This window comes from Lentzea flaviverrucosa, from assembly GCF_003350445.1.
GTDB lineage: Bacteria > Actinomycetota > Actinomycetes > Mycobacteriales > Pseudonocardiaceae > Lentzea > Lentzea californiensis.
In genome coordinates this window covers 680,983-736,395 of the sequence record NZ_QQAU01000003.1, presented here as the reverse complement: position 1 = coordinate 736,395, position 55,413 = coordinate 680,983, and the positions used below count along the sequence as shown (strand labels likewise).

The window sequence follows — 55,413 nt, the reverse complement described above, 5'->3', positions numbered from 1 at the left end:
GTCATGTTGAAGAAGGCTTTTGCCGCGGCTGCTGTGGGCGCGGGTTTTCTGATGATGGGCACGCCCGCTTTCGCGACGCAGGGCGACCCCATCGAAGACACGGCGGACCTCGCCTCGAAGTACGACCACACCCACCACGTGGGTCTGGTCAACCTGCAGAACGCCGAACTGCTCAGCGACATCAACGTCTGCCACGTCGACGTGAACGTCATCGCGGTGCCGGTCCTTTCGAACAACGACTCCGGACCCTGCGTGAACCCCGACATCGAGGGTGAGCACTTCCACGGGGACGACTCGGAGCGCTGATCCGCGCTACGAGCTCCGGGTGTCCTGCTCGGGCACCAGGTCGGCGTCGTGCACGCACCGGGAGACCTGGACGCGGTTGGTGACCTCCAGCTTCGCGAACACGCTCCCGACATGCGTCTTCACGGTGGCAAGGCCGAGGTGCAGGGACAGGGCGATCTCGGCGTTGGTCAACCCCTCTGCGACCGCGAGGGCGACCTCGCGTTCCCGGTCCGTGAGCCGGGCGAGCAACGCGCGGGCTGTGTGTCGCCGGGAGTCGTCCCCCTGCTGGGTGGCCATGGCGATGAGCCGGCTGGTGACGCTCGGCGAGAGCATCGGCTCACCGAGCGCGACGCGGCGCACGGCGGCGACGATGTCGGCGGGCCCGGTGTCCTTCAGCAGGAATCCCGCCGCTCCCTCACGCAGTGCCGTGAAGACCAGTTCGTCGGTGTCGAACGTGGTCAGGACGATGACCCGGGCCGGTGATCCCCGGTCGCGGAGCCGGCGGGTGGCGGCCAGGCCGTCCATCCGGGGCATCCGGATGTCCATCAGGACGACGTCCGGTCGTTCGCGCACGACCACGTCGATCGCGTCCCGCCCGTCGGCCGCCTCGCCGACGACGTCGACGTCCCCAGTGCCGCCCAGGATCATCCGCAGACCTGCTCGCACGAGCGGGTCGTCGTCGACGATGACCAGCCGCACCACGTTCAGCTCTGCCACGGCAGCCTCGCGGTCACGACGAACGACCCGTCCGGTCGTGGCCCGTGGGCGAAGGTTCCGCCGGCGAGTTCGGCGCGTTCCGCGAGACCCAGCAGCCCGACTCCCGACGACGGTGCCGCGCTTGCCCGGCCGGCCAGCGGGTTGCGGATCTCCACTTCGAGCACTTCTCCTTCCGCACCGGTGAGCCGTACGACGACGGGCTCACCGGGCGCGTGCTTCCGGGCGTTCGTCAGCGCTTCCTGGACGATCCGGAAAGCCGTGCGCGACAACGTTTCCGGAAACGGGCGCGCGAGCAGCTCCCCGCTGTCGAGCCGAACCGCCGAACCGGCTTCCCGCGCGTCGGCGAGCAGCGCCGGCAGCTGCGCGAGCGTCGGCTGCGGGGCGTCGGCCGAGATGCCCGTGGACCCGTCCGCCCGCAAGACGCCCAGCACCTCCCGCAGCTCGGCCAGCGCGAGCCGGGCGTTCTCCTGGATGGTCTGCGCTGTCTCCGCCGTTTGCCCGCGGTCGAGGTCGTCGCGGTAGGTGAGTGCCCCGGCGTGCAGTGCCACCATGGAGATGCGGTGCGCCAGCACGTCGTGCATCTCCCGGGCGATCCGGTTCCGTTCCGCGTCGCGGGCGACCTTCGCGGCCAGCGCCTGCTCCCGCTCAGCGGTGAGGGCCCGCTCACGCAGCGAGTCGACCAGTTCGCGGCGGGCGGCGACGTAGTACCCGGCGGCCACGGCGGCGGCGAAGAAGACCCCACCGAGCACGACGCCGCTCACCGCCTCGAAGGCACCGCCCTCGGTGAACAGAAAACGGGGCCGGTACACGAACTCGGACGCGATCGAGCCCGCGAGGAACATCGCCGCGACGATCGCGATCCGTTGACGCCGCGCGGCCATCGAGGCGACGGCCAGCGCGGCCGGGCCCATGCTCGTCACCGACACGGCGCAAGCGGCGCTCGTCAGGCACGCCACGACCAGGAGATGACGCCGCCGCAGCGGAAGTAGCGCGAGCGTCACCGCGCCCAACGCGAAGTCGAGCACCAGCACGGCGCCCACGACGTCCTGCTGTGCCGCGGTCAGCGGCCCGGCCAGCACCACCGCGGTCATGGCGGCCCACGCCACCACGCCGACGGCTGCCGCGAGCAGGTAACGCCAGACGCGGGACCACGGACGCAGCAGTTCCGGCATGCCCGAAGCCTAGATGGCGCGAGGTACGTCGCAGATCCGTCGCAAGTCGCGGTCGCCTCCACCTCCGGGTGGAGACGACCGAGCCTCCGCGGGGAGTCGCGTGCGCTTCCGACAGGACAGCGTTGGTGCCGTCATCACCGCTACCGGCGTTGTGCCACAAGGAGAAGCCATGACCAAGCCCAAGACGCTCGCGAGAACGGCCGGCCTGCTGTACCTCGCACTCGTCATCCTCGGCACCTGGGCGCACCTGGTCGTGCGCGACGGTGTGCACGTGCCCGGCGATCCTGCCGCCACCGCGGCCAACATCGTGGCCCATGAAACGCTCTTCCGCTGGGGTCTCGCGGCGGACGTGCTCATGGCGGTGGTCTTCGTCTTCCTCGGACTGGCCCTGCACCGTCTGCTGCACCACGTAGACGAGCGCGCCGCGACGGCACTCCTGGTGTTCGTGTCGGTCGGCGCGGGCTCCATCCTGCTCAACCTCGCGTTCCACCACGGGGCACTGCGAGTCGCCACCGATCCCGCGCACACCGGCGAACTCGCGTTGCTCCTGCTCGACCTGCACGGGTACGGGTACACCCTCGGCGGCGTGTTCTTCGGCCTGTGGCTGCTGCCGATGGGCTACCTGGCCCTGCGTTCCGGCCTGTTCCCGAAGCCGCTGGGCGTTCTGCTCGTCGTCGGAGGCTTCGCGTGGATCGCCGATCCGGTGATCGCGTTCGCGCTGCCCGGCGCACCCGGCCTCGTCCGTGACGTGGTGTCGGCCCCTACCTCGCTGGCCGAGTTCGGACTGATGCTCTACCTGCTCGTCCGGGGCGTTCGCCCTCCGGTGGCGGCCGGTTATTCTGAGCCGCGTTAGTTGACTGGCGGGATGGGACGCGACGACATGAAGCGCAGGCCGCTTGTGGCAGCGGTGGTCGCGGTGGTCGTTGTCAGCGCTGTGGTCGGAGCAGCGGTGTGGATCGGCCAGGCGAACCGGCCTGCGAGCGAGCCCACCTCGCCGGTGATCCACGAACGGGTGAGTGTGAGGCCGCTCGAAACCACGATCGAGTTGAGCAGGTAACCGGGCGAGCGTTCTGCGCGAACCCACCTCGCAGGTGCCGGTCTGGACTTGAAGACGCGAGAGCCGCGCTCGTCAGTCGTGCGACTACCTGCTGCGCCTGGCTTTCCGGAACTGCCGCCACAGCCGCTCCGCCTTCCGCTCGTGTCCGCCTGCGAGGTAGGCGGCACGGGCGGCGTGCAGCTGGTGCTGCACCTCGTCCTGCTGATCGGTGTCCCACGCGATCAACGCGAGGTGCTTGTGCGCATGCCCGATCAGGTCGTTCCGGCCGGCGCGCCCGGCGATCTCGATGCAGTCCAGGAAGTACTCGGTCGCGCGGTCCGAGAGCCCCACGTTGTCGGCGAGCACGCCCAGGCTGTAGTTGACCTGGGCCTCGCCGGGGCGATGCCCGCCCGTGCGGTAGCACTCCAGGGCCGCGCCGTAGAGCCGCCACGCCGAGTCGAAGTCCTTGCTGTGGCGGGAAAGCAGTCCCAGGTTGTACAGGGCCTTGCCCTGGCTCTCGGTGTCACCGAGGTCGCGGCTCAGCGAGGCGGCCGACTCGAACCGTGCGCGAGCGGCCTCGGCGTGGCCCATCTCGCGGTGCAGGCGTCCCAGCCTTAGCAGGGCCTTGGTTTCCGCTTCCCGGTCGCCCAGGCTCATGGCGGCGTCCAGAGCCAGTTCGTAGGCGGAGATTCCTTCCACCGCGGTGCGGCGGCCGTAGAAGAAGTAGAGGAACGTGCCCAAGGCGAACGCCAGGCGCAGCACCTGTTCACGACGGCCGGTCCGGTGCGCCAGAGCGATGACGGCGATGACGCTTTCGCGCTCGGCGCGCAACCAGAGGTGGGCACGCCTGCGGGTCTCGACCTCGGGGCTTTGTCGTTCGGCCTGCTCCGCCGCCTCGACGTAGTGGTCGATCAGGCGGGCGAGTGCGGTCTCGCGCACCTCTTCCGCGTCGGCTTCGCACTGTTCCGCCGCGTACAGGCGCAACAGGTCGTGGAAGCGGAACCAGCCGGGCGCTTCGCCGCTCTCGACCATGTGTGCGCGCCGCAGGCCGGTCAGCAGTTTCCGCGTGGACTGCGGTGACCTGCCGGCCAGTGCCGCCGCGGCCTCGGTGCTGATCTGGGGGCCGGGGTTGAGCGACAGCAACCGGAACAGCCGCTGCTCCTCGTGAGTGAGCCTGGTGTGCGAGAGGTCGAACGCCGCGCGGACGGCGAGGTCGTCGTAGCTGAGTTCGGCCAGCCGCGCTTCCTGAAGCAGTACGACGAGGTCGGTGAGCGGGAGCCCGGGATCGTCGGACAGCAGGGCGGCCACGATGCCGAGCGCGAGCGGCAGCCGTCCGCACAGTTCGGCGATCTCGTGTGCGGCCTGCGGGGCGTCGGCGATCCGCGTGTCGGCGGGATCGGTGGCCTGCAGGAGGTTCGCGAGCATCGTCACCGAGTCGCCGGCCGGCAGCACGTCGATCTCGACCCGGCGAGCGCCCTGCAGGTCTCCGAGTGTGTGCCGGCTGGTCACGAGCACGCGGTGCTGGTCGCCCGGTGGCAGCAGCGGGCGGACCTGTTCGGACGACGACGCGTTGTCCAGCACCACCAGCATCGGCCGGCGCTTCGCGAGCCGGGAGCGGTAGAGCGCCTCTCGTTCCGGCCGCGTCTCCGGTACGCGTGACACGCCGAGCGCCGTCAGGAAGGTGGCGAGAGCGGTCTGCGGTTCGACCGGTGTGGAGTAACCGTGGAGGTCGATGAACAGCACGCCGCCCGGGAACCTGCCGGCGGCGTCGTGGGCCGCCTTCACCGCCAGCGTGGTCTTGCCGACGCCGGCGAGGCCCGTCGACACCACCACGGGTTGCGGGCTGCCCAGCGCCTCCGCGACGGCGCTCAGGTCCGCGGCGCGGCCGGTGAACTCGGCGGCGACCGGAGGCAGTCCGTCGAGCGCGGTCGGGGCCTGCGATTGCAGGTAGACGTCCCGCGCCTGCACGACGGTGCCGTGGACGTCCCCGCTCACCTCGTTGTGCACCCGTTCGTTGTACCGCAGATCAGGACCAGCGCTGGTGCCAGTCGTCGTGTCCGGCTTGGTCCGAGCTGCACGCCCTAGTCGCAGACATTGATCGGGACCGCCCGGAAGTGCACATTCGGACGTTGAGGTAATCTGGATGTTCATAACATCCCAGTTGCGTTCGGCGGGAGTGGCGATGGTTCGGCTGACTCGGGTGCAGCAGCAGGCTCGTACGCGTGCCGCGGTGCTGGCGGCGGCGCGGGAGGAGTTCGCCGAGCACGGTTTCCTGCCGGCGAAAGTGGACCGGATCGCCGAACGTGCGGAGCTGACGCGCGGGGCGGTGTACTCGAACTTCCCGAGCAAGCGCGCGCTGTACCTGGCGGTGCTGATCGACCTGGTCGAGAAGGCTTCGGAGCCGCGGGCGACGGTGTCGCCGACGTCGCGGGTCGACTCGCTCGGGGTGTTCGCGAGGGTCTGGCTCGAACGGCTGCCGCTGGTGGGCGACCCGGCGCCGGGCGGGCGGCTGCGGTTGCGGTCGCTGGCCGGGGTCTTCGAGGACGAACGCGGTCCGGCCGTGCTGGCACAGCTCGCCCGGCTGGAGGCGTTGCTGCTGGCCATCGCACTCGAACGGGGTGCGCCGGTCCGGCGGGTGCGGCTGGCGGAGCTGGTGTTGACGATGCTGGACGGCGCCGGTCACCGGGCCGAGACGTCGCCGGGGTTCGGCGACCCGTTCGACGTCGCGCACGCGTGCAGGCACATGGCCGAGATCGCCCTGGAGGACACCTGGGCGCCGCCGCACCTGCCGTACGTCGCTCCGGCGCGGACGTGCTCGGACGCCTGGACCGCGCCCGAGGGTCTCGTGGACCAGATCAGCGGGGAGCGGGTCGACCTGACGAACGGGCTGGTGGTGGTGCTGGGCGCGAGTCGTCTCGGCGCGGCCGAGGAAGCCGTGCGGTCCGCGAAGCCCGGTGAACAGGTCACGCTGGCCGTCGTCACCGGCGACCAGGAGGAGACCGGGCGCCTCGTCCGGCTCCGGGTGACGGATGCCGTCGGCTGCCTGAGGCGGGTGTTCGCGCCTGAGGTCTGGCAGCACGTCCGGCTGGTGCTCGACGACGACGCGCTGGTGGCGTCGTCGATCGGTCTGGCCGACCCCGGCGACGACACCGAGTCCGCGGTCAGCGTGCGGGACGGCGTGATCGTCGCGCGTGCCCACGGTCGCGGTGCCGGCTACGCGGCCGGCGCGCGCAGGCGGGAGGCGACCCAGTGAACAGGGATCTGTCCGTGCTGCACGCGTTGCGGTGCGTCGGGACCGCCGGGCTCGCCCGCGTGGCGTCGTTCACGGGGCTCGCCGAGTCCGATGTGGAGTCCGAGCTGATCGATCTCGCGGTCGCCGGTCTCGTCACGCACCACAAGGGTTTCGGTGGGTGGGCGCTCACGGAGTCCGGCCGGGCGGCCGACGCGGAGCGGACCGGGGCCGAGCTGGAGTCGGCCGGTAGCCGTCCCGCACTGGCCGAGGCGTTCGACGCGTTCCTCGTGCTCAACCCAGAACTGCTCGACCTGTGCACGGCGTGGCAGGTCCGGTCCGCCGGCGGCGTCACGACGATCAACGACCACAGCGACGCCGCCTACGACGCCCGCGTCCTCGCCCTGTTCACCGATTTCCACACCCGTGCCGTCGTGGTGGTCGCCGCTCTGGCCGCCGCCGTGCCCCGGTTCGGTCGTTACGACGCGCGCCTGTCCGAGGCCCTGGACCGCGCTCAGGCGGGGGAGCTCGAGCGCCTGGCCGACACCATCGACTCGTTCCACACGATCTGGGCGGAACTGCACGAGGACCTCCTCGCCACGCTGGGGATCGCGCGATGGAGTGGGTGAGGCACCTCTCCGGCGCGCTCGGCGAACCGCCGGAGGTCGTCGGCGGCAAGGCCCACGGCCTCGTGCTGCTGCACCGCCTGGGCCTGCCGGTGCCCGCCGGTTTCGTCGTCACCACCGAGGCCTGCCGGGTCTTCCTCCGCACGGGCCGGTTGCCCGAGGGTCTCGCCGGTGAACTGGCCTCCGCCATCGAGACCTTGGGCCCCTCCACGGTCTCGGTGCGCTCGGGAGCCGCCATGTCGATGCCCGGCATGATGGACACGATCCTCAACCTGAGCCTCACGCCGGACTCGCTCGACCAGGCGCTGGAGTCGGTGTTCGCGTCGTGGAACACGCCCCGCGCCCGGACCTACCGCACTCTGCACGGCATACCGCACGACCTGGGCACGGCCGTGGTCGTGCAGCGCATGGTGTTCGGTGACCGCGACGGCCGCAGCGGTTCCGGCGTGGCGTTCAGCCGCGATCCCGGCACGGGCGAGAACGCGCCGTTCGGCGAGGTCCTCTTCGGACACCAGGGCGACGCCGTCGTCTCCGGCCGCACGCTCACCCTGCCCCTGCAGGCACTCGCGGACCGTGAACCCGCTGTCCGGCGCGACCTGTTCGACGCGCTGCGCCGCATCGAACAGCACTACCGCGACGCGTGCTACGTCGAGTTCACCTTCGAGTCAGGTGTGCTGTGGCTGCTGCAGGTGCGGCCGGGCAGGTTCACCGGCGCCGCCGCCGTCCGCCTGGCCACCGACCTGGCCGACGCCGGCGCGATCACTCGCGACGAAGCACTCCTGCGGGTGTCGCCGCACGACCTCCGGCACGTCCGCGTGTCCCGGATCGCTCCGGATGCCGACGTCATCGCACGCGGACTGGGCGTCTGCCCGGGGGTGGCGGCGGGCAGGGTGGCGGTCACGGCCGACGAGGCGGTGCGCATGGCCGCCGACGGCCCGGTCGTCCTGGTGCGTCCGGAGACGTCACCGGAGGACATCCGCGGCCTGGCGGCGGCCACCGGCATCGTCACCGCGAGGGGTGGCCCGGCGAGCCACGCGGCCGTCGTCGCCCGCTCGATGGGCAAACCCGCGGTCGTGGGTGTCGTCGATCTTGTCGTGGGCAGCGACTCGGTGGTGATGGGCGGCCGCACGGTCGGCGTGGGCGCGATGGTCACCGTCGACGGGACCGGTGGCGAGGTCGTCCTCGGCACGCCGCGCGTCGTCACGGGAGGAGCGGACGAGCACCTGCGCCGGTTGCTGGAGTGGGCGGACGAGGTGTCGGGGGAGCGGGCGGAGCGGGAGGAGGCCGGGCGCCTGGAGGCCGCGCAGGTCGTGCTTCGGCAGCGCCGCGGCGCTTGAGGGGCGTGCTCGGCGCGTGGGCGACCAGCGGGTGGGCAGGCCCGGAGGCGGCGACATTTCTCAGGGCCGGGTGCCCGGACCGAAGCCCGTCCAGCGCAGCTCCTCAGGCAGGTGGCTCATGTCGTTGTGCAGAACCAAGGACGGGGGCGTGCCGTCGCGGAACTGGAGGACGGTCAGCGCGGTGTTGCCGCAGCTCATCGCCAGCCACCGGTCCGCTGGTGCGCCGAGGGCGTGCCGCACCAGCCACGCCACCTGGTAGGCGTGCGTGACCAGGACCTCGTGGGACTCGGTCTCGGCCGGATGCGCGAACCGGGCGGTCAAGGCCTCCGCGAGACTCGCGCCGGCGGCTGCTTCCGCCGCGTCGTAGCCGTCGAAGAAGCCCGCCCACGCGGGCGGTGGGTCGGCCGGCACGTGCGGTACGTGGTCGACGAGTTCGGGGGCCTCAGTGACGGGGACGCCCGGCAGGTGCTCGCCCAGGATCCGCGCTGTGCTCGTCGCTCTCGCCAGGGGCGAGTGCAGGACGGCGTCGACCGGCGAGCGTGCCAGGCGCTCGCCCAGCAGGTGTGACTGCCGCTCGCCGGTGCCGGTGAGCTCGCCGAACGGGTCTGCTGCGCCGTGACGCACCACGTAGAGGTGCCGAGTCGCCATCGTTGAGCCTCCCAGGTTGCCAGCATCGGGATGTTATCAACATCTGAAATGACGCCGATAGTCCATAGCGGTCTCGGATGCGCTGCTGCGGACGGGTGAACTGCGGGCCACTCGTCATGCAGCGGGGGCAGGGTCGTTTGACCATGGCTGAGTTGCGGTTGTAGCAACACAGAAATCCGTGTGCGGGGGCGCAGTCGGGGCCGATCGCGAAGGAGACCGGGAGTCGATGCATCGACTCGATGAAGTGCAGGCCAGGGAAGTGACCCTGGCCGCGGTGGGTGCGGTCAACAGGCGTGATCACCTGTGGTCCGTCGACGCCGTGCGGTGCCTGGTGTCGGACGAGCGGACGCGGGTGGTCGCGATCGACACGTGCGCGGCGATCCTGCTGCGCGGTGTTCCGCGCGGCTCGCTGGAGCCGTCCGTCCGCATTCCGATCTCCGTGCCGGCGACGCGAGGTGACGCGACCTGCGCGCGGGCGGCCGAGGTCGCCTCGGAGGTGCTGAGTGGACTGGCGTGCGGTGACGACCAGCGGGTCGCCTTGGTGCTGGGGACGTTGACGGAGGAACAGCAGTTCGACGCGGTGCTGGTGCTGGTGCGTGCCGCGGCGGAGTGGATCGACACTTACGTCGGCATCGACGGCGACACGGTGGACGCCTACTACGCGATCTCCAAGGTGGAAATGACCTGACGGCCCCGGTCCGGCGAAAGACGTGCCGCCGTTGTGCAGACTCGCCGCGCCGCCCATACGGTCGTCGTGGGAGGTCGGTGATGCGAAGCCAGTACGAATACCTGATGGTGCTGGGTGTGTGCGTGCTCATCACGCTGCCCCTGGAGTGGATGGGACGCGGCGTCTACCGCCGTGGCCCGCATCTGGCGCGTGCCATCGCGCCCGTGCTGCTCGTCCTCGCCGTCTGGGACGTCGTCGCGATCGTGCGGGGGCATTGGAGCTTCCACCCCGAGGCCACGACGGGGGTGCTGCTCGGAGGGCTGCTGCCGATCGAGGAAGTCCTGTTCTTCGTGGTGATCCCGCTCTGCGCGGTGCTGACCTACGAGGCCGTGCGCGGACATTCGGAGCGCTGGTTGCGTGATGGTTGATGGAATACTCGTTCGCCGCGATGGCGGCGGTGGCAGTCGTGCTGCTGCTGGAGTTCTTCTTGCTGCGCACGGGTTTGTTCAAGCGTCCGGCGTACTGGATCACGATGGCGATCGTGCTCGGGTTCCAGGTGCCGGTGGACGGGTGGCTGACGAAGCTCGACGCGCCGATCGTGTTGTACGCGGACTGGGCGATCAGTGGCGTGCGGGTGCCGTGGGACATCCCGGTGGAGGACTTCCTCTACGGGTTCGCCATGGTCACCGCCGTCTTGTTGTTGTGGGAACGGGGAAGGCCGGCACGTGAACAAGCTTGAGGTACCGGGGAAGTTCGACCGGGCGGCCCGCGGTTACGACTTCCTGGTCGGGCTCAACCCCGGCTATCACCAGGCGCTGCGCCTCTCCGCGCGAGCGCTCGGCCTGCGGCCCGGCATGCGGGTGCTCGACCTGGGCTGCGGCACGGGCGCCTCCACCGCGGCGCTGGTCGCGGCCGCGCCCGGTGTGGAGATCGTCGCCGTGGACGCCTCGGCGGGCATGATCGCGCGGGCGAGGGAGAAGCGCTGGCCCGCCACGGTGAGGTTCGTGCACAGCCGCGCCGAGGACGTGGACGAGGGCGAGTTCGACGCGGTGTTCGCCGCCTATCTGGTGCGCAACCTGCCCGAGCCGGACGCGACGCTCACCCGGATCAAGGACCTGCTCAAACCCGGCGGAACGCTGGTGCTGCACGAGTACTCGGTGCGCGACTCGCCGGTGAGCACGGCGGTGTGGACGGCGCTGTGCGGGTTCATCGTGCCGGCGGGGTGGCTGGTCACCGGCGACCGCTCGCTCTACACCTACCTGTGGCGCAGCGTGATGGACTTCGACGGGGCGACGACGCTTCGGGACAGGTTGCGGCGCAACGGCTTCGTCGGTGTGCGCAGCGCGCCGCTGCCGGGCCTGCAACTCGGTGTGGTGCACACCTTCCGCGGCCACGTGCCGGAACAGGAGCAGCGGTGAGGGATCGCAAGGCCGTGCGGATCCCGGCCCCGGCCGGTCGCGCGCAGTTCGAAGGCACCGCACCCGTTGTCGTCGTGGTGGGCGGTGGCATCGCCGGGCTCTCCGCCGCGACGCTGCTCGCCGAACGCGGGGCGCAGGTCGTGCTGTGCGAACGGGAGAACTACCTGGGCGGACGCGTCGGCGGCTGGAGCACCAGGCTCGCGGACGGCAGCGACGCCACCATGACGCGCGGCTTCCACGCGTTCTTCCGGCAGTACTACAACCTCCGGGCACTGCTCGAACGCGTCGACCCGGCCGGACGCGCCCTGGTCGCGGTGCCGGACTACCCGCTCCAGCACGCTTCGGGTCACCGGGACGGCTTCGCGCACCTCCCGAAGACCGTGCCGTGGAACGTCCTCGCGTTCCTGCGCAGCAGCCCCACGTTCCGCTGGCGCGACCTGCCCGACGTCAACGCACGGGCCGCGCTGTCGTTGCTCGACGTGTCGGTGCCGCGGGTGTACGAGGAGCTCGACGGCATCGACGCCGCGACCTACCTGGAACGGATCCGCTTCCCCGAGGCCGCGCACGCCCTCGCCTTCGAGGTGTTCTCCCGCAGCTTCTTCGCCCACCCGACCCGCATGTCGGCCGCGGAGCTCGCGGTGATGTTCCACATCTACTTCCTCGGCTCCAGCGAGGGACTGCTGTTCGACGTGGCCGCGGACCCGTTCCCGCACGGCCTGTGGGAGCCGCTGCGGCGCCACCTCGCCCTGCTGGGCGCGACGGTGTGCACGGGCACCGAGGTCAGGTCCGTGCTGCCGGGGGAGGACAAGCGGTTCTCCGTCACCATTGGCGGCGGCGCGATCGAGGCGGACGCCGTGGTGCTCGCCGCGGACGTCCCGGGCCTGCGGTCACTCGTCGGCGACTCGCCCGCGCTCGGCGACGCCGCGTGGCGTGAGAAGGTCGGCGGGCTGCGCACCGCACCCCGTTTCCTCGTGTCGCGGTACTGGCTGGACACGCCGGTGGACGCGGACCGGCCCGGTTTCCTCGGCACCGGCGGCCACGACCTGCTCGACAACATCAGCGTGCTCAACCACTACGAGCACGAGGCACGGGCCTGGGCCGCACGCACGGGTGGCTCCGTGGTGGAACTGCACGGCTACGCGCTGCCGTCCGATGTGGACGAACAGGACGCGCGCGCCCGGCTCTGGGCACAGCTCACCGAGGTCTACCCGGAGACCAAGCGGGCGGGTGTCGTCGACGAACGCCACGAGCTGCGCGAGGACTGCCCGCTCTTCCCGGCGGGCGGGTACGCGGGACGGCCGGGCGTCACCACACCGGACGACTTCCTCGTGGTCGCGGGCGACCTCGTGCGCATCGACCTGCCGGTCGCGCTGATGGAACGCGCGGCCACCACCGGTTTCGCCGCCGCCAACCACCTGCTGAGCCGCTGGGGCGTCGCCGGCACCGACCTGTGGACCGTGCCGGCCGAGGGCCGCGCTCCACTGCTGCGCGCGGCCGCCCGACGCTGGAGGACGCTGTGATCGTCGTGGTGGGAGCCGGTCTCGCGGGCTTGAGCGCCGCGCTGGAACTGGCGGCGGCGGGCGTCGAGGTCACCGTGCTCGAGGCGGGCGACGAGGTCGGCGGCCGGGTGCGGACCGACGTCGAGGACGGCGTGCGGTTCGACCGCGGTTTTCAGATCATGCTGCCCGCCTACCCCGACCTGGAGCGGCTGGGCCTGGACCCGTTCCCGTTGCGGCACTTCAGGCCGGGCGTGTTCGTGCACGACGACGGCAGGCACGACCTGCTCGCCGATCCGCGCAGCGGGCCCGCGGCCTGGGACGGGTTCCTGCGCCAGCACGTCCTGGGCGTGCGGGACGTGGCGGCGATCGCCCGGTTCTCCGGGCCGGACGCCTTCGGGCCGGTGCGGCCGTTGCTCACCGCGCCGGACCGCACGACCCGCGAGGCGCTGCGTCAGCTCGGGGTGTCCGACCGCGCGGTCGAGGCGGTGTTCCGCCCGTTCCTGTCCGGTGCGTTCCTGGAACCGGAGCTGAGCACGTCGTCGCGGTTCTTCCACCTGGTGTGGCGCAGTTTCGCCCGCGGTGGCGCCGCGGTGCCGGCGCTCGGCATGGGGGAGTTGCCGAAGGCGATGGCGGAACGGCTGCCCCAGGAGGTCGTTCAGCTGGAGACCGCGGTGAGGGCCGTGCACGACGACGGCGTGGAGCTGGAGGAGGGCGGACGGATCGCCGCCGACGCCGTGGTGGTGGCGACGGACGGCACGACCGCGGCCCGCCTGCTGCCGGGCCTGGCCGAACCGCGCTGGAACGGCGTGACCACGTGGTACTTCCGACCGCCGCGGTCCCCGCTGCGCGACGGGTGCCTGGTCGTCGACGCCGGTGGTGGCCCGGTCGTGAACACGGCGGTGATGTCGGAGGTGTCGCGCCCGTACTCGCCGCACGCTCCGCTGGTGCAGGCCTCGGTGCTCGGCGAGGCCTCCGAGCAGGCGGTGCGCGCGCACCTGGATCGGCTCTACGGCACGGACACCAGCCGGTGGGAGGTGCTGCGGCGCTACGACATCCCGCACGCGATCCCCGCGATGACCGCGCCCCACCGGTTGAAGCAGTCCGTTCGGGCGGGAGGCCGCCGGTACGTGTGCGGTGACCACCGCGACACCAGTTCGATCCAGGGAGCACTGCACTCGGGACGCAGGGCCGCGCACGCCGTGCTGGCCGACCTGCGTGGTGATCGGTGACGACGCTGCTGCTGTTCGGCGACCAGCTCGGCCCGCAGTTCCACTCCGGCCACGACGAGATCGTGATGGTCGAGTCGGCGGCCGCCCTGCGCCGCAGGCCGTACCACCGGCAGAAGCTGCACCTGGTGCTCTCGGGCATGCGCCATCTCGCCGCCGAGTTCCCCGAGCGCATCACGCTCGTGCGCGCGAACACCTACCGCGAGGCGATCCGCGATCTGGGACGGCCGCTGGTCGCCTACCAGCCGGGTTCGGCCGCCGCGCTCCAGATGCTGACCGAACTCGGTGTCGAGGTGTTGCCCACGCCCGCGTTCGCGCTGTCCCGCGACGAGTTCTCGGCGTGGGCGGGCACGCGCGAGCGGTTCCTGATGGAGGACTTCTACCACTACCAGCGCACCCGCTTCGACGTGCTGATGGAGGGCGAGGTCCCGGTGGGCGGCCGCTGGAACTTCGACGCCGAGAACCGCGAACCACCACCGAAACGCGGGCGGCTCGGCGTTCCCGCTCCCTGGTGGCCGGAAGAGGACGACATCGACGCCGGGGTGCGCGCGGACCTCGACGCGATGGACCTGCCCGCGGTGGGCAGGGACGGCCCGCGCCGCTTCGCCATCACGCGGGAGGAGGCGCTCACCGCGCTGGAGGTCTTCCTCCGCGACCGCCTTCCGCACTTCGGCCCGCACGAGGACGCCGTGCTGGCCAAGGACTGGACGATGGCGCACTCGCTGTTGTCGGTGCCGCTCAACCACGGGCTCCTGCACCCGCTGGAGGTCGTCTACGCGGCGGAGGACGCGTACCGCGCCGGCGACGCGCCGCTGGCGAGCGTCGAGGGTTTCGTCCGGCAGGTGCTCGGCTGGCGGGAGTACGTGTGGCACCTGTACTGGCACCTCGGCCCGGAGTACCAGCGGCGCAACGGTTTCCATGCCACCACCGAGCTGCCGTCGTGGTGGTCGGAACTGCGTCCCGCCATGGTGCGCGCGGCGTGCTTGCGGACCGCGTTGGAAGGCGTCCGCGACCACGGCTGGGTGCACCACATCCAGCGGTTGATGGTGCTCGGGAACCACGCGCTGCAACGCGGTTACGACCCGGCCGCGCTCAACGACTGGTTCGTCACGTCCTTCGTGGACGGCTTCCCGTGGGTGATGCCGGTGAACGTGATCGGCATGAGCCAGCACGCGGACGGCGGCGTGATCGCGACCAAGCCGTACCTCAGCGGCGGCGCCTACCTCAACCGCATGACGGATCACTGCGCGACGTGCTGGTTCGACCCGAAGCGGCGCACGGGTGAACGCGCGTGCCCGTTCACGGCGGGGTACTGGGCGTGGCTGGACCGGCACGAGGACCGGGTGAGCGGCAACCACCGCATGACGCGAGCCGTGCAGGGGCTGCGGCGCCTCTCCGACCTGGACGAGGTCCGGGCAGGGGAACGCGACCGGAAGGTCTTCTAGCGGTCCGCCACGAGCCCGATCGCCTCGGTCAGGGACATCGGCCGGCGCACGAAAGACGGCAGCGCCACGCCCTCCCACCCGGAACCGGCCACCGCGACCACCGCCCCCGAGCGCGTGCCGAGCTCCTCCAGGGGCACCCGAAGTGCCAGGTCCTGCCGGTGTGCCCAGATCAGCACGACGCGAGGGCACAAGCGGGCCACCGCGTCGCACAACGCCTCGGCGGGCACCCGCGCCCCGAGGTTGCCCCACCTGTGGTCCTGTTCCGACAGTGCGGCGCCGAGCGCTTCCAACGGCAGCCAATGCTGTTCGTCCGGTGCGCACGACAGCAACATCGACAGCGGCGCCGGACTGGTCGTGCGCGGGATCCCGCGCAACGCGTGCAGGACGCTCCCGCTCGCCAGGTGCTCGATCTCCACGCCCTGCCCGCTCGTGACGACCAGTTCGCCGAGTTCCACCAGCGCCGGTACGAACACCGCGTCCCACGCGGCCACGACACCGTGCGCGGCGAGGAGCTTCGCGGCGATGTCGGCCATCGCGGGTTCGTCGAGGCGTTTGGCGGCGCCCAGGAAACCCTGCTTGGCCGTCAAGGCTTCCGTGGAACCGATCGGAGTGCGTTCGCCGTCGGGCGGAGCGACCGGCTGCTTGCGTGCCAGCACCGCCGCGGCGGACGCGGCCACGCCCTGCGCGGTCAGCGCCAGCATCCGGCGCAGCACCTCGACGTCCGCGTCCTCGTAGCGGCGGTGGCCGCCGTCGGTGCGAACGGAGGGCCCCAGGCCGTAGCGCTGGTCCCAGGTCCTGAGCGTGGTGGGGGCGATGCCGAGCATGCCGGCCACAGCACGAGGCGTGTACGTCACGTCCTGCGTGCGCGCTTCGCAAGCATCGCCCTCAACTCACTCTCTCCGAGTCCACCCCAGATGCCGAAGGTCTCGTGGACCTCCAGCGCGTGCGATCGACATTTTTCCATGACCGGGCAGCGCTGGCAGATGGCCTTCGCCGCAGCCTCGCGCTGGTCGCGCGCGGAGCCTCGTTCGTTGGGCGTGTGGAAGAAGTAGGCGCTGTCCATGCCGCGGCACAGACCGGCCAGCTGCCAATCCCACGATTCCGCGACCGGCTGAGGCAGACGGGACAGTTCAGGCATGACGAGCACGTCCTCCGTGAGTCGACCTCGATGGGGACACCATCCTAAAATCGACTCAGAAACGACGCAACTCGGGGTCCTCAGTCCGGGAACTGCCCCTTCCGGCGTAGTTCGTACCGGCGTTCAGCGTAGGCCAGGTCGTCGCGCCACAGCCGTGCCGCGGCCCAGCGCATGACCGGCCGCAACGCCCCCGCCACCGGCTTGGCCAGCGCGAACCCGGGACGCTCCGAGTGCGCGATGGTCGCCTCCACCACCGCGGTGCGGCCGTCACGGATCGGGGTCGCGTGGGTTTCGACGACGCTGCCCTCACCCTCGCCCTCGACGATGTACATCACGACGGTGCGCGGCTCCGGGCAGCTGAACGCGGCGATGACCGGAACACCGACCCGGCCGGCGAGCCGGAACGTCACCTCCACCAGGAAGCGGTCGTCCGAGTCCGTGGGCGTCTCCAGCACGTGCAGGTTCGCGAACGAGTAGGGGTGGAACCACGCGCCGTGCCACGGGTCGAGGCGGTTCGCCACCACGTCCTCGGGGTCGCAGCGGCCGATGAGCGTGGCCACCGCGTCGATCGACCCGGCCGGCGGCCGCTCCGGCAGCACCGGGGCGGGCAGGGGTTCCTCGCCCCCCGCCCGGTCGAGCCGGACCCACACCAGCACGCCGTCGTCGTGCGCGGGGAACGGCGTCCAGGCGCCGAACCGCGTGCCGTCGAGCGCGAGGCCGTGCCAGCGGCAGATCAGTTTCCCCTCGGCCACGGCGCCGTCGCACAGCGGAGCGCCGAGGTGGGGACACGACCCCGAGCCGGCCATGAGCACGCCGTGGGGCCCGCGCCAGAGCACCACCTCCTGACCCGCGATCGTGCGGCCGCACGGCTTGCCCTTCACGACGTCGCGGCTCGCACCGGCGACGAACCAGTTGCCGGACGGCCTCGCGGTGGCGCGCTTGAGCGCCGACTCGATCAGCGCCGGCTTGGCGTCCTGCCACGTCGGCCGCTGCTCGCGCCACGGCGGGCTGTCGTAGATCCGCAGCGGGATCCGGTCGCGCATGGTCTTCCCCTCCTCAGGCCGCACGGGCGAACACCGCCCTGGCCAGCGCGGGCAGGGCGACGGCGAGGCGCCTGCCGTTCGACACGACCACGCGGCGCGACAACACGTCGCAGTCCGCGTGCTCGACGAGGTCGAGGATCCGCCCGTAGAGCCGGTAGGCGGTGAGCACGCACGGCCTGGAACGCGGCGCGAGCATGCCGATGCCCGGCCAGGCCCGTTCGTAGACCTGCCGCGCCCGGCGCACCTGGTCGCGCAGCGCGGCCCGCACCTGCTGGTCGGCCCTGCCCTCCGCCCGCGCGCGCAGCAGCCGTTCCCGGTCGACGCCGAACGCCGCGAGCTCGTCGGCGGGCAGGTACACCCGGCCGCGGTCGAGGTCCTCGCCGATGTCGCGGATGAAGTTGGTGAGCTGGAACGCGACGCCGAGCGCGGCCGCCGCGGGCTCCGCCTCCTCGCGGGGCACGCTGGTGCCGAGCACCGGCAGCACCTGCAGGCCGATCACCGCGGCGGATCCGTGCACGTACTGTTCGAGATCGGCGAATGTGGGGTAGTCGGTGACGGTGAGATCCATCCGCATCGACTCCATGAAGTCCTGGAAATGCCGCACCGGGATGTCGTAGCGGTGCACGGTGTCGACCAGCGCCGCCAGCACCGGGTCGTCCGTCGCCCCGTCCCTCAGCGCGGCCTGCAGGCGTCCGTCGATCGCCAGCAGTGCGGCGGACTTCTCGTCCGGTCCACTGTGGAGGTCGTCGACGACGTCGTCCACCCACCGGGCGAACCCGTACAGCGCGTGCACGGCGGGCCGTTGCTCCGCGCTGAGCAACCTGGTTGCCAGGTAGTAGGTCCGGCCGTGCTGTGCGTTGAGCTCACGGCAGCGCCGGTACGCGTCGCGCAACGCCGGCGCGGTGACACCCGCGGCGTCCAGTTCGCGTTCAGCCGACATCAGCTGTCCTTTCGCGGAGGAGGTTGCTCCACGCTAAGTCCGCGAGTTGCCCTTCGCACAACGGCGGGGTTCATCATGCAGACCCCCTGCGGCGCTGCTTAGCTCGACAAGCCGAACACCGACCCACTCCCGGGGGAACGCCGATGTCGCTGCTGACCAGCGTGGACGCTCGCACGTCGCAGGTGGACGACTTCCGCGTCCTGCTCGACGGCGCACTGCACGACTTCCTGCTCGCCAGGCAGGACCTCGCTCCCGAGCTCGCCGCCGAGCTGCGGGAGCTGATCCTCGCCGGAGGCAAGAGGATCAGGCCGACGTTCGCCTGGTGGGGATGGCGGGCGGGAGGCGGCTCGCCGCCGGTGGACGCCGTGGTGCAGGCGATGGTGGCCCTGGAACTGCTGCAATGCTGCGCGCTGGTGCACGACGACGTGATGGACCGCTCGGCGACCAGGCGGGGCAAGCCGTCGGTGCACGAGTCCTTCGCGGCGCGGCACCGGCGGGAGCGGTGGGCCGCGAGCGCCCGCCAGTACGGCGACTCCGCGGCGATCCTGGTCGGCGACCTCGCGCTGGCGTGGGCGGACGACGCGCTGGTGACCGCCGGCCTGCCCGCCGACGCCCTGAGCCGTGCCTGGGGGCCGTGGCAGGCGATGCGCACCGAGATGATCATGGGACAGCACCTCGACCTCCTCGCCGTCGCAAGGCGTGAGGAGTCGCTGGAGCACGCCGTCCGCGTGGCGGCGCTCAAGACCGCCGCCTACACGGTGGAACGGCCGCTGCACCTCGGCGCCGCCCTCGCGGGAGCCGACGACGACGTCGTGGACTGCCTGCGAGCGTACGGCCACGACATCGGCGTCGCCTTCCAGCTGAGGGACGACCTGATGGGCGTGTTCGGCGACTCCTCGGTCACCGGGAAGCCGGTGGGGGAGGACCTGAGGGAGGGCAAGCGGACGCCGCTGATGTCCATCGCCCTCTCCCGCGCGCAGGGACGACCCGCAGCGCAGAGGTTGCTCCGGCGGTGCCTGGAGAGCGGCACGGTCAGCGACCGTACTGTCGACGACGTGCGCGCCCTGCTCGTGGAGCTCGGAGCCGTCGCCGCCGTGGAGAAGCACATCGAGAAGCTGGCGGGGACGGGCATGGCGGCGCTGGACCGCGCGGCCATCCCCAGCGACGCGCGTCATGAGTTGATGCGCCTCGCTGACCGCGCCGTGACGCGAACGACCTGAGGGGTAACGCAGTGGTGCACGTGGTGAAAGGCCGCACGGACCGAGTGGTCGTGGTCGGCGCGGGTCTCTCGGGTCTCTCGGCGGCGCTGCACCTGCGCGGCGCGGGGCACGAGGTGACGGTCCTCGAACGGCGCCCGCACCCCGGCGGGCTCGCGGGCAGGCTCGACGTCCGCGGCCACCGGATCGACACCGGCCCGACGGTGCTGACGATGCCGGAACTTCTGGACGACGCGTTCGCCGCCGTGGGACACAAGCGCGAGGACCACCTGGAACTGCTGCCGCTGCACCCCGCCTACCGCGCGACGTTCTCCGACGGCTCGGCGCTCGACGTGCACACGGACGCGGACCGCATGGAGCAGGCGGTGCGCGACTTCGCGGGCGACCGGGAGGCCCAGGGGTACCTCGACCTGCGGGCGTGGCTCACGAAGCTGTACGAGGTGGAACGCGACAGGTTCATCGGCGCGAGCTTCGACTCGCCGCTCGACCTCGCGGGCCCCGACCTGGTGAGGCTCGCCCGGCTCGGCGGGTTCGGCTCGCTGGCGAAGGCGGTGGGACGGTTCCTGCACGACGACCGGCTCCAGCGCGTCTTCACCTTCCAGGCTCTCTACGCCGGCGTCGCACCGAAGGACGCCCTCGCCGCTTATGCGGTCATCGCTTACATGGACACCATTGAGGGCGTGTGGTTCCCGCGCGGTGGCATGCGCGCCGTGCCGCAGGCGTTGGCCGACGCGGCCGCCGAGGCCGGGGTCGTGTTCCACTACGGCGTCGAGGTCGAGGAGCTCGAACGGACCGGTCACCGGGTGAAGGCGGTGCGCACGGCCGACAGCCGGTTCCCCTGCGACGCCGTCGTCCTTGCCACCGGGCCCGCCCAGAGCACCCGGCTGCTGCGCGGCGAACCGCGCAGGGTCGTGCCCCTGCGCTGGTCACCGTCCGCGGTCGTCGTGCACCTCAGCTCCGGTCGTGTGGCCGACGACCTCGCCCACCACACGATCTCCTTCGGCGACAGGTGGAACGGCACCTTCGACGAGATCATCCGCCAGGGCGAGTTGATGAGCGACCCGTCGCTGCTGCTCACCACACCCACCCTGACCGACCCCGCGCTGGCGCCGGAAGGCAGGCACCTGCAGTACCTGCTCGCGCCCTGCCCGAACCTCGACGCCGCCCCGCTGCGCTGGGACGCGCTGGCGCACCGGTACGCCGAGGAACTCGTCGACGAGATGTCGGCGCGCAAGCTCCTCGTCGACGCCGAGCCGCTCGCGGTCGTGACACCGGACGACTGGGCGCGGGACGGCCAGGCCGCCGGCACGCCGTTCTCCGCCGCCCACACGTTCGCCCAGACCGGTCCGTTCCGGCCGGGCAACCTGCCGTTCCGCGACGGCAACGTCGTGCTGGCGGGCAGCGGCACCACGCCCGGCGTCGGCATCCCCCCGGTGCTGATCTCGGGCAGGCTCGCCGCGGAGCGCCTGCGGCGGTGAGCACGGTCGAGCAGCGGCTGGAGCGGGCGGTCCTGGACCTGGTCGAGGCCCGCGGGCCGGCGAAGTCGATCTGCCCGTCGGAAGCCGCACGCGCTGTCGGCGGGGACGGGTGGCGCGACCTCATGGAACCGGCTCGCGCTGTGGCACGAGAGCTCGCCGCCCAAGGCCGGGTCGTGGTCACCAGTGGCGACCAGGTGTTGTCACCCTCCGGCGAGTGGCACGGACCCGTTCGCATCCGCCAACCGTGAGAGCGCTTTCCCGCTAGGCCCTGTCCTGCAGGTCTGTTCCATGAGAGTCACGGTCGAGAGTCCCGGAGGCGGGGCCGCCGCGATGCCCCTCATACCGGGCGTATTCGAGCTTTGCGGCGGTGCCGTCTCCGGGGCCCCTCGGCCGCGACTATCGCGAACAAGGCCTGCAGGACAGGGCCTAGGATGTGGATGGTGAGGCGGGCCCTGGCGACATCCCTGGCTGCTGTTGTTCTGGTCATCTCGGCGGGCGCCGCGCACGCCGAACCCGCGAGACCCGTCGCGTGGGTGCCGTGCCCGGACAACCCCGACGGCGAGTGCGGAACGCTGAACGTGCCGCTGGACTGGAAGAAGCCGTGGGGCCCGCGCATCGACCTCGCGATCGCACGCCATCGCGCGACCGACCCGGCACGACGGCTGGGTGTGCTGGTGGTCGACCCCGGCGGCCCTGGTGGCTCGGCCGCGGAGTTCGCGCTCTCCGGCCTGTTCAGCCCGGAGGTCCGCGCCCGGTTCGACATCGTCGGCATCGACCAGCGCGGCACGGGCGGCAGCCTGGCGATCCGCTGCGCGGACCTCATGCCCGGCGGGCCGTCGACCCACCCGCGGGACGAGGCCGGCTTCACCGCGCTGTTGCGGCACAACCAGAACGTCCTCGCGCAGTGCCGCGAACGCAGCGGGCCGATCTTCGACCACGCTGACGGGGCCAGCGTTGCCCAGGACATGGACGCGGCACGGCGGGCACTGGGTGAACGGAAGATCAGCTACTTCGGGCTGTCGTACGGAACGACGTTCGGCCAGGTGTACGCCGAGAAGTTCGGCCGCAACCTCCGGGCGATGGTCCTCGACAGCGTGGTCGACCACAGCGTGGACCTCGGACGGTTCGTGGGAGACCGGGGGGCCGCCTCGGACGACGCGTTACGGGAGTTCGAGAAGTGGTGTGCCGGCACGACCTCCTGCGTTCTGCACGGACAGGACGTCCGCGCGGCGTGGGAGGCGGCCCTCGTCCGCGCCGACGGCGAACCGGGCGGGCGGCAGAGACTGCTCGACGACATGTACTTCGCGTTGCGCGGCCCCGAGTGGGAGTACGCGGCGGACCTCATCACGGGCCGCACGGGGCTGCGGGCCCAGGCCTTCGAACCCAACTACGAGTCGGTCCGGCTGGCCTCGGTGTGCCAGGACTTCTCCCTGCGCATCAGGAACTTCCGCGAGTACGAGCGGCTGCGGGCCGAGGAGCTCCGGCGGTCGCCGATCATGCGCGGCAGCTTCCTCGGCCACGACGAGGCCACCGCGTGCATCGGCGTTCCCGGCCCGCCCGCCAACCCGCCCCACCGCCTCGACCTCAGCGACGCGCCGAAGATCCTCGTGATCAACGCGAGGTACGACCCGACGACCCCGCACGCGTGGGCCGTCGACATCCAGCGCCAAGCGCCGCGCAACGCCGCGTTGCTGACCTACGAGGGATGGGGCCACATCGCCTATCCCCGCAGCGCCTGCACACGCGGCGGGGTCGACGACTACCTGATCGATCTCGAGGTGCCCGCGGTCAGCTGTCCTGCCGTGCCGCGGTGATGAAGTCGCGGTACCAGTGGTAGCTGGCCCGCGGTGTGCGTTCCAGCGTCTGGTAGTCGACGTGCACCAGGCCGAACCGGTGCTTGTAGCCGTGCGCCCACTCGAAGTTGTCGAGCAGCGACCAGCAGAAGTAGCCGCGCAGGTCCACGTCCGCCGCCCGCGCCGCCGCGATGTGGTCGCGCAGGTAGGAGATGCGCTCGGTGTCCTCGAAGCCCTCCACGTCGGGGTAGACGCAGCCGTTCTCGGTGACGTAGACGGGCGGCAGGCCGGGGTGCCGTGCCTTGAGGTCCGCCAGCGCGGTGGTCATGCCGGCCGGTTCGACGGGCCAGCCCATGCCGGTGCGCGGGACGTCCGGCAGCTGCGTCGTGTCGACGCCGATGTCGTGCGCCGTGCGCTTGGCGGGGTCGGGCTCGCGGTGCGGCGCGTCGGCGACGTGCAGCCGGTAGTAGTAGTTGAGGCCGACGTAGTCCAGCGGCTGCCCGATGACCTCCAGGTCGCCGTCCTGCCGGAACGAGAAGTCGCTGATGTCACCGAACATCGACGTCAGCTCGTCCGGGTAGGCGGAGCCGAACAGCGGGTCGGTGAACTGCCTGCGCAGCAGGACGTCCTGGCGGTTCGCGGCGGCGACGTCGGCGGGCGAGTCCGTGACGGGCACGGTGGGGGACTGGTTGAGCACGATGCCGAACTCCTGCTCGGCCAGCCCGTTCGCCCGCATGGACTGCACGGCGAGGCCGTGGCCCAGCAGCAGGTGGTGCACCGCCGCCAGCGCGCCGTGGCCCTCGCGCGCGCCGGGGGCGTGCCGGCCTTCGCCGTAGCCCACGACCGAGGAGCAGTACGGCTCGTTCAGAGTGGTCCACTTCCTGACCACGTCACCGAGTTCCTCGTGCACGATGGCGGCGTAGTCGGCGAAACGGTGGGCCGTGTCGCGGTTGCGCCAGCCGCCCTCGTCCTCCAGCACCTGGGGCAGGTCCCAGTGGTACAGCGTCAGGAAGGGCTCGATCCCCTTGCCCAGCAGCGACTCGACGAGCCGCCGGTAGAAGTCGAGACCGCGCCGCTCGACCTTGCCGTGCCCCTCGGGCAGGATCCGCGACCACGACACCGAGAACCGGTAGGCGTCGACACCCAGGTCCGCGAGCAGCTGCACGTCCTCCGCCCAGCGGTGGTAGTGGTCCGCGGCCACGTCCCCGGTGTCGCCGGACGCGACGGCACCGGGCACCTGGGCGAAGGTGTCCCAGATGGACGGACCGCGGCCGTCGAGCCGGGCGGCCCCTTCGATCTGGAAGGCCGAGGTGGCCACGCCCCAGCGAAAACCGTCAGGAAAGCTCACAGCAGTCTCCAAAGAAAATCAGCCCTTGACGGCGCCGGACATGATGCCGCCGACGATCTGACGGCCGAACAACAGGAACACGGCCAGTACCGGCACCGTGCCGATCGTCGCGGCGGTCAGCACCAGCGTGTAGTCGGTGGTGTAGCCACTGGCCAGGGTGGACAGAGCGGTCTGGACCGTCGGGTTCTCCGGCGTGAGGACGACCAGGGGCCAGAAGAAGTCGTTCCACGCCTGCATGAACGTGAACAGGCCCAGCACGGCCGCCGCCGGACGCGCCGCGGGCAGTGCGACGTGCCAGAACAGCCGCAGCGAGTGGCAGCCGTCCATCCGGCCCGCCTCCAGCAGCTCGTCCGGGATCGCCCGCTCGAAGTACTGGCGCATGAAGAACACGCCGAACGCGGTCACGAGGCCCGGCACGATCACCGCGTGGATCTCGCCGGCCCAGCCGAACTCGGCCATCATGATGTAGAGCGGGATGATGCCGAGCTCGGTCGGGATCGCCTGCGTGCCGATGATGAGCAGCAGCAGGATGTTGCGGCCGCGGAACTTCAGCTTGGCGAACGCGAAGCCCGCCAGCGTCGAGAACAGCACCACCGAGACGGTCACGGTGCCCGCCACCACGATCGAGTTCACCATCGCCAGCGCGAAGTCGGTGGTGTCGAAGACGCGGGCGATGTTCGCGAAGAGGTGCCCGCCCGGCACCAGGACGGGCGGCACGCTGTCGATCGCGTCCGGTGTCTGCGAGGACACCACGAACGACCAGTACACCGGGAAGGCCGACCCGGCGAGGATCGCGATCAGGGCGGCGTAGGTCCACGGCCCCGCCACGCGCCTGGCCAGCCTGCGCGCCTTCGCCGCGGGCCCGGTGGGCGGCGCCGGCGCGGGGCGTTCCAGCACAGCGGTCATGGGGTCACTCCGTCCGGATCCGTTTGGTCACCAGGTAGCCGAGTCCGGCGACGATGACGGTGGCGATGGCCAGCACGACCGCGATCGACGAGCTGTAGCCGAAGTCGTACTTCGTGAAGCCCTGCTCGTAGAGGTACAGCGCGGCGGTCTGGAACTGCCGGTCGGAGCCGCCCGTCGCGGCCGCGGCACCGGGGTTGAACAGCAGCGGCTCGGCGAGCAGCCGCATGTTGCCGGTGGTCGCGATGATCGTCGTGAAGATGATCTGCGGCCGCAGCAACGGGACCGTGATGCGCCAGAACTGCTGGCGGCCGCTCGCGCCGTCCAGAGTCGCCGCCTCGTACAGCGTCGACGGGATCGCCTGCATGGAAGCCAGGAAGATCAGCGCGTGGTAGCCCGTCCAGCGCCACACCACCATCACCGCGATGGCGATGTGCGAACTGGCCGTGCCCGCCTGCCAGTCGATCTGTCCCGCGCCGAACAGGTCCAGCACCCAGTTGACCAGGCCGAAGTCCCGGCCGAACAGCTGCGCGAAGATGATCGTCACCGCCGCCACCGAGGTGATGTTCGGCAGGATCACGCCCATCCGGAACAGCGTGCGGGTGCGGACCTTGCGGTTGAGCAGCTGCGCGATGAACAGCGCGAACAGGATCTGCGGGACCGTGGTGAGCAGCCACAGGCTGAGCGTGTTGCCCATGGCGTTCCAGAAGTACGGGTCCGCCATCAGCTTGACGTAGTTCGCGAACCACACGAACGTCGCCGCCTCGGACTCGAGCAGGTTGCGGTCCTGCAGCGAGACCCAGATCGTGTAGAGGAGGGGGAACAGCCCGAAGACACCGAAGATCAGGAAGTACGGCGCCACGTACCCGTACGGCGCGAACTTCGTGTCCCACCGGTGCCTTCTGGCCGTCTTGTCCATCAAGACCATGTCAGCGCATCACTTCTGGACGTCGCCGACGAACTGGCGCCACGACTCGTCGCCGTTCTGCTTGCCCTGCTCGACGCGCTGCATCGCGTTGCCGATCGCGGTCTGGATGTCGCCCGCCTTCGGGCCCTGGTACTGCGGGTTCAGCTTCTTCGCCGCGTCGGTGAACAGCTTGCCGATGGGGGCGTCGTTGAAGTACGGGTTCTTGTAGTCGACGATCGACGGGTCCTCGTAGAGCTTCGGGGCCGACGGCAGCAGCCCGGCGCTCTTGAACACCTTGGCCTGCTGCTCGGGCGCGGTCAGCCACGCCGCCAGCTCCACGGCCTTGTCGATGTTCTTGCCCGACTTGGGAACCGTGAGGTACGAGCCGCCCCAGTTGCCGCCACCGCCCGGCACGGACGTGACGTCCCACTTGCCGGCGGCCTCCGGACCGGCCTGGTCCTTGATCTTGGCCATCTGCCAGGCGGGGCAGGTCACGGTCGCGAACTGGCCCTGCTTGAAGCCGGTGTTCCAGACGGGAGTGGAGTAGAGCAGCTTCGAGGACAGCCCGGACTGCACGCCGTCGACGACGAGGTCCCAGCCGGCCTTGATCTCCTTGTTCTCGCCGACGACGATCTTGTCGGACTTGTCGTAGTAGCCGACGGACGCCTGGCCGACGATGGCGTTGAGCACGGTCGGGCCGCCGTCGAACCACTTCACGCCCTCGGGCGCCTTCTCCTGGAACTTCTTGCCCGCGGCCATGAAGTCCTGCCAGGTCGGCCACAGCGCGGCGACCTGGTCGCGGTCGGCCGGCAGCCCGGCGTTCTGCAGCAGGTCGCGGCGGTAGCAGATGGCCAGGCCGCCGATGTCGGTGCCGTAGCCGATCTGCTTGCCGTCCTTGCTGAGCGAGCCCTCCCACTTCCACGGCAGCCAGCGGTCCTTGAGCTGGTCACCGCCCTTGGTGTTGAGGTCGACGAACTTGTCCGGCGTGGCCTTGAACTGGTTGATGTAGCCGGTGTCGACCGCCTCGATGTCCGCGGCGCCGCTGCTGGTGGCGAGGTGCGCGGCGAGGTTCTTGTGGTGGTCGGAGTACGACGCGGTGCGGTCCGAGATCTCGACGTCGGGGTGCGCGGCGGCGTACTCCTTGAGCAGCTCGGCGTACCCGAAGTTGCCGAACAGGCCGATGGTCAGCTTCGTCTTGCCGCCGGACGCGGTGTCACTGCCGCAACCGCTGAGCACGACGGCGGTCGCCAGTGCCGCGCAGCCGAGTACGAGTGCTTTGGGGCGCATTTTCCTGGCCTCCGTTGGTTTTTGGGCGCGCTCGACCAGAGATGTGGTTCTCCGGGAAGATTTGTGTGGCGCCTATGACAGCGGTGTTACGCGCCTCCAGTCAAGTAACGAAACGATAAACTGATCAACTCGTGCGGGCGTTTGACTAGGAGAAGTGCTGCTCCTAGGGTCTATGTAACCGCTTACGGTGAAACGGGAGGCCCTGATGGCGACCGGGCGAGAGATCGCCCAGCTCTGCGGCGTGTCCGTGGCGACGGTGTCGCGCGTCTTCAACCAGCCGGAAACGGTGAACGAGGACACGCGCGAACGCGTGCTGCGCGTCGCGAAAGAGCTGGACTACCGGCCCAACGAGTCCGCCCGTGCGTTGTCGACGAAGCAGTCGACGATGATCGGACTGGTCTGGGACACCGACCACCGCAGGCCGGGCTGGCGCCACCCGTACCTCCAGGACCTGCTGATAGGCCTGAAGTCCGCCCTGAGCGCGCACGGCTACCACCTGCTGATGCTCGCGACCAGCGGCGACGCCCGCGAAGTCGGCGCGTCGCTCGCGGACCCGGTCGGCTACGTGAACATGACCCGCCGCCACCACCTCGGCGGCCTCGTCCTGATCGACAGCGGCTCCGACGCCGAGGCCTTCGGCGCCTTCGCCCAGTCCGGCGTCCCGTGCGTGGCGCTCGACGTGGCCATCGAGGGACCCCGGGCCACCTACGTCACGTCCGACAACGCCGGCGGCGCCCGAGCGGCCGTCGCCCACCTCGTCGGCCTCGGCCACTCGCGGATCGCCACGATCACCGGCCCACCCGGCAACCAGCCGTCCGACGCCCGTCTTTCGGGCTACCGCGAGGCTCTGCGGGACGCGGGTGTCGAGCCGCGCGCCGACTACGTCGCCGCCGGTGACTTCTACCGGGCGAGCGGAACCGCTGCCATGCAACGCTTTCTGGCCTTGGACGAGCCGCCGACCGCGGTGTTCGCGTCCAGCGACGAGATGGCGGTCGGTGCGCTGCTCGCCGCCCGTGCGGCCGGGTTGCGGGTGCCGCACGACCTGGCGCTGGTCGGGTTCGACGACATCGAGGTCGCGTCGGTGGTCGAACCGGCGTTGACGACGGTGGCCCAGGACAAGCCCGGGTTCGGGGTGGCGGCGGCCAAGGCGATCATGGCGATGATCACCGGGAGCGGGCCGGACGGGCCCGTGGTCCTTCCGGCTCAGCTGGTGGTCAGGGATTCCTGCGGGGCGCGCCAGGTGTGAGGTCGAGGTGCCGGGCGAGGTCGCGACCGGGTGCGCTCGTGACCCGTCGTCCTACTGGGGACGCTGGTCCTCTGTGGACGTTGCCGCCGCGATGAGCGCGATCAGCTGCTGCCGGAAGTGCTCGTAGTCCTCGACGGCGCCGAGCAGCGTGTCGGACTCGCGTTCCTCGCGGCGGGCGGCGGCCAGGGCTCGGCGGCCCGCCGGAGTGATCTTCACCGAGGTGCGGCGGCGGTCCTTCGTGTCCTGGCTGCGCACCACGTGGCCGCCCCGGTCGAGGTGGTCGATCGTGCGGCTCATGGTCTGGTCGGTCACCCGGCAGAGCACGGCCAGTTCGCGTTGTGAGCGCGGGCCGTCTGCCAGGTGGTGCAGGGTGATCATGCCGGCGTGGGTGAGGCCTCGGGTCGCCAGGAAGTCCTCGAAGCGCTTCTCGACGACGCGGGCCGCGACGGACAGGAGCCTGCCGGTGGGCCAGGAGGCGACGTCCGCGCCCACCTGGTCCGGGCGGTCGGCCACCGCCAGCTCGTCTCCCTCGGCCACGGCCCCATCATCCCAGACCCGCCCGATCACCCCACGGCGGTCCCGAACGGCATGCTGGTCACGGGCGTGTCGCCGGCGATCGCGGACGCGATCGCGGCTGCGGCCGGCGGGTAGGCGAGCTCCCCGAGGCCTCCCAGTGGTGCGTCCGACTGCACGATGGTGACGTCGATGTCGGGTGTCTGGCCGATCCGCGCCCACCGGTAGTCGCCGAACGAGGACTCCGCCACCGCGCCTTCCCGGACGGTGATCTGCGCACCGAGCACAGTGGACAGCGCGTCGACCACGCAGCCCTCGACCTGGGCGCGGACACCGGACGGGTGCAGTGCCACGCCGACGTCGACGGCCGCGTGCACGCGCAGCACCTCGCGTGAGCCCGGTTCGGCCACGGCGATCACCGCGATCGCGGAGCCGTACTCCTCCAGGCACGCGACTCCGCGGGAGGTGCCGGGCGCGGGCGGCCTGGTCCAGCGGGCGCGGTCGGCGACGGTGTCGAGGACCTTGTGCAGGCGCGAGCCGGCGGGCAGGAGCGAGCGGCGCAGTGCGACCTGGTCGAGGCCGGACCTCCTGCCGATCTCGCTGAGGAAGTTCTCCTCGGCGTAGACGAACTGTCCCGCGTAGACGGCCCGCCAGAACCCGGTGCGCAGCGGTGCGGGCCGCACGACGACCGACACCTCGCCCGGCACGGTGTAGGGGAAGTGGTCGCCGCTGGCCTTGATCAGGGCGGGGTTGGCGAAGAACGGCAGGACGGTCAACGGCCAGGTGACGACCTCGTGGGCCCTGCGGATAGGCAGACCATCCGAGCCGATCTCCGCGGACAGCCGGTGCACGGACATCGGCCGGTAGGAGTCGTTGCGCATGTCGTCGGCCCTGGTCCACAGCACCTGGACCGGGGCGCCCGCACGCCGTGAGCAAGCCACCGCCTCCAGCACCGGGTCGGGTTCGATGCGCCGCCCGAACGCGCCGCCCGACGCCGTCGCCTCCACCCGCACGGACGTGGCCGGCACGCCGAGCTGGCGGGCCAGCTGGGTGCGCAGACCGCCGGGGTCCTGCGTGGGAGCCCAGATGGTCACGCCATCCGGGCGGACGTGCGCGGTGGCGTTCATCGGTTCCATCGGCGCGTGCGCGAGCAACGGCATGGAGTAGACCTGCTGGACGCCGTCGATCGGGGCCTGTGCGGGCAACGCCGCGCGCAGGTCCGCGAGCCACGCCCGGCTGTCGGCGGTGGGTGTGCCGCCACGCCAGGTGATCCGCAGCGCGTCGCGGCCGCGCAACGCCTGGTGGGTCGACCGGGCGATGACCGCGACGCCGCCCTGTCCGTCGGCCGGCGCGGTGAGCGTGAGGACGTCGACCACGCCCGGCAGTGCGCGGGTCGCGGTGTCGTCGATCGTGTCGGGGACCGCGCCGAGCCATGGCGGGCGCGCGACCACGGCGACCAGGCCTCCGGGCGGCCGGGCGTCGATGCCGTACCTGGTGCGGCCGGTCACGACGTCGCGGGCGTCCACGCGGCCGCCGCGGGTCTTGCCCAGCAGCCGCCACTTCTCCGGCGGGGTGAGCTCGACGGGCACGGTGGCGGGATCGAGTGCGGCCGCGGCACGGACCAGCGCCCGGTAGGGGAGCTTGCCGCGGCGCGGGTGGCACACGAAGCCGTCGCGGGCGGTGCATTCGGCGACCGGCACGCGCCAGCGTTGCGCGGCCGCGGTGACGAGCAGGCAGCGCGCGGTCGCGGCGGCCGTGCGGATCGGAGTGCTGAGCTGCCGCACCGAGGTCGAGTTCGCCACGGCCTGCGAGCCGAAGCGTTCGGTGTCACCGGGTGCCTGCTCCAGCGTGACGTCACCGGCCTCGACCGCCAGTTCCTCGGCGACCATCAGCGCGACCACGGTCCGCACGCCCTGGCCGGTGTCGGGGCGGGGCACGGTCGCGGTGATCCGGCCGGCGTCGTCCAGCCGCACGAAGACGTTCGGCACGAGCCCTTCCGCGGCGAGCGCGGGCACCGGCACCGCGACGACCAGCGCGCCGATTCCCGCGCCGCGCAACAACGTCCGCCTGCTGATCACCGTTCCTCCCTCATGATCCGGCTCGCGCGGCGCACGGCGTCGCGGATGCGGGGATAGCTGCCGCAGCGGCACACGTTGTCGCGCAGGGCTTCCTCGATCGCCGCGTCATCGGGGTCGGGATCACGGGCGAGCAGCGCCGCCGCGGCCATGACCTGGCCCGGCTGGCAGTAACCGCACTGCGCCACGTCGAGCTCGCGCCACGCCCGCTGCACCGGGTGGTCCCCGTCGCGGGACAGGCCCTCGATCGTCGTGATCCGGGTCTGCGCGCTGTCGGCCGCCGTGCGCACGCAGGGCCGCGCCGCCGCACCGTCCACATGGGACGTGCAGGCACCGCACAGGCCGACCCCGCACCCGTACTTGACACCAGTCAGCCCCAGCTCGTCGCGCAGCACCCACAACAGGGGAGTGTCTCCGTCGACGTTGACCTCGCGCCGTTCACCGTTGACGCGCAACAGATATCGGGCCACCGCGATCCCCTCCTGATTTGCTCAGCGCGCTGAACGTATCACGCCGGGCAATGCATAATGCTCAGCATGCTGAACGAATTGCGGAGGCCCGGCCGCGGTGTCCTCGTGTGGGGAGTGGTGGCGAGTGCGCTGCTCACGGGCCTGGTGTGGCTGCTGGGCCAACGGCTGCACGGCGTCGCGTTGCTGCCCGACCAGGGAGCCTCTTGGTACTACTGGAAGCTGCCGGACCCCACCTTCTGGAGCAGGGCGTCCGCCTGGGTGGGCTACGCGGCGCACCAGCTCGTGTCGTGGGGCCTGATCTACTACGCGCAGACCCGGATCCGGCGCTACACCACCGGCCTGCACCGCATCAACGTCATCGCGCTCGCCGCGAACGGCGCGTTCATCGGCCTGCACGCCCTGCAGACCCAGGTGTTCTACGACGGTCTCGCCCAGGACGTCTCGATCTTCAGCTCGCAGGGCTCCGTCGTCCTGCTGCTGGTCGTCGTCCTGCTGATGGAGAACCGTCGCCGCGGCCTGGTGCTGACCTGGTCCGCGCCCATCTCGGAGCAGGTCGTCGGGTTCGCGCGCCGCTACCACGGCTACCTGTTCAGCTGGGCCGCGATCTACACGTTCTGGTACCACCCGATGGAGTCGAGCAGCGGGCACCTCATCGGGTTCTTCTACATGTTCCTGCTGCTGGTGCAGAGCGGTCTGATGTTCACCAGGTCCCACACGAACCGCTGGTGGACGATGACCCTCGAACTGCTCGTGGCCGTGCACGGCACGCTGGTCGCCGTGATGAACTCCGGCCCCAACGGCATGTGGCCGATGTTCTTCTTCGGTTTCGTGGCGATCTTCGTGCTCACCCAGATGCACGGCGTCGGGCTCAGCAAGGCGGCACGGTGGTGGATCGGCGGCACGTTCGTGGCCGGCGCGCTCGCGGTCTACTCCTGGCGTGGTCTCGGCAGGATCGACGAGGTCGTGCGCATCCCGTTGATCGAGTACCTGCTGGTGGCCGTGCTCGCCCTGCTGATCTGGGCGGGCATCAGGCTCGCCCGCCTCGGCCGCTCATGAGGACCGCGTCACCGCTGTTTCGCGGGGCGGCTGGCAGACTCGATCAGTTTCGTCGCGACGTCACGCAGCTTGGTGTTCGCGCGCTGCGACTGCTCCACGAGCATCTCGAACGCCTCGTCCGCGCCGCAGGTGTGCACCGCCATCAGCACGCCCTTGGCCTGCTCGATCACGGCTCGCGACTCCAGGGCCTGCTCCAGTTGCCCGACCCGGCCCTGCGAGTGCCGCCACCGCTGGGCGCTGGTGATCGTCGCCGACGCGGCCGTCGTGAACAGCCGCATGAGCCCTTCGTCGAACGGGTCGAAGGCCGCCGCAGTGTAGCTGTAGACGTTGAGCGTGCCGATGTGCCGCGCCCTGGTGTCGTCCGAGGCGGGCAGGACGACCGGCACCGACAGGTACGCGCGGACACCGGCGGCCTCGGCCGCGGTCTCGAACTCCGGCCACAGCTCGCGGTGCTCGCCGATCACCGCCCGCACGGGCTTCAGCTCGAGCGCGGCCTGCAGGCACGGCCCGCGGCCGGAGTCGTACTGCTCCGCGTCGAGCACGACCAGGCGCCGGTCGGTGGCCGCCGCGGTGTGCGGCTGGTCCGGGGTCACCACGGTCACGGTCACCGCGTCGGCGTCGGGCAGGGCCCTGGCGGCGGTCTCCGCTACCCGCTGCAGCGCGTCCTCGAGCGGTTCTTCGCTGGTGAACGCGTCGCGCAGCTCGGTGAACGCCTCGGTCGCCTCGTCCAGGCGTGACACCGGATCCGGGCGTGCCCCGTCGACCGGTCTCATCGATCCCGTCCGCACGTGGTCGGCCATGCCGTGGCGCCCCTTCATAGGCAGTGGAGTCCCCGGCGCCGGCCGCTCGACGCACGTCCCGCGCATCGTACGGCCACCGGTGACACGTGCCCTGTGGGCGCCGTAGCAGAACCGGTGCCGGCGACGGGTTGCTGCAAGGTCTCAACTTCCCGTGCCGGCACCGGCCGGGCCTCCCGAGGGAGGTCCTCCGTTGCGAACACGCGCGCGCGTTCGGCGATGTGGCAATACCCGGCCGGTGCCGTTCCCACACCGCCTGAAGCCGATCAATGTGAGCCGGTGAGCTGGCCGGACAGCGTGGCGTGGAGCTGTTCGCTGCGCGGGTTGAGGCCGATGATCTCCGCTTCGACGCCGCGCGCGGCGAACTTCGCGGTGACCGCGTCGAGGGTGGCGACCGCCGAGCTGTCCCACACGTGGGCCCGGGAGAGGTCGACGACCACTTTGGACACCGTGTCGGTGTAGTCGAACGCGTGCATGAGTTCGTTGGTGGAGGCGAAGAACAGCTCGCCGGTCACCGCGTAGACGCGGATGCCGCCGTCCGGGTCGAGGACGCTCGAGACCTCGACGAGGTGGGCGACGCGGCGCGCGAAGAAGATCGCGGAGAGAAGTGCTCCCGCCAGCACGCCGAGGGCGAGGTTGTGGGTGGCGACGACCGTGCCGACGGTGACGACCATCACGGCGGTCTCGCTCTTCGGCGTGCGGCGCAGGGAGGAGATCCTGATGCTGGTCCAGTCGAACGTGCTGACCGACACGAAGACCATGACCGCGACGAGCGCGGCCATCGGGATCAGCGAGACGACCGGGCCGAGGACGAAGACGAGCACCAGCAGGAACACTCCGGCGGCGAGCGTCGACAGGCGCGTGCGGCCGCCGGACTTCACGTTGATCATCGACTGGCCGATCATCGCGCAGCCCGCCATGCCGCCCAGGAAACCGGTGGCGATGTTGGCGATGCCCTGGCCGCGGACCTCCGTGCCCTTGCTGGAGCCGGTGTCGGTGATGTCGTCGAGCAGTTGTGCGGTGAGCAGCGACTCGATCAGGCCGACGGCGGCGAGCGTCAGCGCGTAGGGCGCGATGATGCCGAACGTCTCCAGCGTGAACGGCACCATCGGCAGGCCGAAGCCGGGCAGCGCGGACGGCAGCTCGCCCTGGTCGCCGACCGTGGGCACGGAGATGTGCAGGAACACCGTCAGGGCGGTGACCACGACGATCGCGACCAGTGGTGCGGGCACGGCCTTGGTGAGGCGGGGGAGCAGGTAGATGATCCCGAGCCCGAGCACGGCCAGCGCGATGACGGGCCAGCCGCCGCTGGTGATGTGGGGGACCTGCGCGGCGAACAGCAGGATCGCGAGCGCGTTGACGAAGCCGACCATGACGGTGCGCGGCACGAACCGCATGAGCCTGTGCACGCCGAGCAGTCCGAAGAGGATCTGGAACACGCCGGTCAGGACGGTGGCGGCGAACATGTACTCGACACCGTGATCCCGCACCAGCCCTACGAGCACCAGGGCCATCGCGCCGGTCGCGGCGGAGATCATGGCGGGACGGCCGCCCGCGAACGCGATGATGATCGCGATGGTGAACGACGCGTAGAGGCCCACCTTCGGGTCCACCCCGGCGATCACGGAGAACGACAACGCCTCCGGGATCAGCGCGAGTGCGACGACCAGGCCGGACAACAGGTCCGCGCGCGGGTTCGAGAACCACGCCGTGCGGACGCGCTGCGGCAGGGACGGCCGTAGGACGGCCTGGAACGAGGACATCGACACCTCGGGGAACGGCGAGCACGCCGAAGGCGGTACCTCGCGGGGGGAGAGAGTCGCGACTGCTCCGGCACGACGGAGCCGAACTCTACCGTGACGTGAGGGTAGGGTTGCGGTCGGTGGCGATGATCGTGAGCAACGTCTCCGGGTGGCTAGCCCTGGGGTGAATCGGCCGCAGCCGGCAGGTGCGAACGCAGTGTCGCGGCGAAGTCCTCGGCGATGGACAACTGCGTGCGCAACGCCCGGCACCGCTGCTCGGCGGCCGTCCAGAACTCCGTCAGGCGGCTCAGGTGCCCGGCGCGATCGGCGGCGTCGTCCGCGCCCAGGGCGTCGAGGATGCCGAGCAGCTCACGCATCTCGTCCAGCTGGAAGCCCAGGGGCTTCATGCGCATGATCACGCCCAGCCGCTGGACGTCCGGTTCTGTGTAGAGGCGGAACCCGCCCTGGCTGCGTGCGCTCGGCACGACCAGGCCGACCTCCTCGTAGTAGCGGATCGTGCGCAGGGACAGACCGATCCGCTCGGCGACCTCACCGATCTGCATGTGCTCGCCCACCACGTCCCTCTCGCGCCTGCTGTGGTGGCTCATCCTCCCACGCCGGGACGGCCGGGTCGTCTTGCCGGCTACCGCGACGGTGTCCGGAAAGCGCTTACCTCGCTGAGGCCGAACCAGCGGGCGAGGTGCTCGTCGAGGTCCTGCTGGTGCTCACCGATCCAGGCGACGTGCCCGTCGGGACGCAGCAGCAGAGCCGGGACGTCCAGTGCCGCAGTGGAATCCGTGACGAGGTCGACCCGGTCGAGCCAGCCGTCGGCCTTCAGGTGTCCGGTGCGGTCGAGCACCAGGCCGCGGCCACCACGCAGGTGGTCGTAGAGGTGTCCCTGCGCGAGGTCGACGTCGCGCAGGCGGCGGCCGAGCAGGCCGGGTCCGGGGCCGAGGTCGTAGCGGATGCCGATCGCGGTGATCTTCTCGATCAGCCGCCTGTTCACCTCGTTGATGTCCATCAGTTCGGTGAGGAGCCTGCGCACGGCCTGTGCGCCTGGTTCGGCGGACGCCAGAGCCACCTGGGCGCGGGTGTTGTCGAGGACGTCCGCGGCGACCGGATGACGTTCCGCGTGGTAGGTGTCCAGCAACGCGCCGGGCGCCCAGCCGCGGACCTGCCCGGCGAGCTTCCAGCCTAGGTTGACCGCGTCCTGGAGGCCGAGGTTCAGGCCCTGGCCGCCGGCGGGCGGGTGGATGTGCGCGGCGTCGCCGGCCAGCAGCACCCGTCCGGTGCGATAACGCTCGGCGAGTCTGGTGGCGTCGCCGAAACGGGACAACCAGCGAGGGGAGTGCACGCCGAAATCAGTTCCGGCGATCGCCCGCAGCTGGTGTGCGAAATCGTCGATGGTGGGCGGTTGTGCGCGGTTCTCGCTGACTCCCGCGACCGAAATCACGACGCGGTAGATTCCTTCGCCGAATGGACCGAAGCTGAACGCTTTGTCGGTCTCGCGGATTTCGGCGACCCTGGCCGCGATCTCCTCCGGCGGCGCGTCTGCCGCCATCTCGCCCATCAGCGTGTCGTTGCGGGAGGGTTCGCCGGGGAATCCGACGCCGAGGAGTTTGCGCACGGTGCTGCGTGCGCCGTCGCAGCCGGCCAGGTACCGCGACCGCAGCCTCTCGCCGCCGGCCAGTTCGACCGTCACGCCCTCGTCGTCCTGGTCGAGCCCCGTCACCGCGCAACCGGCCCGGACCTGCGCTCCCAGTGCGATCGCGTGATCCCGGAGCAGGCCCTCGACGATCGGCTGCGGGATCCCCAGCAGTGACGTGAACTCGGAGTCCAGGCCCTCGGGAGTGGGGTGGGGAATGCCGGCGAAGGCGCCTCCGACCGGACGCTGCCTGCCGCGTTCCAGGAAACGGTCCAGCAACCCGCGCATCGCCAGAATCTCAAGACTGCGAATGTGCAGACTGACTATTCGGGCGAACGACGAAGCGGGCTCGGGTTCCTTCTCGAGAACGAGCACCCGCACGTCGTGCAGCCGGAGTTCGGCGGCCAGCATCGCGCCGGTCGGCCCGCATCCGGCGATGACGACGTCGAACATGAACCACCCGTTTTTCGCAGGTCCGGACATCGGCCGCTCAGTGTGGGACGCCGTGGTGCACGCCGCAACCGGAATACGCGGACCGGAAACCGTGGTTCGCCCCTGTTCTCACCGCGGTGCGGCCGAACGGCCGATCGGCCTGCCCCTGCCGGCCGACGGCCACTTCTGACGTTTTCTTCTTGTGCGTGAAGGGTATTCGCCGGTCCCCTATGAGCAGGACGGTGTGAAGTGGCGAGACCGCCATCGACGGACATGTGGTGTCCCACGGTCGGTGTGGAGGAGGAGTTCCTCCTCGTGGATCCAGAGACCGGTGTGCCCGTGAACCGGGCCGACGAGGTGGTCGCCGTGGCGCGCGAGCAGCTCGGCCTCGAACTGGAACGCGAGCTCACCGGCGCGCAGGTGGAGATCAACACGACGGTGTGCCGCGACGTGGAGCAGGCCCGGCGTGAACTCGTCGAGGCCCGCCGCTCGGTCGCACAGGCCGCGCGCACGGCGGGATGCAGGGCCATCGCCGTCGGAGCACCGCCGCTGGGCGACGCGACCGGCGAGGTGACGGACAGCCTGCGGTACCGGCGGATCGCACGCGAATTCGGTGCCCTGGCGGAACAACAGCTCATCTGCGGCTGTCACGTGCACGTCGCCGTGCCCGACCGGGAGACGGCAGTGCAGGTGTGCAACCACGTGCGTCCGTGGTTGCCGGTGCTGGCCGCGGTGACCGCGAACTCCCCGTTCTCCGGTGGCGAGGACACCGGCTTCGCGAGCTGGCGTTCGACCGTGTGGTCGCGCTGGCCCGTGTCCGGACCGCCGCCGATCTTCACCTCGTGGGAGCACTACGAGGAAGTCTGCGACACCATGATCAAGGCGGGCACCGCCCTCGACCGGGCGATGATCTACTGGGACGTCCGGCCCGCCACCGAGCTGCCGACGGTGGAGGTGCGCGTCTCGGACGTCGCCGCGACCGTGGACGAGGCTGTGCTGCTGGCGGCGCTCGTCCGGGCACTGGTCGCCCAGGCGGTCGTCGACGTCGAGCGCGGTGTGGAGCCGGAACCGGTTTCCCAGGAGATGTTGCGGCAGGCGTGCTGGGGAGCGTCCAACGAAGGCCTGCGCGGCAGCACCCTGGACGTGCTGTCCGGTGAGCCGAGGCCGTTGCGGCGTCAGCTCGGCGACCTGGTGACCCGGTTGACGCCGGTGTTCGAAGCCAACGGTGATCTGCCTGCGGTGCAAAGGGGTCTGCGACTGCTGGACGGTCCGGGAACGGGCGCCGACCGCCAGCGCCAGGCGTTCCGCTCGGGGCAGGTGGAGTCTTTGCTGGGCGTGCTCGACATCGACAACGCCGACCGAGCCGAGGGTCGGGACACGGCCGCCTCCTGAGCCGGGATCCGGCGGTGCGTACGATCTTCGTTGATCGTGGTGGTGTCAGCAGAAGAGATCGCGTCCGAGGTCAAGCAGTGAGCCTGCGGCGCATGGCGAGAGGGCGGCCATGAGGGCGTTCGGCATGCACGACCAGGCCGCGGACGCGGCGGGCACAGACGGGGACCTGCGCACCCTGTTCGGGCAGTCCACCGCGTTGTTCGCGACGTTCACGGGCCCGGCGCACGCGGTGGACACGGCCGATCCGGCCTTCCTGTCCGCGTTCGGCGACGACGGCGCGGACCTGTCCGGCCTGCTGGACGAGGTCTACCGCACGAGCGAACCCCGAGCCCGCCGTGACGTCCGGGTCGTGCTGGGCAGCGGCCCGGACGCACGGGAGGCGTTCTTCGACCTCACCTGCGAGCCGCGCCGGGACGCCTCCGGCGACCTGCTCGGGGTCCGGGTGGTCGGCGTGGAGACCACCCAGGTCAAGCACGCCCAGCGGTTGACGGCCGAGCACCGTGCGCTGCTGGAGCAGATCGCCCGTCAGGCGCCGCTGAGCGAGGTGCTCGACGGGATGGCGAGGAGCATCGAAGAACTGGCGGCGGAAGAGCTGTTCGTGTCCGTTCTGCTCGCCGAACCCGACGGCCTGCACCTGCGGCACGGTGCCGCGCCCAGCCTCCCGGACTTCTACAACGAGGCCATCGACGGCATCGCCACCGGTGAAGGCGTCGGCTCCTGCGGAACGGCCGCGCACCGGCGTGAACCGGTCATCGTCACCGACATCGCCACCGACCCGTTCTGGGACGACTTCCGCGGTCTGGCGCAGCAGGCCGGACTGGGCTCCTGCTGGTCGACGCCGGTCCTGGCCCGCGACGGCAGCCTGCTGGGCACCTTCGCGATGTACCACCGGACCGCGCGTGTCCCGCAGGACACCGACTTCGCCCTGATCCGGGTCTTCGCCGGCACCGCGGCCCTGGCCATCGAGCGCCACCACAACGAGGTGGCGCGGCAGGCCGCCGAGGCGCAGGCCGAGTCCGCCCGTGCCGCGCTGGCCGAGGCGGTGCGCGCGGAAAGGGAACTGCGCGCCGAAGCCGAGCAACGCGCGGAAGCGGCCGCACAGCTGACCGCGCAGATGCGGGTCGCCGCGGCCGTGCAAGCCAAGACACCGCACCCCGAGTTCTGCCAGCTGGGCGGCAGGGCCGGGTGCACCCTGCCCGCCGAGATCAAGGTCGCCGACTCGTGGGGCGACTCGGCGTGGGGTTGTGCCGCCCACGTCGAGGAGATCCTCATCCACGTGCGTTCGGTCTTCATCGCGAGTGAGGAGCTCGGCGGCCTGGCCGCGTACCTGAACCGCTGACCTCACACGTGGGTGTCAGCGGTCTCTTCGTGCCGTGCCTCTGCCTTCTGCCGGCGTTTCCGGTCCAGCAGCCACATGACCGGGGTCGCGGAGAGACCGTGCAGGAGGATCGAGCCGATCACGACGAGCCCGACGATCTGCCACAGCGCGTTCTGCTCGGCGAACTCGCCGTGCTGCAGCGCGTACACGAGGTAGAACAACGAGCCGACCCCGCGCACGCCGAAGAACGCGATGACCGTCCGTTCGCGCGGTCCTGTCTTGCCGCCGAGCAGGCCGATCCACCCCGCCAGGGGCCGTACGAGCAGCAGCACCGCCGCGGCGACGAGGACCTGCGGCCAGCCGACGCCCGACAGCAGTCCGGTGGCGGCGGCACCGCCGAGCAGGAAGACGATCAGCACGGTGAGCATGCGCTCGGCCTGCTCGACGTAGCGGTGCAGGACCTGGTGGTAGCCGTGGCGGCGTTCCCCGGACCGGATCGCGCACGCGCACACGAAGACCGCGACGAACCCGTACCCCTCGACCAGCTCGGTGATGCCGTAGGCGAGGAAGGTCGCCGCGAGCGCCACGAAGCCCTCCGCGTGCTCGGCGAGGCGGAACTTCTCCGACGGCGCCGAGAAGAACAGCTTGCCCAGCGCCCAGCCGATGAGCACGCCGATGGCGATCGCCGACACGAGCCGCCAGAGCACGTCCACCGCGAGCCAGTGCCCGAGCCACTGCGACGGCGCCGTCCCGGCCACGCTGATCGCGATGGCGGCGTAGGTGAACGGGAACGCCAGCCCGTCGTTGAGGCCCGCCTCCGAGGTGAGCGCGAACCTGGCCTCGTCCTCGTCGGACTCGGGGTTCTCGGCGGGTTCGGCGACCTGCACCTCACTGGCCAGCACCGGGTCGGTGGGCGCGAGCACGGCCGCGAGCAGGACGGACGCTCCGACGCCCAGGCCCAGCGCACCCCAGCCGAGCAGGCCCACGGCGAGCATGGACAAGGGCATGGTGATGGCGAGCAGCCGCCAGGTGCTCGCCCAGCCGCGCAGGCTGACCTGGCGGTTCAGCGCGAGGCCCGCGCCCATCAGCGAGATGATCACGCAGATCTCGGTCAGGTGCAGGAGCACGCCGCTGTGCGCCACGGGATCGGGATCGGGCAGCGGGTCGGCCACCGTGAACGTCAGGGCGCCCGCGCCGAGGAACAGCATCGGCATGGAGATCGGCGCGCGGTCGAGCAACCGGGGGAGCAGTGCGGCGGCAAGCGTCGCCAAGCCCGCGCCGGCGTACAGCAACGGTCCTGGTTCCACCGTCTGCCTTCCGTTGAGCTGTGGGAGATCTGACCAGGTACCCCTGCGGCCAGGCGGCAAACGCCGCTCAGCGGAGGGGGCCGCGCAGGTACCGGGTCACCATGTCCACGAGCTCGTTCTCGAACGTCTCCATCGCGACCGGCTGCTGGAACGCGGCCAGCCGGTGCGTGTTCAGCTCCACGGTGAACACGACGAGGTCCACCGCGGTGTCCAGGTCGCGCACGTCGACGTCGGGGTGCCGCGCGAACACGTCGCGGACCTGGGCGACGCGCCGCTCGCCGTGCCGCGTGATCGTCTCGCGCAGCTCGGCGGAGAGCTGGCCCTCCTCGATCATGATCCGCAGCAGCCGGGGGTCGTCGCGGTGGTTGTCGATCGCGTCGCGCACCAGTGCCCGCACGACGGACTCCAGGGTGCCCGGTGAGAGGTCCAGCCGGTCGGCGTGGGTCCAGGCGCCGCGGTCGATGTGGCGCACCATCAGCTCGGCCAGGACGGCGTCCTTGTTCGGGAAGTACTGGTACAGCGATCCGATCGAGACGCGGGCCCGTTCGGCGATGCGGTTCGTGGTGCCCGCGGCGTAGCCGTGCTCGGAGAAAACGTGAGCAGCCGCGGTCAGGATGCGGTCGCGGGTCAACTCCGCGCGCACCTGCCGGGGCCTGCGACGTGGGTCGATGTCGCGGTTGGCCGACGGCACGGCACTCCCTCCACAGCTGTCCGAAAGCGAGTATCCAGGACCTGAGCAAAAGCTCATAATAGTGTCATGAGCTGGGAAAACAATCCTACTGCGCGGCTCGGCACGGTGGCAGAGGTCGAGGCCGTGGTCGGGCGGCCCGCGTCGATGATCATGCTCAAGCAGCTAGGCGCGCTCGACGAGGGATGCGTGGACCTGCTCGCGCGCAGCCCGATCGCCGGGTTCGGGTACCGGGACGCGGACGGCGTGAGCCGGACGACTTTCGTCGGCGGCACACCGGGGTTCGTGCGCGTGCACTCGCCGGCGCGGATCTCGTTCGCCCTGTGCGAGGCCGCCGACGGCCCGGCGTCGCTGCTCTTCCTGCTGCCGGGGGTCGGGGAGACCCTGCGGATCAACGGTGTCGCCCGCCGCGGGGGCTTCGACGTGCGGGAGGTGTACGTCCACTGCGCCCAGGCGGTGCTGCGTTCCGGGCTGTGGCAACCGCCCCGTGCCGCGCCGTCCGCTCCCGAGGTCGGCGACGGTCCGCTCGCACTGCCCGGTGTCGCCGACTTCCTGGCCGCCTCGCCGTTCCTGGTCCTGTCCACCTGGGACTCCGAAGGCGGCAGCGACACCAGTCCGCGCGGGGACCAGCAGGCGGTCGCGCGGATCGTGGACGGCCGCACGCTCCTGATCGCGGACCGGCGAGGCAACAGGCGTGCCGACACGCTGCACAACCTGCTGCGGGACGACCGGCTCTCGTTCGCCGCGCTAGTACCGGGACGCACCGGCGTCCTGCACGTCCGGGGCCGGGCCGCGATCACCGTGGATCCCGGGTCACTGGAACCGTTGTCGCTGCGCGGCATGCCGCCGCACGCCGCGTTGCTCGTCGACGTCGAGGACGCCGAGCTGAGCGCGAACGACGCGGTGACGCGAGCGCGGCTGTGGACCTCGGCCACACCTGCCGACATGCCCGACCTGATGGCGCTGGCGGGCCGGCACCTGGCCGCGAACCCCGCGAACAGCGGGCTGCGCGGCTTCCTGCTCAAGATCGCGAGCCGGGTTCCCGCGCGGTGGATGCGGGCGGCGATGACCGTCGCCTACCGCTCGGGCCTGCGCAAGGAGGGCTACGAGGTCGCGGATCTCCCACCCCTTGCCGCGGCGGAGGATCCGCTGCGGGAGGTGCGCGTCGCCGAGGTCCGCGAGGAGACGGCGAGCGCGGTGACGCTGGTGCTGGAGGACGACCGGCCGTTCGACTTCCGGCCCGGTCAGTTCTTCACGCTCGTAGCCGATGTCGACGGTGTGAGGCTGCGCAGGCCCTACTCGGCCTCGTCGGCACCGGGGTCGCCGCGGCTGGAGGTCACGATCAAGGAGGTGGGCCGGTTCTCCCGCCACGTCCGCACGCTGGCGGCAGGCGACCGGCTGTTCGTGCGCGGTCCGTCAGGTGCCTTCCACGCGGAGCCCGGCCACGAGGTCGTGCTGCTCGCGGCGGGCAGCGGTGTGACGCCGATGATGAGCATCATCCGCACCCTGCTCGCGCAGCCGGGCGACCGCATCTTCCTGCTCTACAGCAACAGGACCGCTGAGGACACCATCTTCGCCGCCGACCTCGCGCGGCTGGCGGAGCGGCATCCGGACCGGCTCGCCGTCACGCACGTGCTGACGGCCCGCGACGGACGGCTCGACCTCCCACGGGTCCGGACGTGGGCAGCCGGCCTGCCGCTGTCGTCCACCGCGCGGTTCTACCTCTGCGGTCCGGAACCACTGGTGGACACCGCCCGGCGGGCACTGGACGAACTGGGCGTTCCCCGCGACCGCGTGCACGCCGAGAGCTACTCGAGCGCGTCGGCGGAAGCGGGATCCCCGGCACCGCAACGGATGTTCGTGCACAGCAACGGGCAGCCCGCCGGCACGGCAGTGGTGGAGCCGGGCCAGACGTTGCTCGACGCCGGACTCGCCGCCGGGCTGCCGATGCCCTACTCCTGCACGGTGGGCAGCTGCCAGGAGTGCGTCGTGAAGCTCCTCGCGGGCGAGGTCTCCCGCCAGGAGGAGGACGGCCGGGTCCTCACCTGCACCAGCGCGCCGCTGACCGACGTGAGCCTGGAGCTCTGACTCAGTCCGGCAGCGGCAGCGAGGCCAGCGGGACGTGGTGCTGTCCCGCGTGGACGTCGCGATCACGCAACCCGCCCTGGGCGACGGGCCGGGGGAACGAGATCTTCACGACGTTCAGCGCCGGGATCCGGAAGATCTGCACGTCCTCGGCCCGCACGTCGTACAGCCGGGCGATGGCCTCCTCGCTGAGGACCACCGCCCGCGCGTAGCTCACCGCGTCGCGCAGGAACAGTTCCACCGTCACCCAGAACGGCCCGGCGTTCTTGGAACGGACCTCCAGCGCGAGGTCGCCGAACGTCTGCGGGGACTCAGTCATGGGCGGGGGCCTTCCGGTGCTCGATGCGGAACATCTCGGTGGGGGAGCGGGTGTCGACGACGTGGTTGAGCACGAACTCGTAGACGGGGCCGCGCTCGGTCTCGGCGGGTGAGGTCGCGAACGCCAGGCTGGGCAGGTAGTTCATGTCCGGTGTCGGCAGGTGCAGCATCAGGGGGTTGGCGACCTTGGCCACCGCGGTCGCGAGCTCCTGGGTCGCGGCGCGGACCAGGAGCATGACGCCGATCTCACGCGGCGGCCGGCTCGCCGGGTCCAGCTTCCCCAGCACGGCGTCGTAGCCGTAGCGGCGCAGGTCGAACGAGTACTCGGTGCCGTCGAGGCCGAGGGTCTGCGTGACGCGTCCGGTGAAGACCTCGGCGAACAGGCCGGTCCACGCCTCGATGTTCGCGAGGATGTGCTCGTCGCGGATTGCGGTGAACGACATCGTCTCGTAGCCGGTGATCCGGGCGCCCTCCAGCTTCACCGTGTGCTGGCCGGCCGGGTGGAACAGGGAGCCCTCGACGCGGACGCGCCGGTCGTCCAGTGCCGTGTAGGTGGCCGCCTCGACGTCCAGTTCGCCCGCGGGCTCGCGCATCCGGAACGGGTTCACCGTCTCGTAGAGCATGTGCGCCGCGACGGAGATGGGCGTGCAGGCGGCCTCGGGGTCGAGCGGTTCGATGGTGAACCCGGTGTGGTCGATCGTCGCGAGCACACCGCCCGTGCGGGGGTTCGTCGTGCACTGCCCGCCGCACTCGACGATCTTCGCCGCGTGCCAGGACGGACCGGCCGGCATGCCCATCATCAGCGGGAACGCGGCGGCGACGGCGGTGTCCGTGGCCCGGCCCGCGAGCACCACGTCCGCACCGCCGCGCAGCGCCTCCTCGATCGGTTCGTGGCCCATCATCCCGACGACGTGCGTGCACCCGTCCACGGTGGCCTCGTCGAGCGCGGTGGCCGGTGCCAGCGGGTGCACCGCGCCCGCCCGCAGGCGTTCGTTGAGGAAACCGGCCTGTTGCTCGCTGTAGATCGTCGCCACGGCCAGGTCGAGATCCTCCTCGCGCAGGACGGTCTCGACGATCCCGGCGACCCAGTCGACGCCCGAGTCGGTGCCGCTGGTGCCGCAGGACCCGACGACCAGCGGGATTCCCGCCCGCGCCGAGGCCCGCAGCAGGATCCGCAGGTCGCGGGCGACCGCGGCGGCGGTCGTCTTGGCGGTGCCCGATCCCAGGTAGTACGGGCCGGAGTCGGTCGAGCCGGCGTCGACGGAGATGACGTCGGCACCGAGCTCGAGGCCGCGGTCCACTGTGGACTGCGCGAACCCGGCGCCGAGCATGCCCGTGGGGGACAGGACGCGGACGGCTTCCATTGGTGTCCTTTCTGCGTGATCAGAGAGAAGTCGCGTGACGGCGGGCCAGCACGGAGACGCGCAGGACCACCGCGACCGCGAGCGCGGCGAGCAGGGCGATGTCGAGGAGCATGTAACGCCACCCCGTGACGTCGACCATCGCGCCGACGAGCCCGGGGCCGATGAACCCGCCGACCGCCCAGCTCACCGTGTAGAGGCCCGTGTACACGCCGATCACGCGGGCGGACGGCGCCAGGTTCCACAGCACGACGGCGGCGTTGATCAGGAACCCGGACGCGCCGGCGGCGGCGACGCAGAAGGCGGCGACGGTGGCGGCGGGCGTCGGCACGACGGTGCCCAGGGCCAGCGCGGCGCCGAACACCACCATCCCGATGGTCATCGTGCGGATGCGCCCGATGCGTTCGGCGAGCAGCGCCGCGGGGTAGGCGGCGAGGAGGAACGCGACGCCGCTGGGGAACGTCAGCGAACCGGCCGTGCCCCGGGACAGCCCGAGGGTCTCCATGCCGTACGGGGTGAACAGGGATCGGGACGAGAACCAGGCGGAGGCGAACAGCAGCACCGCGACGACGACGAGAAGCCTGCTGCGGTTGGGATCGCGCACGATGTCCTTGACGACGTCGCGGAGGCGCACGGCCGGTTCGTCGGCGGAGTCCTCGGTGAGTGCGAGCTGGTACGCCCGCGACGTGTTGTCCCGCACCCGCAGGACGAGGACCGCGGTGCACGCCAGCATGAGCACGGCCGGGACGGTGAAGGCGAGCCTCGGGTGGTCGTCGACCAGGAACGCGCTGATGAGCGCGGACACGATCACCGTGAGGCCGGAGGCGATCTTGACCACCGCGTTGGCCCTGCCGCGTCGTTCCGGCTCGATGAAGTCGGGCAGCAGAGCCTGGGCGATCGGCTTGAAGCTGTTGCCCGCCAGCGAGTACACGAAGATGATCGCGATCAGCGCGGGCAACGCCGTCGCGAGCGGGATCAGGGTGAAGAGCACCGCCGCGACCGGCATGCCGACCGCCAGGTAGGGGATCCGGCGGCCCCACCGCGTGCGGGTGTTGTCCGAGCGGTTCGCGATCCAGGGCTGGACGAAGACGCCGAGCAGGTTGTCCATGCCCATGAGCAGGCCGACGACGGCGGTGCTCGTGATGTGCTCGCGGAGCAGCGGCGGCACCTGGGCGTCGTAGAAGTCCCAGGTCGCCTCCTGTGCGAACACGGCGAGCGCGACGAAGAACGTGATGCGCCTGGCAAGCCGCCGGTCCGCCGGTGCGGCGAGTGATGTCACGGAAGCCTCCGTTGGCTCTGGACTGCGTCACGGCGGGTTCAAAGTAGGATGCTATAGCAAAATGGTCAAGCAATAGCTTGATGGTTCGTCGTAGTATCGGCGCTCGTGACGGCCGACGAAGATCCCCGCGAGACGCTCGCCGACCGCGCCTACCGCTCGGTGCAGGACGCCATCGCCGCCGGTGTGCTGGCGCCCGGTGAGAAGGTCACCGAACGCGGGCTCGCCGCACGGCTGTCGATGAGCCCCACCCCGGTGCGCGAGGCCATCCGCCGGCTGGAGCAGGACGGCCTGATCGAGCGGACGGGCCCGCGCACGGTCGTCGTCGCGGACATCGGCGCGTCCGCCGTGGAGGACCTCGCCGAGGTCGAGATCGCGCTGCGCGGACTCATCGCCCGGTTCGCCGCCCGCCGCGCGAGCACGGCTCAGCTCGACGCGCTCGACGCCCTCCTCGACGAGGCGGACGACCTGCTGATCGTCATCAAGCAACGCGACGCCGAGGGACGCCCCGTCGAGAAGCACCTCAACGCGTTGCTCGACACCATGCAGCGCTTCAACGACGCCGTCGCGGCCTGCGCCGGCAACGCCGTCCTGGTCCGGCTCCTGGACCAGACGAGGGTGTTCACCCAGGCCGAACGCCGCACCCGCACCGTGCAGCGGGTCCTCGCGAACCACCAGTACGGCCTCGACCGCTACACCACGCACCGCGCCCTCGTCCGTGCCCTGCGCGCGGGCGACTCGGCCGCCGCGGAACGGATCGCCCTCGACGACGTCCGCGGCGGGCTCGAGGACCTGCGGCGCGAACCCGGCCAGGTCTCGTCGCACTGAGCCACGCGGTTTGCGAACCAGGCGGCAACGGGTACGGACTACGGATCGGCCGGAAGGAGCGAGTCCGTGAAGATGCCGCCCGTCGTGTCGCCCGAGGAGTGGAACGCGGCCCGTGAGGGCCTGCTGCGCAAGGAGAAGGAGCACACCCGCCGCAAGGACGAACTGGCAGCGGAACGCCGCCGGCTGCCATGGGTCCGCGTCGCGAAGCGGTACACCTTCGAGGGACCGGACGGGGACGTGGACCTGCCCGGCCTGTTCGCGGGGCGGCGTCAGCTGATCGTCTACCGGCACTTCTTCGAACCCGGCGTCGCCGACTTCCCCGAAGGCGGGTGCAGCGGCTGCGCGATGTTCACCGACAACCTCGGCCACCTCGCTCACCTCAACGCCCGCGACACCACTTTCGTGATGGTCTCCGCCGCCGCGCAGACCGACGTCGTGCGCTACCGGCGCCGCATGGGCTGGGACGGCATCCCCTGGTACACGACGCGGGACGACTTCTCGAAGGGCTTCGGCGTCGACGAGTACTTCGGCCTCAACGTCTTCATCCGCGACGGCGGCGAGGTGCACCGCACCTACTTCACCAACGCGCGTTCGGCGGAGCAGACCGGCACCGTCTGGAGCCTGCTCGACCTCACGCCGCTGGGCCGCCAGGAGGAGTGGGAGGACTCGCCGGACGGGTACCCGCAGGAGCCGCCGTACCAGTGGTGGCGCCGTCATGACGAGTACGGCACCGCCGAGGACGCGGGCTAGGTCGGCGGCCACGAAGGTTCTCGATCTCCGCATGTAGGCTTCGCCGGGCAGACGCGACCGTCAAGCAGTCGGCGCATCGCAGTTCCTGCTGCACGGCCGTGGTGACCAGTGAGATCACCGCGGTCCGTACGTTTTTCGACTGCTTGAGGAGACCTGAGTGACTGCGGACGCAGGGCGTGCCCGGAGCCTGACCGATCTGATTCGGACCGAGGCGGAGCCCCTGATCGAGAAGTGGGTGGACGCGGTCGCGGCGCTGCTGCGCGGACGGCAGACGAGGTCGGAGCTCGACCGGGACTTCAGGGAGTTCTTCGCGGCGCTGCTGCCCCTCGTCGGCAACGACGGCAGAGACATCAGCGGGCCGGAGTTCGGCGACATCCGCTCGCTGCTGGACGAGTACTCGCGCACCAGGGTCCGGGCGGGCTTCACCCCGACCGAGACGGCGTCGAGCCTGTTCTCCTTGAAGCGCGTCGTCTTCGAACTCACCGAGAACAACGACGACCCGCAGGTGTACCGGCAGCAGATGGCCTTCTCCGGGCTGCTGGACGCGCTCGGGCTGCTGACGTTCGAGTCCTACGCGCAGGCCCGCGACGAGATCATCAGGGAGCAGTCGGAGCAACTCCTGGAGCTGACCACCCCCGTGGTGAAGATCTGGGAGGGCGTGCTGGCGGTGCCCCTGGTCGGCACCCTCGACTCGGCCCGCACCCAGGTGGTGATGGAGAAGCTGCTCGAAGCGCTGGTGGAGACCGGTTCCGAGCACGCGATCATCGACATCACCGGTGTGTCCGCGGTCGACACCCAGGTCGCGCAGCACCTGCTCAAGACCGTGGTCGCGGCCCGGCTGATGGGCGCGGAGTGCATCGTCTCCGGCATCCGCCCGCAGATCGCGCAGACGATCGTGGCGCTGGGCATCGAGTTCGGCGACATCGTGACCAAGGCCTCCCTCGCCGACGCGCTGCGGCACGCGCTGCGCCGTGAGGGCGTCGACGTCGTGCGCAGTCAGGCCGTCTGATGGAACGCGTCCCGATTCTGAAGATCGGCGGCGTGCTGCTCGTCTCCATCCAGATCGACCTGCACGACCAGAGCGTGCTGGCGTTGCAGGAGGACCTGGCGGAGAAGATCAGCGCGACCGGCGCCCACGGCGTCGTCATCGACATCTCGGCGGTCGAGATCGTCGACTCGTTCATCGGGCGGATGTTCGCGACGATCGCGTCCATCTCCCGCCTGTTCGACGCCGACACCGTCGTGGTGGGCATGCGTCCGGCGGTGGCGATCACGCTGGTGGAACTCGGTCTCACACTCGGCGGGGTGCGCACGGCACTCGACCTCGAACGCGGGATGAAGATCCTGGGACAGCTCGGTCGCGGACGGGACTCCTGATGCCGCCCCGGTCCGAGGGGCCGGAGGAGGTGCCCATCAGCGGCGACGACGACGTCGTCCGCGTGCGTCAGCTCGTGCGCACGTACGCGCAGCAGACCAAGCTCTCGCTGGTGGACCAGACGAAGCTGGTCACGGCGGCAAGCGAACTCGCGCGCAACACGCTCATCTACGGTGGTGGCGGTTTCGCCCGCGTCGAGGAGGTCAGTGACGGCCGCCGCGCGGGCGTGCGGGCCTCCTTCCACGACGAGGGACCCGGCATCCCCGACCTGACGCTCGCGCTCGCCGACGGCTGGAGCAGCGGGAGCGGACTCGGTCTGGGCCTGAGCGGCGCACGTCGCCTGGTGGACCAGTTCGAGCTGGACACGGAGGTCGGCCGCGGCACGGTCGTGACGGTGGTCAAGTGGAAGAGATGATCACGATGAACTGCCTTCCGCTGGTGCGCGACGAGGTGTGGCTGCCGGTGGAGGAGACCGCCCACGTCGGCAGGATCCGCCGCACCGCCACGTCGCTGGCCGAGCGGCTGGGATTCGGCGCCACGCGCATGGCCGAGATCGGCCTCGCCGCCACCGAGATCGGGACGAACCTGCACAAGCACGCCCGCCAGGGCGTGGTGCTGATCCGCACGGTGCGCGGGGAACGGGACGCGGCGGTGGAGATCGTCGCGGTGGACCGCGGCCCCGGTATCGCCGACATGGCGCTGGCGTGGGAGGACGGCCAGTCCACGACCGGCACCCTCGGCGTCGGCCTCGGGGCGGTGGCGCGGCTGGCGACGTCCTGCGCCATGACCTCCCGTCCGGGCATGGGAACCGCGCTGGTGGCGAGATTCGCCCCCGGGCTGCACTGGGCACCCGAATGGGGCGAGGAGCCGGCGGCCGGGATGACCAGGCCGATCAACGGCGAGGAAGTGTGCGGCGACGCCTACGCGGTCTGCCGGAGCACGGACCGGATGACGCTGATGATGTGCGACGGCTCGGGGCACGGGCCGCTGGCGGCGGCCGCGTCCGACGTCGCGGTGCGGGTGTTCCGCGAGCAGCCGTTCCTGCCGCCCGACCAGGTGGTCGCCCGTCTGCACGCGGCGTTGCGCGGCACGCGGGGCGGCGCGGTGGCGGTCGCGGACATCGACCTCGCCCGCCGGACCGTGCGCTACTGCGGGCTGGGCAACATCGCCGCCGCGGTGCTGGTGGACGGCCGCAAGCACGGCATGATCTCGGTGCCCGGAGTCGCGGGCCACCAGGCGCGCACGATCCGCACGTTCGACTACCCGCTCCCGGAGCGGGCGGTCGTGGCCATGCACTCCGACGGCCTCACCGAACGCTGGGGCGTCGACCACGGCAGCGACCTGATCACCGACCCGCCGGTGCTGATCGCGGCGACGCTGCTGCGGGAGGCGGGCGTGCGCCACGACGACGCCTGCGTGCTGGTGGCCAGACCGGCATGACCACCATCGACCTGCTGCGGCTCCAGATCGTCGACGAGCGCGACGTGTTCCTGCTCCGCCAGCGCGGCCGCCAGGTCGCGGCGGCGGCCGGCCTCGACGGGCAGAACCAGATCCGGGTCGCGACGGCGCTGAGCGACGTCGGCAGGGAACTGGTGCGGCAGGACGTGGCCACGACCGCTGTCTTCCGGCTGCGGCGCGGGCCGGTCCCCGCGTTGCTCGTCGAGCTGTCCTGGCAGGAGCCGGTGAGCAACACCGGTCCCGGCTGGGACACCGCCCGCCGGTTGATGAACGACCTGGTCATGAGCGCCACCGACGTCACGCTGGTGAAGAACGTGCCGCACGCGGTCGTGCTCGACGAGGCCGTGCTCCAGGCGTTGCGCGAGGGCACCGGCACCACCGCACTCGACGAGCTGCGCGCCCAGAACCAGGAACTGCTGGAGACGCTCGAGAACCTGGAGTCCAAGAGCAAGGAGCTCGAACGGGTCAACGCCGAGCTGGAGGAGACCAACCGCGGCGTCGTGGCCCTCTACCAGGAGCTGTCCGAGGAACTGGAACAGACGAACCAGGGCGTGGTCGCGCTCTACGCCGAGCTGGAGGCGAAGTCCGCCGAACTGCGGGCCGCGGCTGCCGCGCGCATCCGGTTCTGGTCCAACATCAGCCACGAGCTGCGCGCGCCGATCAACTCGGTGGTCGGCCTGACCCGGCTGCTCGGCGGACCGGGCGGCGACCCCATGACCGACGACCAGCGCCACCACGTGGACCTGATCAACGAGTCCGCGGCGACGCTGCTCGCGCTGGTGAACGAACTGCTCGACACCGCGAAGGCCGAGTCGGGCAGCCTGCGCCCGCGGATGGCGCCCGTCGCGCTCGACTACGTGATCACGCAGCTGCGGTCGGCGGCGCGGCCGTTGGTGCGCTCCGACGACGTGCGGCTGGTGGTGGAGGCGCTGCCCGCGCTGCGGCCGTTGCTCACCGACGAGACGATGCTCGTGCGGATCCTGCGCAACGTCCTGTCCAACGCCGTCAAGTTCACCGCACGCGGTGAGATCCGCTTCACCGCCGAGGCCGGGCCCGGCCCCGACGAGGTGCGGTTCGTGGTCACCGACACCGGCATCGGCATCCCGCCCGCCGAGCAGGACCGGGTGTTCGAGGAGTTCTACCAGGTGCCGAACGAGCTGCAGATCGGTGCCAGCGGCACCGGTCTCGGCCTGTCCTACGCGCGCAAGCTCGCCGAGATCCTCGGCGGAAGCCTGACGCTGAACAGCACACCCGGCGTCGGCACGGAGGTCGTGCTGACCCTGCCCACCGCCAAGGACGAGTTCGTCCAGCCCGCGCCTGTCGCGTGCGCGCTGATCGCGGACGGCGACGCGAAGTGCCGCGAGCAGCTCAGTGACGCCCTGGCCGGACTCGCCGCCGAGATCATCGAGACCGAGGACGGCCGCACCGCGCTGAACCTGGCGAAGTCACGGCGTCCGGACCTGGTCCTCGTGAGCGCGAGTGCCCCGCTGATGAGCGGCAGCGCGGTGCTGTCGGTGCTCAGGCTTGATCCGGAGCTGGCGGGGGTACCTGTGGTCATCGTGTGCGGCGACGACCCCGGTGGTCTCGCTCGCACCGTGCACAGCCTCGGAGCCGCGATGCTGCACGAGGCGCGCATCTCCCCGGAAACGGTCGGCCGGGCGGTCAGGGACGCCCAGCTGACGGCGCGCGGAACGGACGGCCGATGAACCCGACAGCCATGGGCGGAGGACCGGCCAGGGTCCTCGTGGTGGACGACCTGGACGCGAGCCGGTTCATCGCCTGCAGCTGGTTGCGCCGCAGCGGTCACACGGTGGTCGAGGCGACCACGGCGGCCGAGGCGCTCACCGCACTGGAGGCCGACTCGTTCGACCTCGTGCTGCTCGACGTGCACCTGCCCGACATGAGCGGGTACGACGTGACGGAGCGGATCAAGGCCGATCCGCGCACGCGCTCGATCCCGGTCGTGATGCTCTCGGCGACCTACATCGAGCCCGAGGACAAGGTCGTCGGGCTCACCAGGGGCGCCGACGCCTACCTCACCGAACCCGTCGACCCCGGCGAGCTGCTCGCCAACGTCGAGGCGGCGTTGCGCTACCACCGCGCCCGTGCCCTCGCCGAACACCTCGCCGCCCGGCTGACCAGGCTGACCACGGCCACCTTCGCCATCAACGCCGCCACGACGTTCGACTCCCTGGCCGAAGCCGCCGCGATCGGGGCGGCGGACGTGCTCGACACGGAGGCGACCGCCGTCCTCACCGCCCCGTCCGGTGCGGTGTGCGTCGTGACGGCCGGCGCCGACACCCGGCTCCGCCCGGAGAACGCCGACGTCGAGCAGTGGCTGTCGGCGCTCAACCCGGGAGTCGGCGTCGCCCTGGTCGAGGCCGGTGGGGTGCCGTGGCACCCGCTGGCGGTGGCCGCGGTCGCGCGCACGAAGCCTCGGCGCCCACCCATCGTCATCGTGGTCGGTGCCTGGGCCGTGACCGGTGACGACGACCGGAACCTGCTGTGCCAGCTCGCCCAGGCGACCGCGCTGGCCGCGGAAGGCCTGCACACGTTCGCCGAGGAGCACTCGCTCGCGCTCACGTTGCAGCGCAGCCTCCTGCCCCGCACGCTGCCGCACCGCCCCGAACTGCCGATGACGGCCAGGTACGTGCCGGCGTCGAGCAACGCGGAGATCGGCGGCGACTTCTACGACGTGATCGAGCTCGGCGGGACCCTGCTGATCGCCATCGGCGACGTGTGCGGGCACTCGATCGAGGCCGCGACGGTGATGGCAGAGGTGCGGCACACGTTCCGCGCCTACGCCGTGGAGGGGCATCGGCCGGCCGAGATCCTGCGCCGGGTCGACGCCCTGCTCGAGCGGTTCCACCCGACCGGCGGCCTCACCACCATGTGCCTGCTCGAGGTCGACCTGGAGGCGGGCACGATGGCCGTCTCGAACGCCGGTCACGTGCCGCCGCTGGTCGTCGGCGACCAGGCCGCTCACTACGTCGACGTGCGCGGGCCGTTGCTGGGCATCGGGTTGACACGGCCGGAGGCCACCGTGCTGCCGCTGCCGCCGGCGACCACCGTGCTGCTGACGACCGACGGTCTCGTCGAACGGCCGGGCATCGACCTGGACGAGGGCATGGAGAAGCTGCGCGCGACGGTGTCCAACACCGAGGACATGGACGATCTCGCCGACCGCCTGCTCACCGAACTGGGCCAGGGCAAGCGGGACGACATCGCCCTCCTGCTGCTGCGACGGCTCGGATGACGGCCCGCGTGGTCGACCTGCCGGTGCGGCCGGGCATGTCGATGGCCTCATTGCGCCGGCACCTCGCGGCCGCCCTGCAGGACCTCGGCGAGGACCACCTCTACGACGTGCAGCTCGTGGTGACCGAACTCGTGGCGAACGTGCTGGACCACACTCCCAGCACCACCGGTCACCTGCGGGTGCTGCGCGGTCAGGAGCCCTGCGCGGTGATCGTCGAGGTCGACGACGAGTCGGCGGTGCAACCGGTGTACGGCTGCTCCCGTCTGGGGGAGAACCGCGGCAGGGGCATCGTGGTCGTGGACAACATCTCGCGCGAGTGGGGCTGCCGCCCGCGTGGCGGGGGCGGCAAGACGGTGTTCGCGCTGGTGGAGTGCACCGGAACTTGACCCGGTCGCCGCGGTTACCCCGGTTCGGCCGGGGTATGTCCGACCATGGCCACCACACCGTCAGCGTCCCGCGGCGAACCACCCCGGCCGCCGGAAGAGCGAAAGCCGGTACCTGAAAGCGGAAGCACCGTCACCGAGCACCTCGAGAACGGTGCGGTCGTCACGTACTTCGACCCCTCCCCGTCCGCCGAGGCGCCGTTCCGGCGTGCGGTCGCGATCGGACCGGAGATCGTCGATCCCTGCACGAACCTGCGCTGGATCCCCCTGATCGGCAACGACT

General features: G+C 71.1%; 55 protein-coding genes (1 of these 55 only partly in view). 31 read left to right on the top strand and 24 right to left on the bottom strand.

Annotation, left to right across the window (positions count from 1 at the left end):
- Positions 1 to 3: 3 nt before the first annotated feature.
- Complete coding sequence (locus tag DFR72_RS13515; protein WP_143086547.1) at positions 4 to 306, top strand: hypothetical protein; 303 nt, start codon at positions 4 to 6, stop codon at positions 304 to 306.
- A gap of 6 nt (positions 307 to 312) precedes the next feature.
- On the opposite strand, the gene DFR72_RS13510 is transcribed toward DFR72_RS13515, so the two are convergent.
- On the bottom strand, positions 313 to 1,002 hold the full coding sequence (locus DFR72_RS13510; protein WP_425459883.1) for a response regulator transcription factor: 690 nt from the start codon (positions 1,000 to 1,002) through the stop codon (positions 313 to 315).
- The gene (locus tag DFR72_RS13505) at positions 990 to 2,174 is read right to left on the bottom strand and encodes a sensor histidine kinase (RefSeq protein ID WP_090062223.1); all 1,185 of its coding nucleotides are present in this window, start codon (positions 2,172 to 2,174) and stop codon (positions 990 to 992) included. Before DFR72_RS13505 ends, DFR72_RS13510 begins: the two co-directional genes overlap by 13 nt.
- Before the next feature lie 169 nt (positions 2,175 to 2,343).
- Here DFR72_RS13505 and DFR72_RS13500 point away from each other — a divergent pair, with 169 nt between their 5' ends.
- Positions 2,344 to 3,027, top strand: coding sequence for a DUF4386 domain-containing protein (locus tag DFR72_RS13500; RefSeq protein WP_170176248.1), 684 nt, complete (start codon positions 2,344 to 2,346; stop codon positions 3,025 to 3,027).
- A 288-nt stretch (positions 3,028 to 3,315) separates the two neighbouring features.
- On the opposite strand, the gene DFR72_RS13495 is transcribed toward DFR72_RS13500, so the two are convergent.
- The gene (locus tag DFR72_RS13495; RefSeq protein WP_170176247.1) at positions 3,316 to 5,217 is read right to left on the bottom strand and encodes an ATP-binding protein; all 1,902 of its coding nucleotides are present in this window, start codon (positions 5,215 to 5,217) and stop codon (positions 3,316 to 3,318) included.
- Positions 5,218 to 5,392: 175 nt separating this feature from the next.
- Between DFR72_RS13495 and DFR72_RS13490 the strand changes: the two genes are divergently transcribed.
- The 3 genes from DFR72_RS13490 to DFR72_RS13480 are packed head-to-tail and all read left to right on the top strand — an operon-like array spanning position 5,393 to position 8,402.
- A complete protein-coding gene (locus DFR72_RS13490; protein ID WP_090063510.1) occupies positions 5,393 to 6,463 on the top strand; it encodes a TetR/AcrR family transcriptional regulator in 1,071 nt (356 codons plus the stop codon).
- Positions 6,460 to 7,068, top strand: coding sequence for a transcriptional regulator (locus DFR72_RS13485; RefSeq protein ID WP_090062229.1), 609 nt, complete (start codon positions 6,460 to 6,462; stop codon positions 7,066 to 7,068). The genes DFR72_RS13490 and DFR72_RS13485 overlap by 4 nt, the downstream gene beginning before the upstream one ends.
- On the top strand, positions 7,056 to 8,402 hold the full coding sequence (locus tag DFR72_RS13480) for a PEP/pyruvate-binding domain-containing protein (RefSeq protein WP_090062231.1): 1,347 nt from the start codon (positions 7,056 to 7,058) through the stop codon (positions 8,400 to 8,402). Before DFR72_RS13485 ends, DFR72_RS13480 begins: the two co-directional genes overlap by 13 nt.
- 60 nt (positions 8,403 to 8,462) lie before the next feature.
- On the opposite strand, the gene DFR72_RS13475 is transcribed toward DFR72_RS13480, so the two are convergent.
- Positions 8,463 to 9,050, bottom strand: a complete 588-nt coding sequence (locus DFR72_RS13475; RefSeq protein ID WP_090062233.1) for a histidine phosphatase family protein — start codon at positions 9,048 to 9,050, stop codon at positions 8,463 to 8,465.
- A 226-nt stretch (positions 9,051 to 9,276) separates the two neighbouring features.
- Between DFR72_RS13475 and DFR72_RS13470 the strand changes: the two genes are divergently transcribed.
- From DFR72_RS13470 to DFR72_RS13440, 7 genes are all read left to right on the top strand, one after another.
- Positions 9,277 to 9,738 carry a hypothetical protein gene (locus tag DFR72_RS13470; RefSeq protein ID WP_143086548.1) on the top strand — a complete coding sequence of 154 codons (462 nt, stop codon included), beginning with the start codon at positions 9,277 to 9,279 and terminating at the stop codon, positions 9,736 to 9,738.
- A gap of 80 nt (positions 9,739 to 9,818) precedes the next feature.
- Complete coding sequence (locus DFR72_RS13465; protein ID WP_090062236.1) at positions 9,819 to 10,145, top strand: lycopene cyclase domain-containing protein; 327 nt, start codon at positions 9,819 to 9,821, stop codon at positions 10,143 to 10,145.
- Positions 10,145 to 10,456 carry a lycopene cyclase domain-containing protein gene (locus DFR72_RS13460; RefSeq protein WP_090062237.1) on the top strand — a complete coding sequence of 104 codons (312 nt, stop codon included), beginning with the start codon at positions 10,145 to 10,147 and terminating at the stop codon, positions 10,454 to 10,456. The genes DFR72_RS13465 and DFR72_RS13460 overlap by 1 nt, the downstream gene beginning before the upstream one ends.
- A complete protein-coding gene (locus tag DFR72_RS13455) occupies positions 10,443 to 11,135 on the top strand; it encodes a class I SAM-dependent methyltransferase (protein WP_090062239.1) in 693 nt (230 codons plus the stop codon). Before DFR72_RS13460 ends, DFR72_RS13455 begins: the two co-directional genes overlap by 14 nt.
- Positions 11,132 to 12,655 (top strand): FAD-dependent oxidoreductase, encoded by a 1,524-nt coding sequence (locus tag DFR72_RS13450; RefSeq protein ID WP_090062240.1) that lies wholly within the window; start codon positions 11,132 to 11,134, stop codon positions 12,653 to 12,655. The genes DFR72_RS13455 and DFR72_RS13450 overlap by 4 nt, the downstream gene beginning before the upstream one ends.
- Complete coding sequence (locus tag DFR72_RS13445; RefSeq protein WP_245982887.1) at positions 12,652 to 13,863, top strand: NAD(P)/FAD-dependent oxidoreductase; 1,212 nt, start codon at positions 12,652 to 12,654, stop codon at positions 13,861 to 13,863. The genes DFR72_RS13450 and DFR72_RS13445 overlap by 4 nt, the downstream gene beginning before the upstream one ends.
- Positions 13,860 to 15,305 (top strand): cryptochrome/photolyase family protein, encoded by a 1,446-nt coding sequence (locus DFR72_RS13440; protein WP_090062242.1) that lies wholly within the window; start codon positions 13,860 to 13,862, stop codon positions 15,303 to 15,305. Before DFR72_RS13445 ends, DFR72_RS13440 begins: the two co-directional genes overlap by 4 nt.
- On the opposite strand, the gene DFR72_RS13435 is transcribed toward DFR72_RS13440, so the two are convergent.
- The 4 genes from DFR72_RS13435 to DFR72_RS13420 form a co-directional block, all read right to left on the bottom strand.
- Positions 15,302 to 16,159, bottom strand: coding sequence for a MerR family transcriptional regulator (locus tag DFR72_RS13435; RefSeq protein ID WP_143086549.1), 858 nt, complete (start codon positions 16,157 to 16,159; stop codon positions 15,302 to 15,304). The two genes, DFR72_RS13440 and DFR72_RS13435, sit on opposite strands and share 4 nt — an antisense overlap.
- On the bottom strand, positions 16,156 to 16,443 hold the full coding sequence (locus tag DFR72_RS13430; RefSeq protein ID WP_090063512.1) for a WhiB family transcriptional regulator: 288 nt from the start codon (positions 16,441 to 16,443) through the stop codon (positions 16,156 to 16,158). Before DFR72_RS13430 ends, DFR72_RS13435 begins: the two co-directional genes overlap by 4 nt.
- Before the next feature lie 80 nt (positions 16,444 to 16,523).
- A complete protein-coding gene (locus tag DFR72_RS13425) occupies positions 16,524 to 17,486 on the bottom strand; it encodes a Rieske (2Fe-2S) protein (protein WP_090062245.1) in 963 nt (320 codons plus the stop codon).
- A gap of 13 nt (positions 17,487 to 17,499) precedes the next feature.
- Entirely contained in the window at positions 17,500 to 18,426 is a 927-nt protein-coding gene (locus DFR72_RS13420; RefSeq protein ID WP_090062247.1) for a phytoene/squalene synthase family protein, read from the bottom strand.
- 143 nt (positions 18,427 to 18,569) lie between these two features.
- On the opposite strand from DFR72_RS13420, the gene DFR72_RS13415 reads away from it, so the two are divergent.
- From DFR72_RS13415 to DFR72_RS13400, 4 genes are all read left to right on the top strand, one after another.
- Entirely contained in the window at positions 18,570 to 19,646 is a 1,077-nt protein-coding gene (locus tag DFR72_RS13415) for a polyprenyl synthetase family protein (protein ID WP_090062249.1), read from the top strand.
- Positions 19,647 to 19,660: 14 nt separating this feature from the next.
- A complete protein-coding gene (gene crtI, locus DFR72_RS13410) occupies positions 19,661 to 21,121 on the top strand; it encodes a phytoene desaturase family protein (protein WP_170176259.1) in 1,461 nt (486 codons plus the stop codon).
- Positions 21,118 to 21,369 carry a DUF3253 domain-containing protein gene (locus DFR72_RS13405; RefSeq protein ID WP_090062252.1) on the top strand — a complete coding sequence of 84 codons (252 nt, stop codon included), beginning with the start codon at positions 21,118 to 21,120 and terminating at the stop codon, positions 21,367 to 21,369. The genes crtI and DFR72_RS13405 overlap by 4 nt, the downstream gene beginning before the upstream one ends.
- A 192-nt stretch (positions 21,370 to 21,561) precedes the next feature.
- Positions 21,562 to 22,935 (top strand): alpha/beta hydrolase, encoded by a 1,374-nt coding sequence (locus tag DFR72_RS13400; RefSeq protein ID WP_245982885.1) that lies wholly within the window; start codon positions 21,562 to 21,564, stop codon positions 22,933 to 22,935.
- Here the strand turns inward: DFR72_RS13400 and DFR72_RS13395 are convergent.
- From DFR72_RS13395 to DFR72_RS13380, 4 genes are read right to left on the bottom strand one after another with little or no spacing between them, the layout of a single operon-like run.
- Entirely contained in the window at positions 22,910 to 24,262 is a 1,353-nt protein-coding gene (locus DFR72_RS13395; protein ID WP_090062255.1) for a GH1 family beta-glucosidase, read from the bottom strand. The two genes, DFR72_RS13400 and DFR72_RS13395, sit on opposite strands and share 26 nt — an antisense overlap.
- 18 nt (positions 24,263 to 24,280) lie before the next feature.
- Positions 24,281 to 25,168, bottom strand: a complete 888-nt coding sequence (locus DFR72_RS13390; protein ID WP_090062256.1) for a carbohydrate ABC transporter permease — start codon at positions 25,166 to 25,168, stop codon at positions 24,281 to 24,283.
- A gap of 4 nt (positions 25,169 to 25,172) precedes the next feature.
- Positions 25,173 to 26,084, bottom strand: coding sequence for a carbohydrate ABC transporter permease (locus DFR72_RS13385; protein WP_170176246.1), 912 nt, complete (start codon positions 26,082 to 26,084; stop codon positions 25,173 to 25,175).
- An 18-nt stretch (positions 26,085 to 26,102) separates the two neighbouring features.
- Positions 26,103 to 27,359: an ABC transporter substrate-binding protein gene (locus tag DFR72_RS13380; RefSeq protein ID WP_090062259.1), complete on the bottom strand. Its 1,257-nt coding sequence runs from the start codon at positions 27,357 to 27,359 to the stop codon at positions 26,103 to 26,105.
- A gap of 205 nt (positions 27,360 to 27,564) precedes the next feature.
- Between DFR72_RS13380 and DFR72_RS13375 the strand changes: the two genes are divergently transcribed.
- The gene (locus tag DFR72_RS13375) at positions 27,565 to 28,605 is read left to right on the top strand and encodes a LacI family DNA-binding transcriptional regulator (protein ID WP_090063513.1); all 1,041 of its coding nucleotides are present in this window, start codon (positions 27,565 to 27,567) and stop codon (positions 28,603 to 28,605) included.
- A gap of 51 nt (positions 28,606 to 28,656) precedes the next feature.
- On the opposite strand, the gene DFR72_RS13370 is transcribed toward DFR72_RS13375, so the two are convergent.
- From DFR72_RS13370 to DFR72_RS13360, 3 genes are read right to left on the bottom strand one after another with little or no spacing between them, the layout of a single operon-like run.
- Complete coding sequence (locus DFR72_RS13370) at positions 28,657 to 29,142, bottom strand: MarR family winged helix-turn-helix transcriptional regulator (protein WP_245982883.1); 486 nt, start codon at positions 29,140 to 29,142, stop codon at positions 28,657 to 28,659.
- Between the two features lie 26 nt (positions 29,143 to 29,168).
- Positions 29,169 to 31,196, bottom strand: coding sequence for a xanthine dehydrogenase family protein molybdopterin-binding subunit (locus DFR72_RS13365; protein ID WP_170176245.1), 2,028 nt, complete (start codon positions 31,194 to 31,196; stop codon positions 29,169 to 29,171).
- On the bottom strand, positions 31,193 to 31,663 hold the full coding sequence (locus DFR72_RS13360) for a (2Fe-2S)-binding protein (RefSeq protein WP_090062262.1): 471 nt from the start codon (positions 31,661 to 31,663) through the stop codon (positions 31,193 to 31,195). Before DFR72_RS13360 ends, DFR72_RS13365 begins: the two co-directional genes overlap by 4 nt.
- Positions 31,664 to 31,729: 66 nt before the next feature.
- On the opposite strand from DFR72_RS13360, the gene DFR72_RS13355 reads away from it, so the two are divergent.
- Complete coding sequence (locus tag DFR72_RS13355) at positions 31,730 to 32,719, top strand: hypothetical protein (RefSeq protein WP_211335410.1); 990 nt, start codon at positions 31,730 to 31,732, stop codon at positions 32,717 to 32,719.
- Between the two features lie 8 nt (positions 32,720 to 32,727).
- Here the strand turns inward: DFR72_RS13355 and DFR72_RS13350 are convergent, their stop codons facing one another.
- The 4 genes from DFR72_RS13350 to DFR72_RS13335 form a co-directional block, all read right to left on the bottom strand.
- Positions 32,728 to 33,537, bottom strand: coding sequence for an ANTAR domain-containing response regulator (locus DFR72_RS13350; protein ID WP_245982879.1), 810 nt, complete (start codon positions 33,535 to 33,537; stop codon positions 32,728 to 32,730).
- Between the two features lie 245 nt (positions 33,538 to 33,782).
- Positions 33,783 to 35,279 (bottom strand): SulP family inorganic anion transporter, encoded by a 1,497-nt coding sequence (locus DFR72_RS13345; protein ID WP_090063516.1) that lies wholly within the window; start codon positions 35,277 to 35,279, stop codon positions 33,783 to 33,785.
- Between the two features lie 152 nt (positions 35,280 to 35,431).
- On the bottom strand, positions 35,432 to 35,866 hold the full coding sequence (locus tag DFR72_RS13340) for a MerR family transcriptional regulator (RefSeq protein ID WP_090062265.1): 435 nt from the start codon (positions 35,864 to 35,866) through the stop codon (positions 35,432 to 35,434).
- Between the two features lie 35 nt (positions 35,867 to 35,901).
- Entirely contained in the window at positions 35,902 to 37,356 is a 1,455-nt protein-coding gene (locus DFR72_RS13335) for an FAD-dependent monooxygenase (RefSeq protein ID WP_090062267.1), read from the bottom strand.
- 252 nt (positions 37,357 to 37,608) lie between these two features.
- Between DFR72_RS13335 and DFR72_RS13330 the strand changes: the two genes are divergently transcribed.
- Together DFR72_RS13330 and DFR72_RS13325 are read left to right on the top strand one after the other, a co-directional pair.
- Entirely contained in the window at positions 37,609 to 38,727 is a 1,119-nt protein-coding gene (locus tag DFR72_RS13330; protein WP_090062268.1) for a carboxylate-amine ligase, read from the top strand.
- A gap of 109 nt (positions 38,728 to 38,836) precedes the next feature.
- Positions 38,837 to 40,066: a GAF domain-containing protein gene (locus DFR72_RS13325; protein WP_090062270.1), complete on the top strand. Its 1,230-nt coding sequence runs from the start codon at positions 38,837 to 38,839 to the stop codon at positions 40,064 to 40,066.
- Between the two features lie 2 nt (positions 40,067 to 40,068).
- On the opposite strand, the gene DFR72_RS13320 is transcribed toward DFR72_RS13325, so the two are convergent.
- Together DFR72_RS13320 and DFR72_RS13315 are read right to left on the bottom strand one after the other, a co-directional pair.
- A complete protein-coding gene (locus DFR72_RS13320) occupies positions 40,069 to 41,352 on the bottom strand; it encodes a cation:proton antiporter (protein ID WP_211335409.1) in 1,284 nt (427 codons plus the stop codon).
- Between the two features lie 67 nt (positions 41,353 to 41,419).
- On the bottom strand, positions 41,420 to 42,043 hold the full coding sequence (locus DFR72_RS13315; protein WP_090062273.1) for a TetR/AcrR family transcriptional regulator: 624 nt from the start codon (positions 42,041 to 42,043) through the stop codon (positions 41,420 to 41,422).
- A 66-nt stretch (positions 42,044 to 42,109) separates the two neighbouring features.
- Between DFR72_RS13315 and DFR72_RS13310 the strand changes: the two genes are divergently transcribed.
- Complete coding sequence (locus DFR72_RS13310; RefSeq protein ID WP_090062275.1) at positions 42,110 to 44,128, top strand: 2Fe-2S iron-sulfur cluster-binding protein; 2,019 nt, start codon at positions 42,110 to 42,112, stop codon at positions 44,126 to 44,128.
- Between the two features lies 1 nt (position 44,129).
- Here the strand turns inward: DFR72_RS13310 and DFR72_RS13305 are convergent, their stop codons facing one another.
- From DFR72_RS13305 to DFR72_RS13295, 3 genes are read right to left on the bottom strand one after another with little or no spacing between them, the layout of a single operon-like run.
- Positions 44,130 to 44,444 (bottom strand): DUF4387 domain-containing protein, encoded by a 315-nt coding sequence (locus tag DFR72_RS13305; protein ID WP_090062277.1) that lies wholly within the window; start codon positions 44,442 to 44,444, stop codon positions 44,130 to 44,132.
- On the bottom strand, positions 44,437 to 45,807 hold the full coding sequence (locus DFR72_RS13300) for an acyclic terpene utilization AtuA family protein (RefSeq protein ID WP_090062278.1): 1,371 nt from the start codon (positions 45,805 to 45,807) through the stop codon (positions 44,437 to 44,439). Before DFR72_RS13300 ends, DFR72_RS13305 begins: the two co-directional genes overlap by 8 nt.
- Before the next feature lie 19 nt (positions 45,808 to 45,826).
- Positions 45,827 to 47,083 carry an MFS transporter gene (locus tag DFR72_RS13295; RefSeq protein ID WP_090062280.1) on the bottom strand — a complete coding sequence of 419 codons (1,257 nt, stop codon included), beginning with the start codon at positions 47,081 to 47,083 and terminating at the stop codon, positions 45,827 to 45,829.
- 105 nt (positions 47,084 to 47,188) lie between these two features.
- On the opposite strand from DFR72_RS13295, the gene DFR72_RS13290 reads away from it, so the two are divergent.
- The 10 genes from DFR72_RS13290 to DFR72_RS13245 form a co-directional block, all read left to right on the top strand.
- Positions 47,189 to 47,908: a GntR family transcriptional regulator gene (locus tag DFR72_RS13290; RefSeq protein ID WP_090062281.1), complete on the top strand. Its 720-nt coding sequence runs from the start codon at positions 47,189 to 47,191 to the stop codon at positions 47,906 to 47,908.
- Positions 47,909 to 47,980: 72 nt separating this feature from the next.
- Positions 47,981 to 48,658 (top strand): DUF899 domain-containing protein, encoded by a 678-nt coding sequence (locus DFR72_RS13285; protein WP_090063517.1) that lies wholly within the window; start codon positions 47,981 to 47,983, stop codon positions 48,656 to 48,658.
- 157 nt (positions 48,659 to 48,815) lie between these two features.
- Positions 48,816 to 49,667 carry an STAS domain-containing protein gene (locus tag DFR72_RS13280; RefSeq protein WP_211335408.1) on the top strand — a complete coding sequence of 284 codons (852 nt, stop codon included), beginning with the start codon at positions 48,816 to 48,818 and terminating at the stop codon, positions 49,665 to 49,667.
- Complete coding sequence (locus tag DFR72_RS13275; RefSeq protein WP_170176243.1) at positions 49,667 to 50,035, top strand: STAS domain-containing protein; 369 nt, start codon at positions 49,667 to 49,669, stop codon at positions 50,033 to 50,035. The genes DFR72_RS13280 and DFR72_RS13275 overlap by 1 nt, the downstream gene beginning before the upstream one ends.
- A complete protein-coding gene (locus DFR72_RS13270) occupies positions 50,035 to 50,448 on the top strand; it encodes an ATP-binding protein (RefSeq protein ID WP_090062285.1) in 414 nt (137 codons plus the stop codon). The genes DFR72_RS13275 and DFR72_RS13270 overlap by 1 nt, the downstream gene beginning before the upstream one ends.
- A complete protein-coding gene (locus DFR72_RS13265) occupies positions 50,445 to 51,473 on the top strand; it encodes an ATP-binding SpoIIE family protein phosphatase (RefSeq protein ID WP_090062286.1) in 1,029 nt (342 codons plus the stop codon). Before DFR72_RS13270 ends, DFR72_RS13265 begins: the two co-directional genes overlap by 4 nt.
- A complete protein-coding gene (locus tag DFR72_RS13260) occupies positions 51,470 to 53,197 on the top strand; it encodes an ATP-binding response regulator (protein WP_090062288.1) in 1,728 nt (575 codons plus the stop codon). Before DFR72_RS13265 ends, DFR72_RS13260 begins: the two co-directional genes overlap by 4 nt.
- A complete protein-coding gene (locus tag DFR72_RS13255; RefSeq protein ID WP_090062290.1) occupies positions 53,194 to 54,747 on the top strand; it encodes a fused response regulator/phosphatase in 1,554 nt (517 codons plus the stop codon). The genes DFR72_RS13260 and DFR72_RS13255 overlap by 4 nt, the downstream gene beginning before the upstream one ends.
- Complete coding sequence (locus DFR72_RS13250; RefSeq protein WP_090062291.1) at positions 54,744 to 55,133, top strand: ATP-binding protein; 390 nt, start codon at positions 54,744 to 54,746, stop codon at positions 55,131 to 55,133. The genes DFR72_RS13255 and DFR72_RS13250 overlap by 4 nt, the downstream gene beginning before the upstream one ends.
- A gap of 45 nt (positions 55,134 to 55,178) precedes the next feature.
- Positions 55,179 to 55,413, top strand: partial view of a hypothetical protein gene (locus DFR72_RS13245; protein WP_090062293.1) — the 5' portion only. 53 nt of this gene lie beyond the right edge of the window; only the first 235 of its 288 coding nucleotides appear in the window; the start codon lies at positions 55,179 to 55,181; its stop codon lies off the right edge, out of view.

Excerpts from the sequence above, each read along its gene's own strand:
- DFR72_RS13380 (WP_090062259.1), bottom strand. The coding sequence starts at position 27,359 with ATGCGCCCCAAAGCACTCGTACTCGGCTGCGCGGCACTGGCGACCGCC.
- DFR72_RS13505 (WP_090062223.1), bottom strand. The coding sequence starts at position 2,174 with ATGCCGGAACTGCTGCGTCCGTGGTCCCGCGTCTGGCGTTACCTGCTC.
- DFR72_RS13310 (WP_090062275.1), top strand. The coding sequence starts at position 42,110 with ATGAGCTGGGAAAACAATCCTACTGCGCGGCTCGGCACGGTGGCAGAG.
- DFR72_RS13300 (WP_090062278.1), bottom strand. The coding sequence starts at position 45,807 with ATGGAAGCCGTCCGCGTCCTGTCCCCCACGGGCATGCTCGGCGCCGGG.
- DFR72_RS13270 (WP_090062285.1), top strand. The coding sequence starts at position 50,035 with ATGCCGCCCCGGTCCGAGGGGCCGGAGGAGGTGCCCATCAGCGGCGAC.
- DFR72_RS13345 (WP_090063516.1), bottom strand. The coding sequence starts at position 35,279 with ATGTCCTCGTTCCAGGCCGTCCTACGGCCGTCCCTGCCGCAGCGCGTC.
- DFR72_RS13275 (WP_170176243.1), top strand. The coding sequence starts at position 49,667 with ATGGAACGCGTCCCGATTCTGAAGATCGGCGGCGTGCTGCTCGTCTCC.
- DFR72_RS13490 (WP_090063510.1), top strand. The coding sequence starts at position 5,393 with ATGGTTCGGCTGACTCGGGTGCAGCAGCAGGCTCGTACGCGTGCCGCG.
- DFR72_RS13355 (WP_211335410.1), top strand. The coding sequence starts at position 31,730 with ATGCTGAACGAATTGCGGAGGCCCGGCCGCGGTGTCCTCGTGTGGGGA.
- DFR72_RS13335 (WP_090062267.1), bottom strand. The coding sequence starts at position 37,356 with ATGTTCGACGTCGTCATCGCCGGATGCGGGCCGACCGGCGCGATGCTG.
- DFR72_RS13305 (WP_090062277.1), bottom strand. The coding sequence starts at position 44,444 with ATGACTGAGTCCCCGCAGACGTTCGGCGACCTCGCGCTGGAGGTCCGT.
- DFR72_RS13420 (WP_090062247.1), bottom strand. The coding sequence starts at position 18,426 with ATGTCGGCTGAACGCGAACTGGACGCCGCGGGTGTCACCGCGCCGGCG.
- DFR72_RS13425 (WP_090062245.1), bottom strand. The coding sequence starts at position 17,486 with ATGCGCGACCGGATCCCGCTGCGGATCTACGACAGCCCGCCGTGGCGC.
- DFR72_RS13325 (WP_090062270.1), top strand. The coding sequence starts at position 38,837 with ATGAGGGCGTTCGGCATGCACGACCAGGCCGCGGACGCGGCGGGCACA.
- DFR72_RS13460 (WP_090062237.1), top strand. The coding sequence starts at position 10,145 with ATGGAATACTCGTTCGCCGCGATGGCGGCGGTGGCAGTCGTGCTGCTG.
- DFR72_RS13265 (WP_090062286.1), top strand. The coding sequence starts at position 50,445 with ATGATCACGATGAACTGCCTTCCGCTGGTGCGCGACGAGGTGTGGCTG.
- DFR72_RS13375 (WP_090063513.1), top strand. The coding sequence starts at position 27,565 with ATGGCGACCGGGCGAGAGATCGCCCAGCTCTGCGGCGTGTCCGTGGCG.
- DFR72_RS13430 (WP_090063512.1), bottom strand. The coding sequence starts at position 16,443 with ATGCCTGAACTGTCCCGTCTGCCTCAGCCGGTCGCGGAATCGTGGGAT.
- DFR72_RS13390 (WP_090062256.1), bottom strand. The coding sequence starts at position 25,168 with ATGACCGCTGTGCTGGAACGCCCCGCGCCGGCGCCGCCCACCGGGCCC.
- DFR72_RS13415 (WP_090062249.1), top strand. The coding sequence starts at position 18,570 with ATGTCGCTGCTGACCAGCGTGGACGCTCGCACGTCGCAGGTGGACGAC.
- DFR72_RS13475 (WP_090062233.1), bottom strand. The coding sequence starts at position 9,050 with ATGGCGACTCGGCACCTCTACGTGGTGCGTCACGGCGCAGCAGACCCG.
- DFR72_RS13250 (WP_090062291.1), top strand. The coding sequence starts at position 54,744 with ATGACGGCCCGCGTGGTCGACCTGCCGGTGCGGCCGGGCATGTCGATG.
- DFR72_RS13515 (WP_143086547.1), top strand. The coding sequence starts at position 4 with ATGTTGAAGAAGGCTTTTGCCGCGGCTGCTGTGGGCGCGGGTTTTCTG.
- DFR72_RS13255 (WP_090062290.1), top strand. The coding sequence starts at position 53,194 with ATGAACCCGACAGCCATGGGCGGAGGACCGGCCAGGGTCCTCGTGGTG.
- DFR72_RS13340 (WP_090062265.1), bottom strand. The coding sequence starts at position 35,866 with ATGAGCCACCACAGCAGGCGCGAGAGGGACGTGGTGGGCGAGCACATG.
- DFR72_RS13330 (WP_090062268.1), top strand. The coding sequence starts at position 37,609 with ATGTGGTGTCCCACGGTCGGTGTGGAGGAGGAGTTCCTCCTCGTGGAT.
- DFR72_RS13350 (WP_245982879.1), bottom strand. The coding sequence starts at position 33,537 with ATGAAGGGGCGCCACGGCATGGCCGACCACGTGCGGACGGGATCGATG.
- DFR72_RS13465 (WP_090062236.1), top strand. The coding sequence starts at position 9,819 with ATGCGAAGCCAGTACGAATACCTGATGGTGCTGGGTGTGTGCGTGCTC.
- DFR72_RS13285 (WP_090063517.1), top strand. The coding sequence starts at position 47,981 with ATGCCGCCCGTCGTGTCGCCCGAGGAGTGGAACGCGGCCCGTGAGGGC.
- DFR72_RS13480 (WP_090062231.1), top strand. The coding sequence starts at position 7,056 with ATGGAGTGGGTGAGGCACCTCTCCGGCGCGCTCGGCGAACCGCCGGAG.
- DFR72_RS13385 (WP_170176246.1), bottom strand. The coding sequence starts at position 26,084 with ATGGACAAGACGGCCAGAAGGCACCGGTGGGACACGAAGTTCGCGCCG.
- DFR72_RS13470 (WP_143086548.1), top strand. The coding sequence starts at position 9,277 with ATGCATCGACTCGATGAAGTGCAGGCCAGGGAAGTGACCCTGGCCGCG.
- DFR72_RS13500 (WP_170176248.1), top strand. The coding sequence starts at position 2,344 with ATGACCAAGCCCAAGACGCTCGCGAGAACGGCCGGCCTGCTGTACCTC.
- DFR72_RS13260 (WP_090062288.1), top strand. The coding sequence starts at position 51,470 with ATGACCACCATCGACCTGCTGCGGCTCCAGATCGTCGACGAGCGCGAC.